This window comes from Cellulosimicrobium sp. I38E, assembly GCF_001647255.1.
GTDB classification, from domain to species: domain Bacteria; phylum Actinomycetota; class Actinomycetes; order Actinomycetales; family Cellulomonadaceae; genus Cellulosimicrobium; species Cellulosimicrobium cellulans_E.
Genome location: NZ_LUAZ01000083.1, coordinates 57672 through 114733 on the forward strand (window position 1 = coordinate 57672; position 57062 = coordinate 114733).

Genomic DNA, 57062 nt, shown 5'->3' on the forward strand with positions numbered 1-57062 from the left:
AGAGCTGGCGCACGATCGTCGAGCGGGCCGGGTCGCGCGGCACCGAGGCCACGGCCGAGGCGACCGTCAAGCTCCACGCCGGCGGCGAGCGCATCGTCACCACCGGCGAGGGCAACGGGCCCGTCAACGCGCTCGACCACGCCCTGCGGCTCGCCCTCGGCCGCGTCTACCCCGAGATCGACGTGTTCGAGCTCATCGACTTCAAGGTCCGCATCCTCGACACCGAGCAGGGCACGGACGCGATCACGCGCGTCCTCATCGAGACGACCGACGGCTCGACGTCGTGGTCGACGGTCGGCGTCGGGCCGAACCTCATCGAGGCGGCGTGGGAGGCGCTGACCGACTCCGCGATCTACGGGCTGGTCCACGCGGGCGTCGACCCTCGCTGACCGGTACCTCGCCCTGCCGAGGGACGGCTGGGCGTCCGCGACGGCGGTCTGTTGCGGGGTGACCGACGTCTCCCGCCGTGCGAAGGGCGAGCGGGCTTAGGGTGGACGGGTGCGTGGTGAGTACAAGGTTCCCGGTGGCAAGCTCGTAGCGGTCGACGTCGAGGTGGAGGCCGGGCGGCTCGCCCGCGTCGCGGTGAGCGGCGACTTCTTCCTCGAGCCGGACGACGCGCTCGAGGACATCGACGGCGCGCTGACGGGCATGCCCGAGACGGCGACGGTCGCGCAGCTCGCGAGCGCCGTGCAGGGCGCGCTCGGCGAGGACGTCACGATGATCGGCTTCTCGCCCGAGGCGGTGGCCATCGCCGTCCGCCGCGCGCTCGGGCACGCGACGGGCTGGGGCGACCACACGTTCGAGATCGTGCACGAGGGCCCGGAGGAGCCGGCCATGCACCTCGCGCTCGACCAGGTGCTCACGGAGGAGCTCGACGCCGGTCGGCGCGGCCCGACGCTGCGGATCTGGGAGTGGGCGTCGCCCGCGGTGATCATCGGCTCGTTCCAGTCGCTGCGCAACGAGGTGGACCCGGAGGGCGCGGAGCGTCACGGCGTGACCGTCGTGCGCCGCATCTCCGGCGGGGGCGCGATGTTCGTCGAGCCGGGGAACACCATCACCTACTCGCTCTACGTCCCCGGGTCGCTCGTCGAGGGGCTGAGCTTCGAGCGCTCGTACGCGTTCCTCGACGACTGGGTGCTCGGCGCGCTCGCGGAGGTCGGCGTCGAGGCGACGTACAAGCCGCTCAACGACATCGCGTCGCCCGCGGGCAAGATCGCGGGGGCGGCGCAGAAGCGGCTGCGCGGGGGAGCGGTGCTGCACCACGTGACGATGGCGTACGACATCGACGCGGACAAGATGCTCGAGGTGCTGCGGATCGGCCGCGAGAAGCTCTCGGACAAGGGCACGACGAGCGCGAACAAGCGCGTCGACCCGGTGCGCTCGCAGACGGGCATGGCGCGCGAGGACGTCATCGACGCCTTCAAGGAGCACTTCCGGTCGCGCTACCGCACGGTCGAGGGCAAGGTCACGCCCGAGGAGCGCGAGCGGGCGCAGGAGCTCGCGCGCACCAAGTTCTCGACGCCGGAGTGGACCGCGCGCGTCCCCTGACGCCGTACCCCGCGACGTAGAGCCCCCGGTCGCGAGGTAGAGCTCCCCGGGCTCTACGTCGCGACGGCGGGTTCTACCTCGGCGCGGGTCGCGGGCCGAAGACGGCGGTGCCGACGCGAACGATCGTCGCGCCCTCGGCGACCGCGAGCTCGAGGTCGCCGCTCATGCCCATGGACAGCTCGCGCGCGTCGCCGGTGCCAGGCGCGCCCGAGCCGGCGACGGCGTCGCGCACCTCGCGCAGGCGCGCGAAGCCCGCGCGCACCACCGTCTCGTCCGGCGCGTTCGCGCCGATCGTCATGAAGCCCCGCAGGCGCAGACCCTCGAGCGCGGCGACGGCGGTCGCGAGGGCGGGCGCGTCGTCGGGCCGGACGCCCGACTTGGACTCCTCGCCCGAGACGTTCACCTGCACGAGCACGTCGAGCACCCGGCCGTCGCGCGCGCAGCGCGCCGCGAGCGCCTCGGCGAGCGCGAGCGAGTCCACGCTCTCCACGCCCGTCGCCGTCGCGAGGACCTGGTTGACCTTGTTGCGCTGGAGGTGCCCGATCATGTGGACCTCGACACGCCCCGCCGCCACGAGGTCGGCGAGGTCGGGTGCCTTCGCGACGAGCTCCTGCACGCGGTTCTCGCCGATCAGGTCCGCACCGGCCTCGACGACCGCGCGCACGGCGTCGGCGGGCTGCGTCTTGGTCGCCACGAGCAGCCGCACGTCCGACGGCGCGCGCCCGGCAGCGCGCGCGGCGTCGTCCACCCGGCACCGCACCCGGGCGAGGTTCTGCGCGATCTGCGCGGGCAGCACGGACGACGGCTCAGGGAGGGGCATGCGGTCAGTCTAGGTCGGCCGGGCCGTCCGAGATCCGGGTCGTCTCAGGGTGGTCCCGGATCGGCACCTGCGGCCTGATCGGCGAGAATGGTGGGGAAAGGACGGTGCCGTGAAGACACTGCTCAACATCATCTGGCTCGTGTTCGCCGGGCTGTGGCTCGCCCTGGGCTACGTCCTGGCGGGCATCATCTGCTGCATCCTCATCGTCACGATCCCGTTCGGCATCGCGTCGTTCCGCATCGCGGGCTACGCGCTGTGGCCGTTCGGCCGCACGGTCGTCGACAAGCCGACCGCGGGCGCGTGGTCGACGATCGGGAACGTCATCTGGGTGGTCGTGGCCGGCATCTGGCTCGCGATCGGGCACGTGGTCACCGCGATCCCGCTGTTCGTGTCGATCATCGGCATCCCGCTCGGGATCGCGAACCTCAAGATGATCCCGGTCTCGCTCCTGCCGCTCGGCAAGGACATCGTCCCGAGCGACGCCCCGTACACCGCCTACCAGCGCTGACCGACGGTGCGACAGAGGCCCGGTAGCGCGAGGTAGAGGCCTGGTCATGGCCAGGCCTCTACCTCGGCCGACCAGGCCTCTATCTCGCGAGGGGGGCAGCGGTGCCGTCCGTGAGCCGCAGGAGGTCTCCCGGCGCGAGGCCGACGTCGAGGCCGCGGCGCCCGCCCGAGACGTAGACGGCGTCGAACACGAGCGCGGTGTCGTCGAGGAACGTGCGGTGGCGCTGCTTCTGGCCGAGCGGCGAGATGCCGCCGACGACGTAGCCCGTCGCGCGCTCGGCCGCGGCGGGCTCGGCCATCGTCGCCTTCTTGCCGCCCGCCGCCTTGGCGAGGGCCTTGAGGTCGAGCTGGCGGTCGACCGGCACGATCCCCACGACCAGCGCGCCGCCGTCGACCACGGCGAGCAGCGTCTTGAACACCTGCTCCGCCGGGACCCCGATCGCCGCCGCGGCCTCCAGGCCGTAGGACAGGTCGCTCGACGGGTCGTGCTCGTACGGGTGCAGCGTGTGGGCGACGCCCTCGCGCTCGAGGAGCGCGACCGCGGGCGTGCCGGCGTGCGCGGACGACTTCGACTTCTTGGCCACGGGCCGATTCTGCCGTAGCGCCCTGCTACACGTTGACGTCGAGCAGGGAGCCGATGGCGTAGGTCACGCCCATCGCGATCGCGCCGCCGAGGACGGTCCGGACCGTCGCGCGCCGGGTCGGCGCGTTCCCGAGCCGGGCCGAGCCCCACCCCGTGAGCACGAGCGCGAGCACGACGGCGACGAACGTCAGCGGGATGCGCACGGCCTGCGGTGCGAGGAGGATCGCCGCGAGCGGCAGCAGGCCACCGACTGTGAACGACACGATGGACGCGACCGCGGCCTCCCACGGGCTCGTGAGCTCGTCGGGGTCGATGTGCAGCTCGGCGTCGGCGTGCGCGGCGAGCGGGTCGCGCTCGGTGAGCTGGACCGCGACCTGGCGCGCGAGGTCCGGCGTCAGTCCCTTCGCCTCGTAGATCCCCGTGAGCTCCGCGAGCTCGGCGTCCGGCATCTCGGCGAGCTCGCGCCGCTCGGTCGCGAGCAGCGCCTTCTCGGTGTCGCGCTGGGTGCTCACGGAGACGTACTCGCCCGCAGCCATGGACAGCGCTCCCGCGAGGAGTGCCGCGCCACCCGCCGTCGCGATGACCGGGATCGACGTGCTCGTCGCCGCGACGCCCACGACGACGCCCGCGGTCGACACGATGCCGTCGTTCGCGCCCAGGACCCCGGCGCGCAGCCGGTTGAGCCGAGATCCCGTGCTCTCGGGGTGGTGGGGCTCGCCGGGGTGCTGGCCGTTGCGCGGTGCGTCGCTCATGGCTTCACCGTAGGGGCCCACCGGCGCGGCGCGACCGGGGGCCGCGCGGGCTCCTGCGCGAGCGGCCGACGGCGCACACAGCGTGCGCCCCCAGGTCGCGGTGAGGTCTGATCAGGACATGGTGATCGAGCGGGAGACCCCGGGGGTCGACGGGCTGCGCGAGGCCCTGGACGCGCTGCGGGCGTGGCAGGACGACGCCGCGCCGCTCCAGCTGCACCCCGGCGACGTGGGCTGGTTCTGGCGGTTCGGCGCTCGGGCGACCGCCGCCGCGCTGCGGACGTGGCGCCGTGACGGGCGCGTCGTCGCCGTGGGGCTGCTCGACGGCCCGGACCTGCTCCGGCTCGCGATCGCGCCCGACCTGCTGCGCGACGACGAGCTCGCGCACCGGCTCGCCGACGACGCCACCCGGCCCGAGCGCGGCGTGCTGGGAGAAAGCGGGGCGTCGGTCGAGGCGCCGGTGGGAGCCCTCGTGGACGAGCGCCTGGCCGCGGCGGGCTGGCGCGTCGACGAGCGGTGGGCGCTCCTGCGCCGCGACCTGGCGGCCCCGGTCGAGGAACCCGGGGTCCGGGTGCGCGAGGTCGGGCCGCCGGAGGCCGCCGCGTGGGCCGAGACGCTCCGCTCGTCGTTCGGCGGGACGCGGGCCGTGCCGGAGCGCTGGCACGCGCTCGCGTCCGGGCTCCCGTACGTCGACGCACGCTGCCTCGTCGTGCACGACGGCCCGCCCGTCGCCGGCCCGCCCGACGGCGAGGCGGCTGACGGCGAGGCGGTCGACGGCGAGGCGGTCGACGGCGAGGCGGTCGACGTCGGCGGGGCGACCGCCGTGGCCGTGATCGGCGTGTGGTCGGCCGGCCCGGGACGACCCGGGCTGATCGAGCCCATGGGGGTGCACGCCGACCACCGCGGCCGGGGTCTCGGCCGGGCGGTCACCCTCGCCGGCCTGGCGGCGCTCCGCGAGCTGGGCTCGTCGAGCGCGCTCGTCGCGACGCCGGCGTCCAACGTCGGGGGCGTCGCCACGTACGTCTCCGCGGGCTTCACCCACCTGCCGGAGCGGTTCGACCGGCGGCGCGACGGTTCGTGACCACGCCGCCCGCGCGGCGGGAGTGAGACCGTCGACGCAGGTCACGCCCCGTCCCTTACGCTGCTCGGCGTGACGCAGGGGAACTCCACGGACGACCGACCGACCACGCGCGCGGAGCGCTACGAGCACGGGAGAGGAGTGTTCGGCGCGGTCAACGCGACGGCGGGCGCCGTCCTCGCGGAGGCGCTCGCGGACGTGTCGCCCGAGCTCGAGCACCAGATCTCGGCCTGGGCGTACGGGGAGATCTACGCGCGCCCCCACCTGGAGCCGCGCGACCGGCAGCTCGTCACGCTCGGGATGCTCAGCGCCCTCGGCGGGTGCGAGCCCCAGCTCGAGATCCACGTCCGCACCGCGCTCGACGTCGGCCTCACACCGGCCGAGATCGTCGAGGCGCTCCTCCAGTCGGCCGTCTACTGCGGGTTCCCGCGGGCGCTCAACGCGACGGCCGTGGCGAAGCAGGTCTTCGCCGAGCGCGGGCTGCTGCCGGTCGACTGAGCGGCCGGGGCGCGGCGGCGCCCCCGACCCGGGCCGCCCGACCCAGGGCGCCCGGCGGTGATGCGCCCGTCGCGGCGCCGGCCTACAGCGGCCCGACGGCCAGCACGGTCACGACCGGCTCGCCCGCCTCGTCGCTCGCCGCGAGGTCGACGCTGGCCGTGATCGCCCAGTCGTGGTCGCCCGCCGGGTCGTCGAGCACCTGCCGCACGAGCCACGTGCCCGCGGGGACCACCCCACCCGGGGCGTGCTCCGCCGTCGGGCCCTCGTGGCCTGCCGGGACCTCCGCGCCGGCCTCGACGACCTGGAAAAGCGCCGCGGCACGGGCCCCGTGGCCGATGCCGATCGCGTCGTCGCCCTGGTCGTCGAACAGCGGGTCGAGCGCGTCGCCCCACGCGTCCGCGTCCCAGCCCGCGCCGCCGTCGAGCGCGCCGAGCGCGCGGTAGTCCTCGCGGGACGCGAGCTCGACGCGGCGGAACAGCGCGTTGCGCACGAGGCGGCGGAAGGAGCGCGGGTTGCCCGTGACCGGCCGGGTCGGCGCCTCGGCGCCCGCGCCCGAGAGCGGACCGTCGCCGACCTCGCTGTCCGCGTCGTCGTCGACGGGGTGCGCGAGGCGCTCCCACTCGTCGAGGAGCGACGAGTCGACGCCGCGCACGAGCTCCCCGAGCCACTCGACGATCTCCTGCACCTCCTCGGTGCGGTGCTCCTCGGGGACGACCTGGCGCAGCGCGCGGTAGGCGTCCGCGAGGTAGCGCAGCACGACGCCCTCGGTGCGCTCGAGCCCATAGACGGACACGAACTCCGCGAACGTCATGGCGCGCTCGACCATGTCGCGGACCACGGACTTGGGGGAGAGCTCGGCGTCCGCGACCCACGGGTTGGACCGCTTGTACATCGCGAACGCGGGCGCGAGCAGCTCCTCGAGCGGCTTGGGCCACGTGATCTCCTCGAGCAGCGCCATGCGCTCCTCGTACTCGTACCCCTCGGCCTTCATCGCGGCGACGGCCTCGCCCTTGGCGGCGTTCTGCTGCGCGTAGAGCACCTGGCGCGGGTCGTCGAGCGTCGCCTCGATGACGGAGACGACGTCGAGCGCGTGGGTCGCGCCCTCGACGTCGAGCAGGTCCAGGGCCGCGAGCGCGAACGGCGACAGCGGCTGGTTGAGCGCGAACTCGCGCGGCAGGTCACCGACGAGCCGCACGCTCGGGCGGTAGCCCTCCGGGCGCGACGGGTCGGGCACGCGCACGCGCTCGACGATCCCCGCGACGCGCAGCGAGCGGTAGATGCGCAACGTCTGGCGCACGTGCTCGCGGCGCTGGGTGTCGGTGTCGTGGTTCGCGAGGAGCAGGTGCCGCATCGCCTCGACGGGGTCGCGGCGCGGGTCGGTCGCGTCGGCCTGGCCGCCGCGACCGTGCTGCGCCGTGCGCGCGAGGACGTTGAGCACCATGGCGTGCGTGACCGTGAAGTGGCTCGTCAGGGGCTCGGGCTCGGCGTCGCGCAGGCGCTCGAACGTCGCGTCGGTCCAGTTCACCGAGCCCTGCGGCGCCTTCTTGCGGACGATCTTCTTGAGCTTCTTCGGGTCGTCGCCCGCCTTGGCGAGCATCTTGCGGTTCTCGATGACGTGGTCGGGCGCCATGACGAGCACCTCGCCCACGGTGTCGTACCCGGCGCGACCCGCGCGCCCCGCGATCTGGTGGAACTCGCGCGCCGTGAGGTGGCGCATGCGCTCGCCGTCGAACTTCACGAGGCTCGTGAGCAGCACGGTGCGGATCGGCACGTTGATGCCGACGCCGAGCGTGTCCGTGCCGCACACGACCTTGAGCAGGCCGGCCTGCGTGAGGCGCTCGACGACGCGCCGGTACTTGGGCAGCATGCCCGCGTGGTGCACGCCGACGCCGTGCCGCAGGAACTTGCTCAGCGTCTTGCCGAACCCGGTGCCGAAGCGGAAGTCGCCGAGCTCGGCGGCGATCGCCTCCTTCTCCGACTTCGTCGCGACGTTCATCGACAGCAGCGACTGTGCGCGCTCGACCGCGTCCTTCTGCGTGAAGTGCACGACGTACACGGGCGCGCGGCGCGTGCTGACGAGCTCCTCGATGACCTCGGTGAGCGGCTCGACGACGTAGCTGAAGTGCAGCGGGACCGGCCGCTGGGCGGTGGTCACCTCGGCGACGGGCCGGCCGGTGCGCTCCTCGAGCTCCTCGACGAACCGGGTCGTGTCGCCGAGCGTCGCGGACATGAGCAGGAACTGGGTGTTCGGCAGCTCGAGCAGCGGCACCTGCCACGCCCAGCCGCGCTGCGGGTCGGCGTAGAAGTGGAACTCGTCCATGACGACCTGAGAGATCGCGTCGTCGTCGACAGGTCCGGCGGTGACACCGTCACCGCCGCCGCGGCGCAGCGCGATGTTGGCGAGGATCTCCGCCGTGCAGCAGATGATCGGGGCGTCGGGGTTCACCGCGGAGTCGCCCGTGGTCATGCCCACGTTCTTGGACCCGAACGCCGCGACGAGAGCGAAGAACTTCTCGCTGACCAGAGCCTTGAGCGGCGCCGTGTAGTACGTGCGGCCGCCGCGGCCCGACCGGTGCGCGGCGAGCGCGGCGAACTGCGCGCCCATCGCGACGAGCGACTTCCCCGAGCCGGTGGGCGTCGACAGGATGACGTGCGATCCGGTGACCAGCTCGATGAGCGCCTCGCTCTGGTGCGGGTAGAGCTCGAGGCCCTGCTCCGTCGCCCAGGTGGTGAACCCCTCGTAGAGCGCGTCCGGGTCGGGGGCCTTGCCCGTCGGTGCGGGCACGTGCGCGAGGAGAGCCGGGGTGCGGCCGGTCGTGGTGGTCACGGCACGAGTCTGTCAGGTGTGGAGCGCCGGGGACGTCGACCGGACCCGTCGCGCCGGCCGCGGGGTCGGTGCGGATCTGGCGCTGCCGAACCCGGGGTTGTTCCCCGGTTCGCCGCCGAACTGGGGGACAACCCCGGGTTCGGCAGCTGGGGAGATCGGGGCGCCGGGGGTTGATAGCGCTGTCAACGTGTGCGAGGGTATGCCGCGGGACCGGCGTCGAGGCCGGGTCCCGTCTCCGAGTCATCGATGACCGCCGACCCCACGCCGCCGTGGGACCAAGGGGAGCACCACATGCGGGCAGACAGCGCTATCAACGCTGATCGCGATCCATTCCCGGCACGTACCGGACCGTCACGCTCGCGCCCGCCGCGTCCCGGCGGGCGTCGACGTCGCGCGGGCGCCGCCATCGCCCTGGCCACCGCGGCGAGCCTCGCGCTCCCGCTAACCGCGTACGCGGCGCCCGGGTTCGCGACGTCGTCCACGCCCACCGCCGGGACGGAGGCAGCGACGGGGTCCGATGCCGCCGCTGCCGTCGTCGACGGCCCGCTGGTCGACTACGTCAACCCGTTCATCGGGACCAAGGACGACGGCAACACGTACCCGGGCGCCGCCGTCCCGTTCGGCATGGTGCAGCTGTCGCCGGACAACGGTCACAACGTCGGGTACGACTACGACCGCACGTCGGTCCGCGGCTTCTCGCTCGTGCACCTGTCGGGCGTCGGCTGCGGGCTCGGCGGCCCGCTGCCCACGCTCCCGACGACGGGCGCGATCACCTCGACCGACTACGGCCAGTACGCGCTCGGCTTCTCGCACGACGACGAGGAGGCCTCGCCGGGGTACTACCGCGTGGGTCTCCAGGCGGCAGCCGGAACGATCGAGGCCGAGCTCACCGCGACCGCGCGCACGGGCGTCCAGCGCTACACGTTCCCGGCGACGACGCAGGCGAACGTCCTGCTCAACGCCGGCCAGGCGCTCAACCGCGTGACGGAGTCCGACGTGCGCGTCGTCGACGACCGCACGGTCGAGACCCGCATCACCGTGCGCGGCTTCTGCCAGGACACCGAGCCGCAGACGATCTGGACCCGCACGACCTTCGACCGTCCCTTCGTCGCGCACGGCACGTGGGACGGCGCGACCGTCACCGCGGGCTCGGACGCCGCGTCGGGCGGCGAGGGTCGGCGCGGCGCGTACGTCACGTTCGACACGACCGGCGGCGACCTCGACGTCGAGGCCGTCACCGCGATGAGCTACGTGGGCGCCGACGGCGCCGCGGCGAACCTCGCTGCGGAGGCGGGGACGTTCGACGCCGTGCACGACGCCGCGCGCACGGCCTGGGAGGAGCGTCTCGGCCTCGTGCAGGTCGCGCAGGGCGCGGAGGACGACCTGCGCACGTTCTACTCGTCGCTCTACCGCAGCTTCCTCGCGCCGAACGTCGGCTCCGACGTCGACGGGCGCTACCGCGGCTGGGACCAGGAGGTCCACGCCGCCGAGCCGGGCTTCACCTACTACCAGAACTACTCGCTCTGGGACACGTACCGCACGCAGCAGCAGCTCCTGTACCTGCTCGCGCCCGACGAGTCGGCCGACATGGCGCTCTCGCTCGTGCGCCAGGGCCAGCAGGGCGGCTGGCTCCCGCGCTGGGGCTACGGCACGGTCGAGACGAACATCATGACCGGCGACCCGGCGACGCCGTTCCTCGTCAGCGCGTGGCGGCAGGGGCTGCTCACGGGCCACGAGGAGGAGGCGTACGCGGTCCTGAAGGAGAACGCCGACGGCGTCCCGCCTGCGGACTCGCCCTTCAACGGGCGCGCGGCGAACGTCGAGTACCTGCGCGACGGGTTCGTCCCGCACGAGCCCGCGCGCTCGGGCGAGCCGGGCGACTACGACCTCCAGCACGGCGCCTCGGCGACCATGGAGTACGCCCTCGCCGACGCCATGCTCTCGACGATGGCGCGCGGCCTCGGCCACGACGAGGACGCCGACCGCTACGCGGCCCGCGGCCAGAGCTACCGCAACGTGTTCGACCCGCGCACGGGCAACTTCCGGGCGCGCAGCGCCGACGGGTTCTTCGTGGGTGATGCGGACCCCGCGCACTCGGACGGGTTCCACGAGGGCACGGCCGTGCAGTACCAGTGGCTCGCGCAGCAGGACGTCCCCGGCCTGTTCGACCTCATGGGCGGCACCGACGCCGCGGTCGACCGTCTCGACGCCTTCTTCGCGTACGACGAGCTCGTCGCCGACCCCGCGCGCGTCGCGAGCGAGGTGTGGGTCAACGGCACGTACGACTACTACGGCTGGGAGACCTACAACCCGAACAACGAGCCGAACCTCCACGCGCCGTACGTGTACCTGTGGACCGGTCAGCCGTGGAAGACGACGGACGTCGTGCGCGCCGCGGCGACGCTGTTCACCGACGGCCCCGACGGCGTCACGGGCAACGACGACCTCGGCACGATGTCCGCGTGGCACGTGCTGTCGTCGATCGGTGTGTACCCGATCGTCCCGGGCACCGACCTGTGGGGCCTGACGACGCCGCTGTTCGACGACGTGACCATCATGCTCGACCCCGAGGTCTTCGGTCGGGACTCCCTGCACCTCACGGCGGACGGCGTCGCGCCCGACGCGCACTACACGCAGTCCGTCTCGCTCGGCGGCGAGCCGCTCGACCGCGCCTGGGTCACGGGTGACGAGCTCACCGCGGCGGGCACGCTCGACGTGTCCGTCGGCACCGAGCCGTCCGCGTGGGCGACCGACCCCGCGGCCTCGCCGGACGCCGTCGTGCCGGCGGACGGCACGGTCGAGCGCCTGTTCGTCGGGGCGACGCCGCGGCAGCCGGTCCTCGCGCCGGGCGGGCAGACCGACGTCGCCGTCCAGGTCGTCGCGCAGGGCGCGGGGACCTCGACGGGGACGCTCGAGGTCACGTCCGACGGCGCCGTGACGGCGACGACCGACCTCGCCGAGTGGACCGCCGAGTCCGACGGCCTGCCGGCCACGGTCGAGGGGACGGCCACCCTTGCCGCGGCGGCGGACGCCGAGCCGGGCGTGCACACCGTGCGGCTCGTCGTGCACGACGCCGCGGGGACCGAGGCAGTGCGTGAGATCTCGGTCGTCGTGTCCGGGGAGTCGTGGATCGCGGGCGCGTTCGACAACGTCGGCATCGGCGACGCCGGTGCGGCCAACGCGAACCTCGACGGGTCCGGCGCGTACCTCCTGCGCGACCTGCTCGCCGACCTCGGCGTGGTCCAGGGCCTCGAGCTGACCGTCCCGGGCACCGACCTGACCTACCTGCTCGGCGCCGCACCCGCCGGCGAGCCCGACAACGTCGCGGCGAACGGACAGGTGCTCGAGGTGCCCGAGGCGCAGCGCGGTGCGCGGACGCTCTCGCTCGTCGGGACGGCGACGCACGGCACGCAGCGCGGCGACCTCGTCCTCGGGTTCGCCGACGGGACGAGCCAGACGACCCAGGTCGCCCTGAGCGACTGGTGCACGGGCTCGCCCGAGCCGGGCAACATCCTCGTCGCCAAGCCGGGCGCACGGGGCAACGGGACCGGGACGGACAGGTTCGGCTGCGGGCTCTACGCCACGGCGCCCGTCACGCTGCCCGAGGGCAAGGTGCTGACGAGCCTCACCCTCCCGCGCAACACGCGGTTCCACGTGTTCGCGGTCGCGACCGACGCGACCGGGGTGGCCCCGGCGCCCCAAGTCGAGGTCACGGCGCAGGCCCGCTGCATGGGCGGCAAGGCGTTCGTCGCGGTGCGCGCGCTCAACACCGGCGAGCAGCCCGCCGCGATCGAGCTCGCGACCCCGTACGGCTCGAAGCTCTTCGCCGAGGTCGCGCCCGGGGCGAACGCCTACCAGTCGTTCGCCACGCGCGCCGCCGCCGTCGAGTCGGGCGAGGTCACGGTCACCGTGACGGCGCCCGACGGCGAGCCCCAGCAGGTCACGGCCGCGTACGACGCCGCCGCCTGCTCCTGATCGACGGTGGCGCGGGGCCGCACGGTCCCGCGCCACCGTCCTCCAACCCGCGCTCCCGCACCCGCGGACCGGCGCGGCTGGACGTGCTCGCGCCATCGACGACATCGAGAGAGGGACGACCCATGACCGGTACGACGACGTACCCGGCCCCGCGACCCCGCGACCGCCGGACCACCGCGCCGCTCGCCCTGCTGGCGGCGCTCACGACGCTCGCGCTCGTGCTCGCCGCGGCGCTCCAGGCGCCGGCGGCGCGCGCCGCAGAGGCGTTCACGCCGACCGAGGTGGTCGGCGCCGGCACCACCTGGCGCTACCTGGACGACAACACCGACCCGGCCGCGGGTGCCGCCGACCGGACCGCGTGGGCGGACCCGGCGTTCGACGACGCGGCGTGGAAGACCGGCCGACCGGGCTTCGGCGCGGTCAACGGGACCGCGAGCGGCATCGGGGGCGGCAACACGATCACGACCCTGCTCGACTACTGGATCACCCAGACGCCCAAGGTCGTCGTGCCCGCGTACTTCTTCCGCACGACCGTGACCCTCGACGCGGCCACGCTCGACGCGATCACCGGCCTGCGCGGCACGCTCGTCTACGACGACTCCGCCACCGTGTACGTCAACGGCGAGCGCGTCGCCGGGTGGGGCGACTCGATGATCACCCGCAACCTGCAGTACCAGGACAGGGCCGGCGCGACCGCGCCGCTGCGCGAGACGCTCGTCGTCCCCGCCGACGTGCTCGTCCCGGGCGAGAACACGATCGCGGTCGAGATCCACCAGTGCAACGAGACGAGCTCGGACGTCTTCTTCTCCCTCGCGCTCTCCACCACCGACGACCCGTCGATGCCGTTCCCGCAGGACGTCCTCGACCGGACCTACGCGTCCGACGCGACGCCGTCGGCCCCGACCGGGCAGGACTGGTTCACCTGGATGCTGCGGGGGTTCGCGGACCTGCGCGCGAAACACCCCGAGATCCTCTCGCCCAACGAGCCCGGCCGGCCCACGAGCGCCAACGACCTCGGCTCGCTCGCGCGCAACAACGCCTACGTCGCCGGGGACCCGCAGGTGCAGCGCGCGCTGACCGACGGGCGCGGCTCGGCCTACGAGACCATGGCGGACGCGCTCGGCAGCGAGCTCGGGCCGATCTACCGCGACGCGCTCGCCGACGGGCGTCTCCCCAAGACGAAGGCCCTGCTGTCCGGGCGCGTCGAGAAGTCGGTCGGCAACCACGAGCCCGCCAAGGCCGCGTACGACTACAAGCGCCCCTTTGTCCGGCTCGGCTTCACGTCCGCCGGCGGCCACGTCAACGCGTTCGAGACCTCCGGCAGCTACGAGGGCCTGCGCACCAACGGCTCGTTCCCCAGCGGGCACACCAACCACGGCTACGCGCAGGGCACCGTGCTCGCCACGCTCCTGCCGGAGCTCGCGCCGCAGATCCTCGCGCGCGCGTCCGAGTACGGCGACAACCGCCTCGTGACCGGCTTCCACTACCCGCTCGACGTCATGGGCGGCCGCATGACCGGGCAGAACATCGCGCAGCTCCGGTGGTCCGACCCCGCGTTCCGCGTGCTCCTCGAGCAGGCCCGGACCGAGCTCGTGACCGTGCTGGAGCGGGCGTGCGGCGACGAGATCGCCGTGTGCGCCCAGGACCAGGTGCCCTACCTCCCCACCGACCAGGCGCTCGCGGTGTACGACCAGCGCCTGACGTACGGGTTCCCGCGCGTCGGTGAGGCGGGCCGCGAGGTCCAGGTCCCGGCCGGCGCCGAGGACCTGCTGCGTACGGCGTTCCCCGACCTCACCGGCGACCAGCGCCGCCTCGTCCTCGCCGCGACCGCGCTCGACTCGGGTTTCGCGCTCGACGTCGCGGGCGAGGCCGAGTGGCAGCGCGTCGACCTCGCGGCCGCGATGGCGGCGGACGTCGTCGTGAACGCCGACGGCACGCTCACCGTGGACGGCGAGGTCGTGGGCGAGCCGACGGCGCCGCTCGTCGACGTCGAGACGTCCGCGCGGTGCCTCGCCGGCACGCCGTACGTCGCGGTCCGCGCCCGCAACGTGTCCGACGACGCGCTCGCCGTCGCGCTCGTCACCGGCGCGGGGGAGAGGTCTTTCGCCGCGGTGGCCCCCGGCGCCAACGCGTACCAGTCCTTCGCCGTGCGCGGCGTGGAGACGGGGGCGGACGTGCCCGTGACCGTCACGGCGACCGGCCCCGGCGGCGCGACCCAGGAGGTCGCGCGAGACGTCGCCGTCCCGTCCTGCGGCTGACAGACCGACCCGGGAGGCGCCGAGGGAACGCCTCCCGGGTCATCTCTCCCCGGTCCGCTCCCTGGCGCCTCGCCGACCCGTCGGGCACGCTGGTGCCCCGCAGCGACGACGGAGGCGCAGTGACCGAGGAGTACCAGGGCAGGCCGGCGATCCATGCGGAGACGCCGCAGGAGTGGCGGGCGTGGCTCGCCGAGCACCACGACGACCCCGAGCCCGGGGTGTGGCTCCTCACCTGGCGGCGCGAGAGCGGCCGCACGACCTACGGGTACGAGCCCTGGATCGAGGAGGCGCTGTCCTACGGCTGGATCGACGGGCAGGCCGCGACGGTGGACGCCGACCGGCACGCGCTCTGGTTCACGCGCCGCCGGCGCGGCAGCCGCTGGACCCGCCTGAGCAAGGAGCGCGTCGCGCGCATCGAGGCGGACGGGCGCATGACCGACGCCGGACGCGCCGTCGTGGACGCCGCGAAGGCCGACGGGTCGTGGACGCGGCACGACGACGCCGAGGCGCTCGTCGTCCCCGACGACCTCGCCGCGGCGCTCGGCGAGCGGCCGGGCGCCCGCGCGCACTTCGACGCGTTCACGCCGGGCGTCCGCCGCGCGATCCTCGGCTGGATCGTCGAGGCGAAGCGTCCCGAGACCCGCGCGCGCCGGATCGCGGAGACCGCCGACCAGGCGGAGCAGGGCGTCGCGGCGCACCAGCCGCGCCGCTAGCCCGAACGCTCAGCGCACGACGCCCAGGGCGGCGGCCGTGGCGTCGTCGGCGGGGAAGAACGACTCGATCGCGATCTCGTCGAGCGTGACGTCCCGCGGGGAGCCGAACACCGTCATCGTGTAGAGGAACGCGAGCTCGCCGTCCGGGGTCGCGAGGCGCAGCGGCACGACGGCGTCGCTCGCCGGGGAGCGGTCGTCGCGCCGGTGCCCCTCGGGCGGCAGGTAGCCCTCCACCTCGGCGAGCAGGGCGGCGAGCGCCGGGTCGCCCGTGCGGTCGAGCTGGCGGCGCACGCGCCGTCGGACGTGCGCTCCCCACTCCGCGAGGTTCGCGATCCGCGCGGCGAGGCCGTCCGGGTGCAGGGTCAGGCGCAGCACATTGACTGGTGGCTCGCGCAGCCGGTCGGGCACGCCGTCGAGGAACGTGCTCGCGGCGGCGTTGGCGGCCAGCAGGTTCCAGCGCCCGTCGACGGCCATCGCGGGGAACGGCTCGTGCCCGGCGAGCACGAGGTCGACGGCCCGGCGGGCGGCCGCGAGCGTCGCGGTCGACAGCGGCGTCTCGCGGTGCCGCGGGGCGTAGCCCGCCGCGAGGTAGACGTCGTTCCGCGACCGCAGCGGGACGTCGAGCTCGTCGCACAGGCGGTCGATCATGTCCCGGCTGGGTTGCGCCCGGCCGGTCTCCACGAAGCTGATGTGGCGTGGCGAGACGTCGGCGCCCAGCGCGAGGTCGAGCTGCGAGCGCCGACGCCGCACGCGCCACTCGCGCAGCATCGATCCGGCGGGTGCGTCCACGGGAGGCATGGACCCACCCTGCCGTTCCTCGGAGGGCCGGCCAACTACCTCCGAGGTCATCGACACCGTGTCGTGGCCCGGCAGACGGTGGTGCTCCGGCACCCCGCCGGACCGTCACGGCGCCGCGGCCCAGGCGCCGGCAGAGGAGGGACCATGACCGAGACGACGACGCGGACCGCGACGGCGGTCGAGCGCTACCTGGAGTTCTGGAACACGGCGGACGCGGCCGGTCGCGACCGGCTCGCGCGCGACACGTTCTCCCGCGACGTCGAGTACGTCGCCCCCGTGACGCGTGCCGGGGGGTGCGACGCGGTCCTGGCGTTCGCGACCGAGCTGCTCACGCACGTCGCGGGGCACCGGTTCGAGGCGCGCTCGGCGCCGGACCTGCTCGACGACCGGCTGCGCCTGCGGTGGCGCGCGGTCGCCCCCGACGGGTCGGAGTTCGCGACCGGCACCGACGTCCTGCACGTCCGGCCCGACGGGCTCGTGTCGTCGGTGACGACGTTCCTGGACCGCGCGCCCGACGGCTTCGTCGCGCACCACCACTGACTCGCTGAGTGCAGGAGATAGCCGCTGTCCCATCGAGACGACGGCGACCAACTCCTGCACTCAGCAGGTCGGGGCGTCAGGAGAGGTCCCAGAGCAGGCGGTAGTAGGCGATGCGTTCCGGGTCCGGGTCGACGCCGTAGCCCGCGTAGACGTGGCCCTCGTACCCGGGGCCGTAGTTCCACTCGGTGCTCCACGCCGCGACGGCGAGGTCGGCCCAGCGGTCCGCGACCCCGAGCGAGCCGAGGTCGACGTGCGCGGCGAACTTGCCATCGTCGTGCAGGAGGGTGTTGGGCACGCACGCGTCGCCGTGGCACACCACGAGCCGGTCGACGGCGGGCGGGTCGTCGAGCCGGGACTTCGCCTCGGCGACGCCCAGGCCGCGGTGCTCGGGGAACCACCCGTCCGGGCCGTCGCCGCGGGCGAGGCGCGGGTCCGCGTTCGACACGCGATCCTCGACCGCCCAGGTGAACGGGCACGACCCGACGGGCAGCGCGTCGTGCAGCGCGCGCAGCCCTCGCCCGATCGCGCGGGCGGCGGTCGCCGGGTCGGCGACCCAGCGCGGCTCGACCGCCGACCGTCCCGGGACGGCGCGCGTGACGAGCCAGGCGCCGTCGTCGTCGGAACCCTGGGCGAGGACGTGCGGGACCGGGGCGCGGTCGCCGACCCAGGCGAGGCGTGCGGCCTCGCCCGAGAGGTCGATCTCGGGCGTGCCCGCGGGCACCCACTTGGCGAACCGGGTCCCGTCGGCGCCGTCGAGCCGGAACGTCAGCCCTCCGAGCTCGTTGCGCCACACGGGCGTGGTGACGTCGTCGCCGGCGAGCGCGCGGACGGCGTCGGGCACGACGACCGGGCCGGTCGGGACGGCGGCGAGCGGGACGCGACTCATGCGCGCGATCCTCGCACGCCGGGCCCGCGCATCAGGGAGCGCACGTCGGCCCTCCCTCCGGACGGGGGCGCGGGACCCCGACGGCGGGAGAGCCCGCCGGTCCCGCGACGACGGAGGGAACGACGATGACGACCGTCCTGACGACACTGCCGACCTGGCCGCGCGTGCGACGCGGCGCCAACGGGCACCCGGTCCAGACGCTCCAGCACCTGCTGCGCCACCGCGGGCACGAGATCGCCGTCGACGGGCTGCTCGGACCGCGCACCGAGGGCGCCGTCCGCGCCTTCCAGGACGTGGCCGGCCTCGACGTCGACGGCGTCGTGGGCCCGGCGACGTGGGCCGCGCTCGTCGTGGTGGCGCGCCGGGGGAGCGTCGGCGAGGCCGTGCGCGCGGTGCAGCGCGAGGCCGTCGCGCGCGACCTGTCCGGCGGACCGGAGCCGGTGCTCGCCATCGACGGGCAGTTCGGCCCCCGCACCGAGGCCTGGGTGCGCGGCTTCCAGGACGCGCTGCACGCGGGCTTCCCGGAGGTCGTCGTCGACGGCGTCGTCGGGCCCGTGACCTGGCGCTGCCTCGTCAGCGGGATGCTGTCGCACTGACCTCGCGCGCGTCCGGCTCGCTGCCGACGAGCGCGTCGCACACGGCGAGCAGCCGCGCGCGCAGCGCCGCGCCGCGCTCCGCGAACGCGCGCTGGTGGCGCACGTACTCCGCCTTGCCCTCGGGCGTCTCGATCGCGACGGGGTCGAGCCCGTACGACGACACGTCGTAGGGCGACGCCTGCATGTCGACGACGCGGACGTCGCGCGCGAGCTCGAAGCAGTCGAGCACGAGGTCGCCCGGGACGGCGGGCGTGAGCTTGAGCGCCCACTTGTAGAGATCCATGGTCGCGTGCAGGCAGCCGGGCTGCTCCAGGGCGGGCTGGTTCTCGCGCGTCGGCCGCAGGCGGTTGAGCGGGCCGGCCTCGGGGGTGAAGAAGCGGAACGCGTCGAAGTGCGAGCACTGCACCGGGTGGGACTCGACGACGCGGTCGGTGCCGTCGTGCCCCAGGCGCAGGGGGAGCGGGTGCCGGTGGTCGCGGCCGGTGGCCCGGTCGCGGTAGACCATCGCCCACTCGTGCAGCCCGAAGCACCCGAACCGGCCGGGCCGCGACGCCGTGGCGGCGAGCAGGGCGCGCAGGTAGCGCACCGTGTCGCCGCGGTCGGCGAGGAACGCGCCGGCGTCGAGCGTCAGTCCCGCGGGGGTCTCGCGGTACCACCGCCACGCGCCGCGCGCCGTGTACGGGTCGGCGGGCTCGTCGTCGGGCCGAGGTGCGGTCTCGGGGGCGGGCACGCGGCCCTCCGGCGGGGCGAGCACGACGCCGGGGCCCGGGTGCCAGCGGCGGAGCTGCGCCGGGCGCGTGGGGTAGTAGGTGAAGAGGAAGTCCTCGATCGCGTGCTTCTCGCCGCGCGGCTTGCGCTCCCGCCACCCCGCGGTGAACGCGTCCGCCCGCTCGGCGTGGGCGTGCTCGCGCGAGGTCCACTCCTCGGCCGGGAGCACGACGGTGCCGACGACGGCGGTCGTCGGGGAGGCCGGGGTGGCGGTCGAGGGCACGGTCCCAGGGTACGAGAGCACCGTGGCCGGGCCGACGGGACGGGTTTCACCCGGGCGGCATTTTCCCGATGTGGGCGCGAGCGGGAAGAATGCTCGTGAACGTGCTGTGAAGGCCCGGCACGCCCGCCCGGAGCGACCTCGTCGCCCCGGCACCCGACCCGTTTGGACCGATCTCGCGGCGACGCCGCGGAGGAGCACCATGTCGCAGCCGCCCACGGCACCGCAGGACCCGTACCAGTTCGACCCCTACCGGCCGCACGGCGCGGACCCGGCGCAGCAGGCGCCGTCGCACGACGCCTGGGCGCCGCAGGGCGAGGCGCCGACGCAGCCGTACGGGTCGGCGAACGACGCGTACGCGGCCCCGGGCTACGGCGCGGCGCCGGAGCAGGCTCCCTACGGCGCGGGTCAGGCACCCTACGGCGCCGGCCAGGCGCCCGTGTACGGCACGGACCAGCAGCAGGGATACGGCCAGCAGGCCGGGTACGGCCAGCCCTCCGGCGACCCTGCGCAGCAGCCGTACCCGCAGCCGTACCCGGACCCCGCGCAGCAGGCGTACGGCCAGCCCTACGGCGACCCGGCGCAGCAGCCGTACGGCAGCCCGTACGGCAACGGCTACTCGGCGTACACCGCGCCCGCCCCGGCGACGAGCACGATCGCGATCGTCGGCTTCGTCCTGGCGATCCTCGGCTTCCTCGGGAGCTGGATCCCGTTCGTCAACATCTTCGCGGCGCTTCTCGGCATCACCGGTGTCGTGCTCGGGTTCGTCGGGCTGTCCCAGGTGAAGCAGGGTCGCTCCGGCAAGGGCTTCTCGATCACGGCGATCGTGCTCGGCGTGCTGTCCGTCCTGGCGACGATCCTCATGTGGGTGGTCTTCGTCGTCGCGGCGAACGAGGCCTCGACGCAGTACGAGCAGACGCTCTCGGAGGTCCAGGAGGAGTCCGACCGCGCGTTCGGCGAGGCGACGGACGACATCCTCGCGAACGACCTCGGCGTGGAGTTCGGGACCTTCGAGGGTACGGCCGACGAGCTCGGCTGGGTCGAGTCCTCGCTGCCGGTCACGTTCACCAACACGTCCGACGAGCCCCTCACGTTCGACATCGACGTGGACGCGGTCGCCGCTGACGGCACCGTGATCGAGAGCGACTGGGCGTACTCCGAGACGCTGGAGCCGGGCGCCTCGGAGACCGTGGAGATCTTCGACTTCATCGACGCCGAGAACCTCGAGGCCATGAAGACGGCCACGTTCGAGGTGACGCAGGCGAGCGCGTACTGACGACGGCTGCACAGGACGGAGACCGAGCGTGAAGGACCCCGCGACCTCGCCCGGGGCGAGCGCGCGCGAGCCCGCCTGGGGCACGGCGCCCGGCACCGAGCGGGACCCCGCCGAGGGCGGCCGCGCGCCGGACCCCGAGGCTCCCGGGACGCCGCCCACACCGCGCGGCGAGGGTGAGACCGTCCCGGCCGCCAGGGCGCGGCCCCGTGGGCGGTGGTCGTGGGCGACGGCCGCGCTCGTGGCCGCGACGCTCGGCGTCCTCCTCGTCGTCGCCGTGCTCGCCACCGAGACGGTGACGGCTCGGCGCGGCTGGGCGCACGTCGGCGGCCTCTACGCGGTCGCGGGCGCCGCGGTGGTCGCGGTGGGTGCGGTCGTGTGGCGGCGGGGCACGCGTGGCGTGGCCGGCGCGACGCGCGCGCTCGTCGCGCTCCTCACCGGCACCGTGGTGCTCACGGCGTGGGTGACGGTCGACGTGATGACGGGCGGCGGTCCGGGCTACGGTGCCGGCAGCTCGCTGCGCGGTTATCCGTTCGGCGGCGGCTACGACGAGGGTCCCGAGATCGGGGCCGCCTCGGACCGGGTCTGGTACGGGGAGTCCGTGCGCTACACGGACGGCCTCGTCGTCTCGGTCTCGGCGCCCCAGCCGTACACGCCGACCGAGGACGCCTCCGTGCGCGAGGACGACCACCCGCACGCGGTCCGCCTCCGCGTGCGGGTCACGAACGGTACCGGTCAGGAGGTCGACCCGGGCGGGCTCGACCTGCAGCCCGTGTCGGGCGGGCTCGTCGCCCGCAGGGTCTTCGACTATGCCCCCGACGTGCTGCTCGACGACCCGGACACCATCGCCCGGGGGACGAGCGCCGAGTGGGACCTCGTGTACAACGTGTACGACCCCGCGGACGTCGCCGTCGGGCTCGAACCGACCTGGGCGAACTACGCGGTGGCCGTGTTCTCCTGGTGACCCGCGCGCAGGGTGGTGCGCCGTGCGTCACTCCGTGCGGTCGAGGTACTCCTGCGCGAGCCGCTTCGGGGCGCGTGCGAGCCACGCGTCCTGGAGCAGCTCCTCCAGCTCCGGGACGGCGACGAGGTCGAGCCGGGCGAGGACGATCGGGTACCCGTCGAAGTGGCTCGTCGTGAGGAAGACGTCCGGGTCGTCACCGACCAGCGCCGCCTTCTCGCCCTCGTCGGCGACGCGGAACGCGACGGGCGGTTCGACGGGCGCCGTCTCGCCGAGCTCGTCGAGGTCCTTCGCCCGCAGCGGCCGCTCCCAGACGAAGAGCTTGCCGTGCACGGTCCACTGCCGGGGACCCTTGAGGTCCGTGTCCGGCAGCGCCGAGACGATCCGCTCGACGTCCTCCCACGAGGCCATGCCTCCACGGTAGGCCGCCGGTCGACGACGGACCACACGATCGGCCGGCTGACCGCGGCGGCGCGTCAGAAGGGTGCGACCTTCCCGAGCGGCGGGAAGATCTCGTCGAGCTCGGCCAGGTCCTCGGCCGTCGGGGTCCAGGCCCCGGCCGCGGCGTTCTGCCGCACCTGCTCGGGCTTCGTCGCGCCGGCGATGACGCTCGACACCTGCGGGCGCGACAGCAGCCACCCGAACGCGACCTGCACCTCGGTGATCCCGCGCACCTGGCAGAACGCGCCGAGGCGCGCGAGCGCCTCCCACGGCGCCGACTCCAGGAGGTGCGGCTTCGACGTGACGAGGCGACCGTCGTCGGGCCGCGCGCCGTGCGCGTACTTGCCCGTGAGGAGGCCGTTCGCGAGCGGGAAGTAGGGGAGCACCCCGAGCCCGTACGCGGCCGCCGCGGGCAGCACCTCGAGCTCGGCCGCGCGGTCGACGAGGTTGTACTGGTTCTGCGCCGACACGAAGCGCACGGTCCCGGCGGCGCGGGCGGTGAACTCGGCCTCGGCGACCTGCCAGCCCGCCCGGTTGGAGTGTCCGACGTAGAGCACCTTGCCCGCGCGCACGAGGTCGTCGAGCGCGGCGAGCGTCTCCTCGATCGGCGTCCGCGGGTCGGGGGTGTGGAACTGGTAGAGGTCGATGCGGTCCGTGCCGAGGCGGCGCAGGGAGTCCTCGACGGCACGCACGACGTAGCGCCGCGACCCGCGGGCGCCGAAGTCCTCGCCCGCGGCCCCGTGCATCGACATGCCGAACTTCGTCGCGACCACGACGTCGTCGCGACGCGACCCGAGCGCCTGGCCGAGCAGCTCCTCGCTCAGCCCGGGGCGACCCCCGTAGGTGTCGGCCGTGTCGAAGAACGTCACCCCCGCGTCGAGCGCGGCGTCGACGACGGCGCGCGTCCCCTCGAGCGTCTCCGTCACCGTGCGGGGGCGGCCGAAGTTGTTGCACCCCAGCCCGACGGCGGACACGGCGAGTCCGGACCGGCCGAGTCGGCGCAGGGCGGGGCGGGGTGCGGTTCCGTCGTTCGCAGTCGTCATGCGGCGACCCTACGACGGGCCACGGGCGGCCGTGACCGCGGACGCGCGCGCCGCGACCGCGGCGAAGAGCCGCTCGAGCGGCCCGCGCCCCAGCGCCCAACGCCACAGGGTCGCGACCGCGAGCGTCGCGAGGACGAGCGCGAGGAGGGGGCCGTTCGTCGTCTGCTCGAACGCCGCGTCACCCCACGCCCACACCACGACGATCTGCGCCGTGTACACCGTGAGGGCCATCGCGCCGACGGCGGCGACGGGCGCCAGGACCCAGCGCCCGAGCCGGCCCGCGAAGAGGCACGACCCCAGCACCGCGACGGCGAACCCGCCCGACCCCACCACCTCCGGCAGGGTGTCGGTGTGCGGTCCGGCGAGCCACAGGTACGCGCTGGTCGGCCACGGGTCGGACCAGTCCAGCGGCTCGGGCCGGAAGCTGCTCGACCACGCCGCGGCGGCGTCCTCGACGGCCTGGGCCCCGCCGAGGGGCCCGGTCATCGTCGCCGAGAGCCCGTACCCGATGCCCAGGGCGAGCAGCCCGCCGCCCACGAGCCCGACGCGCGTGGCGGTCGAGGACAGGTCGGAGCGCCCGATCGCGATCCCAACCAGCACGTACGCCATCCACACGACGGCGGGGTAGTGCCCGGACACGAGGAAGTCCGTGAAGGCGCCCGAGCCGTCGTCGGGCAGGTGCAGCCCGGCGCGCGCGAGCACCTCGGGGAGCCAGTACGCGAGCACCGGCCCGACCACCGCGACCGCGCCCGCGAGCGCGAGCAGGTCGCGGCGGCGCCAGCGCAGGAACGGCAGGGCGAGCACGAAGTACGCGGCGTAGAAACCGAGGATGAGCAGGACGCGCGTGCCCAGCAGGTCCAGCAGGCCCACGAGCCCGAGGAGCATCACGGCGCGCACGAGGATGCGCGTGCGGGTCTGGAGCGCGGGCAGCCCGTCGAGGGGCGTCCGCCCGCCGGAGACGATCGCGAGCGACACCCCCGCCACGAGCGCGAAGAGGATCGACGACCGCCCGTGGGACAGCGAGAGCCAGCCGGAGACCTCCCCGAAGTCCTCGGACGTGTACCCGACGTGCGCGGTGAACATGCCGAGGACGGCGATCCCGCGCGCGACGTCGACCCCCGTGACGCGCCCCGGCCCGCCGAGCAGGAGGGTGACGTGCCGCCGCGCGAAGCCGGGGGAGCGCGCGGGGTCGCCCGGGGAGGGTGTCGTGCCGGTCGCGGCCGTCATGGGGGGATTGTCCGTGCGCGGGCGCGCTCCCACCCGGCCGCCACGCCGGAGCGGTCGACGGTGCGATGCCCGCGCGGACCGCGCGCCCAGAGTGTGAGAACGGGGTCGAGAACGATGCACGTCCGGCCTACGGTGCGGGTATGACGCACACCCCCCACGGCGCCGACGCGGCCGCCGACCACCACGCCGACGCCCCCACCGGGGCCGGCAGCGACCCGGCGCAGGAGTCCGAGTCGTACACGCACGGCCACCACGAGTCCGTGCTGCGCTCCCACCGGTGGCGCACCGCGGAGAACTCGGCCGGCTTCCTCCTGCCGCACCTGCGCGCGGGCATGAGCGTCCTCGACGTGGGCTGCGGCCCGGCGACGGTCACCGTCGACCTCGCCGACCGCGTGGCCGGGGGGCGGGTCGTCGGGGTCGACGCGTCCGAGGCCGTCCTGGACAGCGCGCGCGAGCTCGCCGCCCAGCGCGGCACCGCGAACATCACGTTCCAGCACGCGAACGCGTACGAGCTGCCGTTCGCGGACGGCACGTTCGACGTCGTCTACGCGCACCAGCTCCTGCAGCACCTGTCCGACCCGGTCGGCGCGCTGCGCGAGATGAAGCGGGTCGCGAAGCCCGGCGGGCTCGTCGCCGTGCGCGACGCCGACTACGCCGCCATGACCTGGTACCCCGAGTCCCCGGGCCTCACCGAGTGGAACACGCTCTACCACGAGGTCACGCACGCGTACGGGTTCGAGGCCGACGCCGGGCGCCGCCTCTTCTCCTGGGTCCAGGACGCCGGGTTCGACCTCGACGGCATCGCGCCCACGGCGAGCACGTGGTGCTACGCGACCCCCGCCGACCGCACGTGGTGGGGCGGCCTCTGGGCCGAGCGCTGCGTCGCCTCGAACTTCGCCGTGCAGGCGAAGGAGTCGGCGCTCGCGGACGACGTCGCGCTCGAGCAGCTCGCGCAGGACTGGCTGCGCTGGGCCGAGGAGCCCGCGGGCTGGTTCGCGGTCCTCAACGGCGAGGTCCTCGCCCGCGCGTGAGCCCGTACGGGCACGGTCGCGCGGTCGCGCGGGCGCAGGCCGGATAGCCTGAGCCCGTGCGCATCGCGAGATTCACCACCGGAGACGACCCCCGCTACGCCCTCGTCCAGCAGGAGGGGGACCGCACGTACCTCGCGGTCCTCACGGGCGACCCGCTCTACATGCCCGTCACGCCGACGGGCGAGCGCATCGAGCTGGGCGACGGCGTCCGGCTCCTCGCGCCGGTGATCCCGCGCTCGAAGATCGTGGCGGTCGGCCGCAACTACGCCGACCACGCGAAGGAGATGGGCAACGACGTCCCGACGAGCCCGCTGCTCTTCCTCAAGCCGAACACCTCGGTCGTCGGCCCGGACGACCCGATCGTCCTGCCCGACTTCTCGCAGGAGGTCTCCTACGAGGCGGAGCTCGCGATCGTCATCGGCCGGCTCGCCAAGGACGTCTCGCCCGAGGCCGCACCCGGCTACGTGCTCGGGTGCACGGTCGCGAACGACGTCACCGCGCGCGACGCGCAGCGCACCGACGGGCAGTGGGCGCGTGCCAAGGGCTTCGACTCGTCGTGCCCGCTGGGCCCGTGGATCGACACCGACCTGAACCCCGAGGACGTCGGCGTCCGCAGCCGCGTCAACGGCGAGGTGAAGCAGGACGGCCGCACGAGCGACATGATCTTCGACATCCCGTTCCTGGTGTCGTACATCTCCGAGGCGATGACCCTCCTGCCGGGCGACGTCATCCTCACCGGCACGCCCGCGGGCGTCGGCCTGGTCGACGCGGGCGACCGCGTCGAGTGCGAGGTCGAGGGGATCGGCGTCCTGAGCAACCCGGTCGTCCGGCGGGTCTGAGCATGCGACCCGCCCCGGGTCGGGCCGTCGCGCGAGGAGCCGGCTGGGGCGCGGTCCTTCCGTGCGCGGTCGTCGTCGTGCTCGTGGTCCTCGCCGTGCTCGCCGGGGGCGTCCCCACCGGGGAGGCCTTGTCGTACGGGATCGTCCTCGCGATCGTCAGCGTCCCGGTCTGCGCCCTCGTCGGCGCCGCGATCGGCGGCCTCTTCGTGTTCGTGCGTACTCGGTCGCGGAGCAACCCCGTCGCTCGCCCTGGCGGCAGCGAACGAACGCCGGGAGCCGGCGGCGGACCGGGTGGACATCCGGCAGCGACGCTGCTCCTCACGGCCGACGACGTCCTCGCGATCCCCGGCGTCGCCTCCGTCGACGTGACGCGCGTCGAGCCGGGTCTCGAGGACCTGTACGTGCGGTTCGACGACGATCCCGACGGCGAACGCGACGTCGTCGTCCTGCACAACACCTCGGTGGGAAGCGCACTAGCCCTGGTCGACACGGCAAGACTTGAGCTCGACGAGAAAGATCTCCGAGCGCTCCTGGAGTCGGTCGGTGCTCGCCGGTTTCGCGTCGAGAGGGGCAATCGGATCGTCGTCTGGCACCCGTCGGGCGACGAACAGGTATTCGTCTGATGGGGACTTCCGGCAAGGACGGTGTGGCACGCGACTATCCGACACGGGAGGAGACGCGGGCCGCTCTGCGCGGGCTCGTGGACCAGTCGCGCTCCCGCGACGAGGTGAGCGACTGGGCGTGGGAGTACCTCGCCCAGGACTCGCACCGATACGACGAGTGCATCCAAGAAGCTCTCGACCGCCTCGCCGGTGCCGAGCCACTCCCACCCGGGATGACCGGCGACTACACCGTCGACGACTTCCGCGACTGGCTCCACGACTTCGAACGTTGCGTGACCGGTCGAACCGTCCGCGACACCGTCCCGCTGCCCGCGCCCGCTGCGGACCCGGCCACGCGCGACTGAGACGACGACCGGGGCCACGCCGGACGCCCGGGCGACGGACGGCGCCGGGCAACTAGGCTGGGAGCCGTGATCCCCGCACCTGGCTCCTCGCCCGTCCGCGTCCGTTTCTGCCCGTCCCCGACCGGGACGCCGCACGTCGGGCTCATCCGCACCGCGCTGTTCAACTGGGCGTACGCGCGGCACACCGGCGGCACGTTCGTGTTCCGCATCGAGGACACCGACGCCGCGCGCGACAGCGAGGAGAGCTACCAGCAGCTCCTCGACGCGCTGCGCTGGCTCGGGCTCGACTGGGACGAGGGCGTCGAGGTCGGCGGCCCGCACGAGCCGTACCGGCAGTCGCAGCGCGCGGACATCTACCAGGACGTCATCGCGCGGCTGGTCGAGGGCGGGTACGTCTACGAGTCGTTCTCGACCCCCGAGGAGTCCGACGCACGCAACGCCGCCGCGGGCGTCAAGACCAAGGGGTACGACAACTTCGACCGCACCCTCACGGACGAGCAGAAGGCCGCGTTCCGCGCCGAGGGCCGCGAGCCCGTGCTGCGCCTGCGCATGCCCGACGAGGACATCACGTTCACCGACCTCGTCCGCGGCGAGATCACGTTCAAGGTGGGCTCGGTCCCGGACTACGCGCTCGTGCGCGGCAACGGCCAGCCGCTCTACACGCTCGTCAACCCGGTCGACGACGCGCTCATGGGCATCACGCACGTGCTGCGCGGCGAGGACCTGCTGTCCTCCACGCCGCGCCAGATCGCGCTGTACCGGGCGCTGCTCGAGATCGGCGTGGCCGAGGTGATGCCGGAGTTCGGCCACCTCCCGTACGTCATGGGCGAGGGCAACAAGAAGCTCTCCAAGCGCGACCCCGAGTCCAACCTGTTCCTGCACCGGGAGCGCGGCTTCACGCCCGAGGGCCTGCTCAACTACCTCGCGCTGCTCGGCTGGTCCATCTCGCCGGACCACGACATCTTCACCGTCACCGAGCTGGTCGAGGCGTTCGACGTCCACGACGTGCTGCCCAACCCCGCGCGCTTCGACCTCAAGAAGGCTGAGGCGATCAACGCCACGCACGTGCGCCTGCTCGCCCCCGAGGACTTCCGCAACCGCCTGGTGCCGTACCTGCACGCGGGCGGCCTCGTCCCGGCGGACTCGTTCGCGGACCTGTCGCCGCGCAACCAGGAGATCCTCACGGCGGCCGCGCCGCTCGTGCAGGAGCGCATGGTGCTGCTCGGCGAGTCGGTCGGGATGCTCGGCTTCCTCTTCACGGCCGACGACGCGCTGACGGTCGAGGACGACGCACGCGGCGCCCTGCGCGACGACGCGAAGGACATCCTCGCCGCCGCGATCACCGCGCTCGACGTGCTGCAGGACGGCGAGTTCGTCACGGCGGCCATCGAGGAGCGCCTGCGCGACGCGATCGTCGAGGGCATGGGCGTCAAGCCGCGCTTCGCGTTCACGCCGCTGCGCGTCGCGCTCACGGGCCGCCGCGTCTCCCCGCCGCTGTTCGAGTCCATGGAGCTGCTCGGCAAGGGCTCGACCCTGGAGCGCCTCGTGCGCCTGCGGGACGCGCTGTGACGGACCTCGGCGTCTCGGCGACCCCCGCGCCGCTCGAGGGCGTCCTGTTCGACGTCGACGACACGCTCGTCGACACGCGCGCCGCGTTCGCGGAGGCGATCGCCGCCGCGTCGCGCGTGTGGCTCCCGCACCTGCCCGAGGACCGGTACGACGAGGTCCTCGCGCTGTGGCGCTCGGACCCGAACGGCCACTACCGCGCGTACACGCGCGGCGAGGTGGACTTCGACGCGCAGCGCATGGCGCGCGCCAACGAGCTCCAGGCGACGTTCGGCGGCGAGCTGCTCGACGACGCCGCGTACGTGGACTGGAAGGAGCTCTTCTGGGGCACGTTCGAGGCGTCGTGGACAGGGTTCGAGGACGCGCGTCCGGTCGTGGACACGCTCGTCGCGGCGGGGGTCCGCGTCGGCTCCCTGACGAACGCGCGCGTCGAGCTCCAGACCCGCAAGCTCGCCGCGGCGGGCCTGCCCGACGTCCCGCTGCTCGTCGGCGTGGACACGCTCGGCTTCGGCAAGCCGGACCCGCGCGTGTTCGCCGAGGCGTGCGCGCGGCTCGGCACCGACCCGGCCCGCACGGCGTACGTCGGTGACGAGCTCGACGTCGACGCGCGCGCCGCGCGCGCGGCCGGCCTCGTCGGCGTCTGGCTCGACCGCCCCGGCACGCGCCGCGGCGGCCCGCACCCGGAGGACCCGATGTCGGCCCGCGCGTCGGGCGTGCACGTGGTCCACGCCCTGGCCGACCTGCCCGCGACCCTCGGAGTAACGGCCTCGGCCGAGGCCCCCACGCCGAGGTAGAGCCCTGGTCCGCCGAGGTAGAGGTGTGGTCATGACCAGGCCTCTACCTCGGCTGACCGGGCCTCTGTCTCGGCGGAGACGGGTCAGGTGAGGAGCAGCACCCCGACGAGCGCCGTCGTCGTGACGAGGAGCGCCGACAGCCCGCCGAGGACGAGCGCGCGCCGCCCCGTGCGCAGCAGGTACGGGACGTCCACGCCCAGCCCGAGGGCGAACATCGCGGCCACGAACGCGACCGTCGTCGCGGTCGCGAGCGCGGCGAGCAGAGGCGCCGGCACGACGCCCAGGCTGCGCAGCGCCACCGCCGCCACGAACCCGACGACGAACCACGGCACCGGCGCGACCCGCGGCGTGGCGGTGTCCGCCGTCGGGTTCGTGGCCGTGCCGGCGGCGCCGAGGCGGTCCGCACCGGCGGAGCCGACCCGGGCGAGGGCGGCGCGCCGCGCGCCGCGGGCGACGACGACGCCTGCCACGGCGACGAGCGGGGCGAGGAGGGCGACGCGCGCGAGCTTGGCGACGGTGGCTGTCGCCAGGGCGGGGTCGGAGATGGTCCCGGCGGCCGTGACGACCTGCGCGACCTCCTGCACGCTCGCACCGATCCACAGCCCGGCCTGCTCGTCGCCGAGGCCGACCGGCGCGGCGAGCCACGGCAGCGCGACGATCGCGAGCGTGCCGTAGACGGTCACGAGCGCGAGCGACGCGGCCACGCCGTCGTCGTCCTCGCGGACCTGCCCGGGGGTGCGCCCGGGACCGACGACGACGCCCTGCATGGCCGAGATCGCTGCGGCCCCGCACACCGAGAACCCGGTCGCGACGAGCAGCGTCGTGATGCGCGGCACCCCGAGCACGCGACCGAGCGCGAGCGTGCCGGTGAAGGTGACGAGGAGGGTGGTCGCGACGACGACGAGCCCGCGCCAGCCCAGCGCGAGGACCTCGGGGACCGAGAGCTGGAACCCGAGCAGCACGACGCCCGTGCGCAGGACGACGCGGGACGTCCACGCGACCCCGGGTCGGGTCGCCGCGACCGCGACCGTCCCGCGCCGGGTCCTGCCCGCCCGGCCCAGCACCGGCGCGACGAGCGCGCCGAGCACGAGGGCGACGACGAGCGGGGACACCGTCGGGACGAGCCGCGCCCCGAGCAGCACGACGACCGTCGACGCGCCGACCAGCCCGAGGCCGGGCAGCAGCGCCAGGGAGCCCGCGCTGCGGCGGGTCGTGCTCGCCGCCGCGACGGGTCGTGGGGCGCGGGTCGTGGGAGGTGCGGAAGGGGCCATGCTCACGAGCCTGCTGCGCGCGGCGACGCCGCGGAAGCCCGAGCTGCCTCGAAACCCATAGAGTGGGCCTATGGCCCAGACCTCTCGCGACCGGACCTCGCTCTCCGCGCTCGAGCTGCTCGTCGCGACCGACTCGCACGGCTCGATCAGCGCCGCGGCCCGGGCGCTCGGGGTCGCGCAGCCGACGGCGTCGGCGGGCCTGCGGGCGCTGGAGCGCCGCCTCGGGCTGGAGCTCCTCGAGCGCACGACGCGCGGCTCCCGCCTCACGGAGACGGGGCGCGCCACGGCGGCGTGGGCACGCGAGGTGATCGAGGCGTCGGACCGTTTCGAGACGTCCGTCGCCGCGCTCCGCGACGCTCCCGCGGCCCGGGTGCGCGTCGCGGCGAGCCTCACGGTCGCCGAGTACCTCGCGCCACGCTGGCTCGCGCGCCTGGCGCTCGAGGGGTCCGGCCCGGGCGGGGGAGCGCCGGACGTCGAGCTCGTCGTCCGCAACTCGCGCGAGGTGACCGACCTCGTCCTCGACGCCGCCGTGGAGCTGGGCTTCGTCGAGAGCGCGACGTTGCGCCGCGGGCTGCGCAGCCGCACCGTCGCGCACGACCGGCTCGTCGTGGTCGTGGGGCCGGCGCACCGGTGGGCACGGCGGAGCGCGCTGCGGGTCGACGAGCTGCTCGCGGGCGGGCTGGTCGTGCGCGAGCGCGGCTCCGGGACGCGCGAGACCCTCGAGCGCGGCCTCGCGGCGGTCGGCGAGCGCCTGCCCGACCACCTGCCCTACCTCGGGTCGACGGCGGCCCTCAAGACCGCCGTGCAGCACGGCGGTGCCGTCGCGGTCCTGTCGAGCCTCGCCGTCGCCGACGACGTCGCGCGCGGCTCCCTGGTCCGGGTCGCCGTCCCGGGGCTCGAGCTCGACCGACGCCTGCGCATGGTGTGGAAGGACGGCGCCGCGCTCTCCTCGGGCGCACGTCGGATCGCGGCCGCGGCGGCCGCCTCGTCGGGCTGACGGCCCCCCAGGGGGCCTCAGCGCACCGACGCGTCCCAGCGCCAGCGCGTGCGCTGCCGTCGGCCGGGCAGCTCGCCGCGCCCGGTCGCCCAGAGGAGCAGGAGGTCCGGGTCGTCGTCCGGTCCGGGCTCGACGTCCGGGAAGAGCCGGGCGAGCGCCCGCCGCGCGAGGCCCGCGGGGAACGGCACGGGCTCGTCCGCGAGCCCGAGCAGGACGTCGTGGCCGTGCACGAGGACCTCGACGACGCCCATCGCCGCGAAGCCGGCGGCGTCGGAGGTCCCGTAGGGGTGGTAGGCGCGTGCGTCTCCCGGCCGGGTCTCGGCGAGGGTCGCGAGCAGCTCGCCGCTGCCGAGCAGCGCCTCGCACAGGCCCGCCGTCCCCGCGGCGCGGTCGACGTGCGCGATCTCGTCCTCCCCCCGCGGCCCGACGAGCGGGACGTACGCCAGGCGGGGGAGCGCGGCGAGCTGCAGGGCGTAGGCGAGCAGGTCGTCCACGACGTGCTCCGCCGTCGTCCAGCACGACCACCGGACGGGGCCGGCCTGCGCGTCGAACGCGACGACCGGGTGCCGCACCAGGTGGTCCGCGAGCCAGCGGGTCGCCGTCCGGACGTCGGCGCCGGTGACGGCGTCGGGGGAGCGGTCGGTGCGGGCGCTCACGCGTCGTCCGACGCCGTCGTGAGCACGTCGGCCCGCCAGCACTCGGCGAGGTACGGCAGGTCCACCTCGGTGCGCCCCGCGAGCGCCGAGTGTGTCGCGACGAGGTCGTCGATCTCGCGGAGCAACTCCTCCCGGCGTGCGTCGGGAAGTGTCAGGAGGTAGCTGCGCGACGCGGCGAGCGGGCGGAGCGACGACGTCGGGACGCGGTCGGCCCAGGGCACCGTGCGGTGCTCGGGCGGGGTGAAGAGCTGCTCGGCGAGCACGGGCTCGCGGTAGCTGTGCTCGAGGGTGTCGCCCCGGTGGATGACCTCCGTGAACCGGCCGACCCAGTCGACCGCGTTGTCCCGGACGTTCCACACGATGCCGAGCCGTCCGCCGGGGCGCAGCACGCGCGCGATCTCCGGCTGGGCGGCGGGCGAGAACCAGTGCCACGCCTGGGCGACGAGCACGGCGTCGACGCTCGCGTCGGGGAGCGGGATCGCCTCGGCCGAGCCGGGCAGGGCCTGCGCGCCCGGGACGGACTCCGCGAGGCGCGCGCGCATCGCGTCCGAGGGCTCGACGGCGACGACGTCCAGCCCGCGAGCGACGAGCCGCTCGGTGAGCTTGCCCGTGCCCGCGGCGAGGTCGAGGACGCGGCGCGCGCCGTCGGGCAGGAGCCAGTCGACCGCCGCGTCCGGGTACGAGGGGCGCGTGGATGCGTACTGGGCGGCGCCCTGCTCGAACGACGCGGCGCGGTCGGCGCGCGAGCCGGGGTCGGGGGAGTCTCCTGAGCTCATGCCTCGACGGTGCCAGACGGCGGCGGGGCGCGTCGACCCGGAGGCGCACCTCCGCGCGCCCGACCCGGCAGTTCGGGCCGCATTTGGTCCGCGTCGTCCTGTCCGGTAATGTTCTCGGCCGGTGGGACCTCCACGGGAGGGAGCCAGGGGACGAGTCTCGACTCGTCGCGACGGCTCCCCGACAGTGGCTGGTTACCCCCTTGGGGTATGGTGTAATTGGCAGCACGAGTGATTCTGGTTCACTTAGTCTAGGTTCGAGTCCTGGTACCCCAGCGAAGAGTTCCGGCTCAGATCGAGTGGTCAAACCCGCTCGAAACATGAGGTAGAGTTCTCGACGGAGAAACGGACCGGAAACGGTCCGAAGATCCACAGGCCCCCATCGTCTAGCGGCCTAGGACGTCGCCCTCTCACGGCGGTAACACGGGTTCAAATCCCGTTGGGGGTACAGAGAAGGGCCCGGTCACCATCACGGTGACCGGGCCTTTGTCATGTGCGCAGAGGCTTCAGCTCATGTGCGCAGGGGCTTCAGCGGCGCGCGACGCGACGTGTCGTGGTGCGGGTGCGCCCCGGTGTGGCGAAGGTCGCGGCCCCGCGGTGTGGAGGGTCGATCCCCGTGCTGGCACGACGGACGCGTCAGTCCGCGTTCGTGAGCTCGTCGAGGTGCCGTCAGGGCGCTCCGTCGCGACCCGGGCCGGGCTCGTAGGGCTTCGGGATCGGCGTCGAAGTGGGGCGCGGGTGGATGACCGGCACGTAGGTCGCCCGGTGCTCCCCGGAGATGGCCCAGCCGGGCTCGTCGTCGTGAGGCTCCGCGGGGTGCTCGCCGCCGAGCCGCCTCTCCCTGCGTCCCGCGGCGCCCTGTGCCGCCTCCGGCGGTCCCGCGACCGGGATGGGCTGCGTCGGCCCGCTCGACTCGCCGGCCGCGCGCCCGGGGACCACGACGACCCGCTGGTCGGCGGGGGGCGGTGCGGGGACGGGCGGCAGGGTCTCGGCCGGGCTGCGGCCGTCCCACGCGGGCGCGGGCTCGACCGGTGCCGGCTCGGCCGGCTGGGGAGGGCGCGGGCCTGGCGGCGGGATCGTCGCGGGGGCGGCGCCCTGGGGGCCGCCCTGGACCTGGCCGGCGCCGCTCGACGGTGCCGTGCCGGGGCGGCTGCCCGGCGTGAAGAGCGTGTCGCACAGGAGCCGGTACGTCGCGTCGGGGTGGGAGACCCAGTCGATCTGGCGCAGCGCCTGGTCCTGCCCGGCGGACTCCAGGAGGAACTGCCCGTAGCCGAACACGCGCCCGACGGGCGACCGCCCGTAGTTCATGTCCGTGACCTTGGTGAGCGGCATCATCGCGACCTTGTGCGTGATGAGCCCGTACAGCAGGAGCAGGCGCTTGTCGGTGGCGACGAACCACTCGTTACGCCACTCGAAGACCTTCCAGACCAGGCGCCCGGCGAGGATCAGCCACAGCCACCAGAGGAAGAGCACGCCGTCCCCGACGGCGGGGCCGGCCTGCACGACGAGCCAGGCGACGACGAACGCCCCCGCGACGGCGGTCACGACGGGCTCGAGCAGCATCCCCCAGTGGTGGCGCGTGGCCACCACGACCCGCTCGCCGCTCAGCACGTAGCGGTCGAGGATCTTGCTGCGGGGACGGCCGCGGGCCACGGTCAGTCCAGGAGCGAGTTGAAGAACTGCCCGATGGAGCTGAAGGCGCCGACGATGACGTCCCAGATGCCCTCGACGATGTCGGCGGCGCGGTCGGGGCTCCTGATGACGGCATAGACGGCGAAGATCACCAGGACCCAGATCAGGGTCATCTTCACCTTCGGATGCATCGGGACTCCTCGTGTCGCGGGATCGGACGGTCAGGTGCGCCCCCTGCCGCCACCGGGCCGTCCGGCGCCGGGGCACGCACAGCATGGCAGCAGCCGGTGACATTTTGACAGGGCACGTCCCGTTTGCGGCCCGCGGCACGCCGAACCTGACGTGCCGAACCCGGGGCTGTCGCCGGGCTCGGCGGCCGAGCCCCGCCACATCCCCGGGTTCGGCGCGTCCCTGCTACTCGCCGGCGCGGCGCAGCACCTCGGTGAGACGGTTGGCGGCGGCCACGACCGACCCGGAGTGCAGGCGGCCGGGCTGTCGGCTCAGGCGCTCGACCGGGCCGGAGATGGAGACCGCGGCGACGACGCGGCCGGACGGCCCACGGACGGGCGCGGAGACCGACGCGACCCCGAGCTCGCGCTCGGAGACGGACTGGGCCCACCCGCGGCGTCGGACGCCGGAGAGGATCGTGGCCGTGAAGACCGCCTCGCGCAGTCCGCGGTGGAGGCGGTCGGGCTCCTCCCACGCGAGCAGGATCTGCGCCGCGGAGCCCGCGTTCATGGTGAGCGTCGCGCCGACCGGGATCGAGTCGCGCAGGCCCACCGGGCGCTCGGCGGCCGCGACGCAGATGCGGTGGTCGCCCTGGCGGCGGTAGAGCTGGGCGCTCTCGCCCGTGTGGTCGCGCAGCGCGGTGAGCACGGGGTTCGCGGCGGCGAGCAGGCGGTCCTCGCCGGCGGCCGTCGCGAGCTCGTTGAGCCGCGGGCCGAGGACGAAACGACCCTGCATGTCGCGGGCGACCATGCGGTGGTGCTCGAGCGCGACCGCGAGGCGGTGCGCCGTCGGGCGGGCCAGGCCGGTGGCCGTGACGAGCTGGGCGAGGGTGGCCGGTCCGGACTCCAGGGCGCCCAGGACGGAGGCCGCCTTGTCCAGCACTCCGACTCCGCTAGTATTGTCCATAGGTCGATATTGACGTCTCACGCACTGAGATGCAAGTCCGGCACGGATGTTCCACCCGCTGGACGTTCTCCCCGGCAGGCTGCCGGACGGCGGACGATCGACCCAGGCGGTTCTCCATACCCCCCAGGAGCACCGTGACAGACGACGAGGAGATGAGCTACATGGCCGGCACGCTGGCGGAGAAGGTCTGGGACGCGCACCTGGTGCGACGAGGCACCGACGGGTCGCCCGACCTCCTCTACATCGACCTCCACCTCGTGCACGAGGTCACCAGCCCTCAGGCGTTCGAGGGTCTGCGCCTCGCGGGCCGCCCGGTGCGCCGTCCCGACCTCACGATCGCGACCGAGGACCACAACACCCCGACGCTGGACATCGACCTGCCGATCGCGGACCTCACGAGCCGCACGCAGATCGACACGCTGCGCAACAACGCGCGTGAGTTCGGCGTCCGCATCCACTCGCTCGGCGACGCCGACCAGGGCATCGTGCACCAGGTGGGGCCGCAGCTCGGCCTCACCATGCCGGGCCTGACGGTCGTCTGCGGCGACTCGCACACCTCGACGCACGGCGCGTTCGGTGCGCTCGCGTTCGGCATCGGCACGTCCGAGGTCGAGCACGTCCTCGCCACGCAGACGCTGCCGCTCGCGCCGTTCAAGACCATGGCGATCAACGTCGACGGCGAGCTGCCCCCGGGCGCGACGAGCAAGGACATCATCCTCGCGATCATCGCCAAGATCGGCACCGGCGGCGGTCAGGGCTACGTCCTGGAGTACCGCGGCGAGGCCATCCGCAAGCTCTCGATGGAGGCGCGGATGACGATCTGCAACATGTCGATCGAGGCGGGCGCCCGCGCCGGCATGATCGCCCCGGACGACACCACGTTCGAGTACCTCAAGGGCCGCCCGCACGCGCCCGAGGGCGCGGACTGGGACGCGGCCGTCGAGTACTGGCGCACGCTGCGCTCCGACGACGACGCCGTCTTCGACACCGAGGTCACGCTCCGCGCGTCCGACCTCGAGCCCTTCGTCACCTGGGGCACCAACCCGGGCCAGGGCCTGCCGATCTCCGCGACCGTGCCCGTCCCCGAGGAGATCGCGGACGAGAACGAGCGCGTCGCCGCCGAGCGCGCGATCGAGTACATGGGCCTCACGCCCGGCCAGCCGCTGCGCGAGGTGTCCGTGGACACCGTGTTCATCGGGTCGTGCACCAACGGCCGCATCGAGGACCTGCGCTCCGTCGCCAAGGTCGTGCAGGGCAAGCAGAAGGCCGACGGCGTGCGCGTCCTCGTGGTCCCGGCCTCCGCGCGCGTGCGTCTCCAGGCCGAGGCCGAGGGCCTCGACAAGATCTTCCTCGACTTCGGCGCCGAGTGGCGCAACGCGGGCTGCTCGATGTGTCTCGGCATGAACCCCGACCAGCTCCAGCCGGGGGAGCGCGCCGCGTCGACGTCGAACCGCAACTTCGAGGGCCGCCAGGGCAAGGGCGGGCGCACGCACCTCGTGTCGCCGCTCGTCGCCGCGGCCACCGCGCTGCGCGGGACGCTCTCCTCGCTGAGCGACCTCGACCTGCCCGAGGGCACCGACATCATGTCCTTCGACGGCACGCCGCTCGCGCCGCTCGACCCGCGCGTCCTCGTGCAGGTCTGAGCCACCCGCGCCGCGCTGCCCCACTCGTCGCCCCGAAGACTCGAAGAGGTTCCTGCCATGGAGAAGTTCACGACCCACACCGGCGTCGGCGTCCCGCTGCGCCGCAGCAACGTCGACACCGACCAGATCATCCCCGCCGTCTACCTCAAGCGCGTCACGCGCACGGGGTTCGAGGACGCGCTGTTCGCCGCCTGGCGCGGTGACCCCACGTTCGTCCTCAACCAGGACGCCTACCGCGCGGGCTCCGTCCTCGTCGCCGGGCCCGACTTCGGCACCGGCTCGTCGCGCGAGCACGCCGTGTGGGCGCTCAAGGACTACGGCTTCCGCGTCGTCCTGGCGTCGCGCTTCGCCGACATCTTCCGCGGCAACTCCGGCAAGCAGGGCCTCGTCGCCGGGATCGTCGCACAGGAGGACATCGAGCTCCTCTGGAAGATCCTCGAGACCAACCCGGGCACCGAGGTGACCGTGGACCTGGTCGCCCGCACCGCGTCCGCGCAGGACGTCACGGTGCCGTTCCAGATCGACGACTACACGCGCTGGCGCCTCATGGAGGGCCTGGACGACATCGGCCTGACCCTCCAGCACGAGGACGAGATCTCCGCGTTCGAGGCGACGCGCGCGTCGTGGCGCCCCAGGACGCTGCCGGCGAAGACGCTGCCCAAGGTCGAGATCGAGGCGGCGCGCCCCGTCGGCTGACGGATCGCGCCGCCGGGAGGCGGGCGCGCGGAGACGACGACACGTCGGTTCCGCGCGCCCGCCTCTCGCCGTCTCAGGGGCGCGGCGGGCCGGCGTCGATCGCGGCGAGGAGCGACTCCGGGGTCGCGGTGTCGGGGTTCCAGCGGGACTCGACCCACCAGGTCGCTCCGGCGGCGGCGAGGCCGGCGAGCTGGTCCGCCGCCGCGGCCCGGTCGGCCGGGAGCTCGCCCTGGACGACGACGTCGAACGGCCGGCCCGCGTCGAGGCCCAGCTCCGCGCGGCGCGCGGTGAGCCACGCGACCAGGGCGGAGACGTCGTCGGGCGTGGGCACGTCGAAGCCGCGCTCGCCACGGAGCTGGAGCACGATCCCGTCGGCGCGCAGCGCGCGGTCGAGGGAGCGCAGCGGCGGTCGCTCGGCGTCCCAGACGCCCACCGGCCACACCGGCACGTGGTGCCCGACGACCGGGCGCTCCACGGGCCGCGGGAGGAAGAGCATCTCGCCCGCGTGCACGTGCGTGCCGTCGAAGGCGAACTTCTCCCCGGACCAGGCACGGTCGAGGTAGGCGATCGCGTCGTCGAGGAGCTCCGCACGCTCGCGCAGGGACTGGAGCTGGCCCGGGACGGCGGAGAAGCCGCCGTCGTCGAGCACGCCCACGCCGACGGGCAGGACCAGGCGCCCGCCGGACAGGTGGTCGACGGTCAGCGCCTGCCGCACGACCTCCCACGGCCGGCGGCGGGGGAGGGCGAAGACCATCGCCCCGAGCGCGATGCGCTCCGTCCGGACCGCCGCCGCGGCGAGCACCGCCCACGGGTCGAACGTGTCGACCGGCATCGACAGCAGGCTCAGCCCGTCCCACGAGAAGAACCCGTCCCAGCCGGACTCCTCCGCCCCGACCGCCATGTCCAGCACCTGTGCCGCGGAGCCGAAGCTCCCGACCACCCCGACCTTGATCCCGGACCCTGTCTCCGTCGTCGCTGCGCTCATCCGGCAGACGCTACGCCCCGCCACCCACACCGTTGAGTGCATGAAATCGTCGCGTTCCGGTACCTCGCGCGCGACTGTTTCATGCACTCAGCGGTCAGGGGAGCGGGGTGACGTCGAGGCGGACGATGCGGCGGCGGGCGACGTCGGTCACGGTGAGGCGACGGTCGTCGACGTCGACGTGGTCGCCGGCCACCGCGAGCCGCCCGAGCTGCGCGACGACGTACCCGGCGACGGTCTCGTAGGGGCCGTCGGGCAGCTCGACGCCGGTGCGCCGGGCGAACTCCTCGATCGTCTGGCCGGCGTCGACGCTCGTCGCGGTGCCGTGCTCGCGCGCCGGTGACGGCTCGTCGGGGTCGTACTCGTCGCGGATGTCTCCCACGAGCTCCTCGACGAGGTCCTCGAGCGTGACGATCCCGTCGGTCCCGCCGTACTCGTCGACCACGACGGCGATGTGCACGCCCTCGCGGCGCATCTGCGACATCGCGGGCAGCACGGTGTTGGTCGCGGGCAGGGCGAGGATCGGGCGGACGACGTCGCGCACCGCGAGGGCGCGCCCCGTCGCCGGGTCGGTCGCCCGGTGGTCGGGGCAGTCGCGCCCGAGGAGGTCGCGCACGTGGAGGAAGCCCACGACGTCGTCGAAGTCGTCCCCGGTCACGGGGTAGCGCGAGTACGGGCCGGCCGCGACGGTCGCGGCGGCCTCGGCGAGCGACGTGTCGGCACGGAGGAACGCGACCTCGCCACGCGGCGTCATGGCCTCGGCGAGCGACCGGTCGCCCGCCTGGAACACGTCGTCGAGGATGCGGCGCTCGTCCTCGGGCAGCGACTCGTGCGCGAGCACGATCTCGCGCAGCTCCTCCTCGCTCATCTCCTCGCTGCGTGCGGACGGGTCGCCGCCGAGCAGCCGCACGACGCCGTCGGTCGAGCGCGAGAGCAGCCAGATGACCGGCCGCATGAGCGTCGCGAAGCGGTCGAGGGGCGGCGCGACGACGAGCGCGACCCCGGCCGAGCGCTGGAGCGCGATGCGCTTGGGCACGAGCTCGCCGAGCACGAGCGAGAGGTAGGCGATGACGAGTGTCAGCGCGACGAGCGCGACCGTGTCGGCGAGCGTCGCCGACAGCCCGAGGTCCTCGAGCGCGGGCGCGAGGTCGGGGGCGAGCGTCGAGGCGCCGTACGCCGCGGAGAAGAAGCCCGCGACGGTGACCCCGATCTGCACGGCGGCGAGGAACCGGTTGGGGTCGCGCGCGACTGCCGCGACCCGCGCGCCGCGCGCCGACTGCTTCTCGAGGCGCGAGACCTGGCTCTCGCGCAGGGACACGAGCGCGATCTCGGTACCCGCGAACACGCCGCCGACGAGGATGAAGAGCAGGACGAGGCCGATGTTGGCCCAGGTGCCGGAGTCCATGCCTCATCCAAGCAGGCCGCCCGGCCCGCCGCGGGATCAGCGGTCGGTGGGCTCCGGGTCGGTGCCCGTGGGCTCGGGGTCGGTCGTCGCCTCGGTGGTGGCCGGCTCGGCGTGCTTGCGGCGGGGGATGAAGTGCGCCACGAGGACCACGACGCCACCCACGAGGATGCCGACGACGGCCGAGCACGCCGTGTTGACGAGCCAGCCGAGGAACCCGCCGACGCCCGCGACGCCGGTGACCGCGTGCTCGAGGTGGTGCACGACGTCGTACGGGCCGTGCCAGCCGAGGTCGTAGGCGCCCTGGAGCAGGATGTGCCCGCCGACCCACAGCATCGCGATGATCCCGACGAACGAGATGACGGACATGACCTTGGGCATCGCGCCGACGAGCCCGCGCCCGAACGACTGGACCCACGGCGTCTCGCGCTTCGCGAGGTGCAGGCCGATGTCGTCCATCTTCACGATGAGCGCCACGACCCCGTACACGAGCACCGTGATGAGCACCGCGACGATCACGAGGATGACGAGGCGCGACCAGAAGCCCTCGGAGGCGACCTCGTTGAGCGCGATGACCATGATCTCCGCGCTGAGGATGAAGTCGGTCCGCACTGCGCTCGAGACCACCGAGTCCTCGTCGACGGCCTTCTTCTCGGCCTTCGTCTCCACCTCGGCGTGGTGCTTGCCCGAGACGAGCTCCCACACCTTCTCCGCGCCCTCGAACGCGAGGTACGTCCCGCCGAGCATGAGCAGAGGCGTGAGCAGGTCGGGAAGGAACTGGCTCAGCAGCAGGATCGCCGGGAGGATGAACAGCAGCTTGTTGCGCAGCGACCCGGTCGCGATCCGCTTGACGACGGGCAGCTCACGCTTGGCGGCCAGACCCTCGACGTAGCGGGGCGTGACGGCGGTGTCGTCGATGACGACGCCCGTCGCCTTGGCGCTCGCGCGCCCGGCGGCCGCGCCGACGTCGTCGATCGACGCCGCGGCGAGCTTGGCGAACGCCGCGATGTCGTCCAGGAGGGCAGCGAGTCCGAAGGCCATGGGGAGGTGCTCCGTGCGCCGGCCCGCGTCGCCGCGCACGGGCCCGCTGGTCGAGTGGACGCGGCGGCAGCATCGTAGCGACTTCACCTCCCGCTCGCGTCGGGGGGTCAGGACGCCGGGGCGCGGGTCACGACGTTCACCACGTGCGGCGCGCGCACGACGACGCGCACGACCTCGCGGCCCGCCGTCGCCCGCGCGACGCCGGTCGTCGCGAGCGCGAGGTTCTCCAGCGCACGCTCGTCGACGTCCGCGGGCACGCGCACCCGCGCGCGGACCTTCCCGTCGACCTGGACGGCCGCCTCGAGCTCGTCCGCGGCGAGCAGCCCCGGGTCGACGACGGGCCAGGACGCGTCGGCCACCGACGCTTCGCGACCGAGGCGGTGCCAGGCCTCCTCGGCCGTGTGCGGCGCGAACAGGCTCAGCAGCACCGCGACCGCCTCGACGGCCTCACGCACGGCGGCGGCGTGCGCCACGGCGTCCTCGCCCGCCGCAGGGCCGTCCTCGGACGCACGGCGCGCGGCGGTGACGAGCTCCATGACGCGCGCGACGACCACGTTGAACCGGCTCCGGTCGAGCAGGTCCTGCGCCTCGTGCACGGTCCGGTGCGTGGCACGGCGCAGCGCGTGCGCGCGCGACCCGGGCACGACGGCGTCCCGCGCCCCGGGGCCGGACTCGCCCGGCCCAGGGACCGGGCCGACACCGTCCGCGAGCCGCAGCACGCGCGCGCAGAACCGCCGCAGGGCGCCCGCGTCGACGTCGGCCCAGTCCACGTCGTCCTCGGGCGGCCCCGCGAACACCATGGCGAGGCGGACCGCGTCGGCGCCGTGCCGGTCGAGCTGCTCGCCCAGGTCGACGCCGTTGCCGAGCGACTTGCTCATGGCCCGCCCGCCGCTGCGCACCTGCCCCTGGTTGAGCAGCGTCGCGAACGGCTCGACGACGTCCACCCAGCCCTCGTCGTGCAGGAACTTCGTGACGAACCGGCTGTACAGCAGGTGCAGGATCGCGTGCTCGACGCCGCCCACGTACTGCGCCGCGGGCATCCACCGCCGCGCGTCCTCGGGACGGAACGGGACGTCGTCGGGCGTTCCGTCGCCCAGCGAGCAGTACCGCAGGAAGTACCAGGACGAGTCCACGAACGTGTCGAGCGTGTCCGGGTCGCGCTCGGCGGCCGCGCCGCAGCGCGGGCACGGCACGCGCCGCCACGCGTCGGCGGCGGGGGACGCGAGCGGCGAGCGGCCGCGGGGGAGCAGGTCGTCGCCGGCCAGGTCGGGCAGCCGCACGGGCAGCTCGTCGTCGGGGACGGGCACGACGCCGCAGCCCCGGCAGTGCACGACCGGCACCGGGGCGCCCCAGTAGCGCTGGCGCGAGACCAGCCAGTCGCGCAGCCGGTACGACGTCGCGCGCTCGCCCGCGCCGTCGACCTCCAGCCGCGTGATCGCCTCCTCCACGCCGGGCCAGGTCACGCCCGACCCGGCGGGCAGGCCGTGCGCTGCGGCGAAGCGTGCGTCGCGGTCGTCGTGCGCGGGCACGCCCATGACCGCGCCCGTCCCGTAGCCGGGCAGCACGTGGTCTGCCGCCCAGACGGGCAGCCGCTCACCCGTCGCCGGGTGCCGCACCCACGTGCCCACGAACGTCCCGGTGCTCGGGCGCTGCGCGTTCGTCCGCTCGATCTCCCCGGAGGCCAGCGCGGCCTCCCGGTGCCGGGCGAGGGCCTCCGCGTGCTCCGGCGCGCACAGCGCCGCCGCGAGCGACCCGTCCGGTGCGACGGCGACGAACGTCGCGCCGGGCAGGGTGTCGGGACGGGTCGTGAAGACCTCGACGTGGTCGGGCCGCGGGCCGGCCCCGGGCGAGGCGCTCGCGGTGGCGCGCGGGCCGCCGTCGGGCACGACCGCGAAGCGCACGCGCGCGCCCGTGCTGCGCCCGATCCAGTTCCGCTGCATCGTCAGGACGCGCGCGGGCCACGCGCCCTCGAGCGCGTCCATGTCGTCGAGCAGCCGGTCCGCGTAGGCGGTGACGCGCACGAACCACTGCGTGAGCTCGCGCTGGACGACGGCCGCCCCGCACCGCTCGCACCGCCCGCCCACGACCTGCTCGTTGGCGAGCACGGTCTGGTCCGCGGGGCACCAGTTCACGGGGGCCGTCGCGCGGTAGGCGAGGCCGCGCTCCAGCAGGCGCAGGAACAGCCACTGCGTCCAGCGGTAGTACTCCGGGCGGTGGGTCTCCAGGCGGCGCGACCAGTCGAACGACACCCCGTACCGGTGCGCCGTCGCGGCCTGCGTCGCGATGTTGGTCTCGGTGAAGACGGCGGGGTTCTCGCCGCGGCGGATCGCCGCGTTCTCGGCGGGCAGCCCGAACGAGTCCCAGCCGATCGGGTTGAGCACGTCGTACCCGCGCAGGCGCCAGTACCGCGCGACGACGTCCTCCAGGGCGAACACCTCGGCGTGACCCATGTGCAGGTCGCCCGACGGGTACGGGAACATCGTCAGCAGGTAGCGGCGGGGGCGCGCGCCGTCGTCGCGCGCGCGGAACGTGCCGTGCTCGGCCCAGTACCGCTGCCAGCGGTCCTCGATCTCACGGGTCGGCAGCGGGTGTGCGGCGGGGTGGGGTGGGTGTGCGGCGTCCACGGGGAGGCTCCTCGAGAAGGTGGGCTTCGTCGTCGGGCACTCGCCGTGCGCGAACCGGGACGCGCAGGCACCGCCGCGCTGAGCGTGCCCGCCCGGCGGGCTCAGCGCGGCCGGCGAAGGAGGAGCCGCAGGTGTCGCATCCCGGACATCGTGACCCGCTCGGCGGCGCGGGGTCAACCTTCCCGCGGCCCGCAGGTGTGGCGGACGTCGCCCGCGCACGCACCCCAGGGCCGATCCGGCGCCAGTAGGCTGGTCGCCATGGCATCCCACTACGACGTCGTCGTCCTCGGTGCAGGTCCCGGTGGTTACGTGGCCGCGATCCGTGCAGCCCAGCTGGGTCTGTCGGTCGCGGTCGTGGAGGAGAAGTACTGGGGTGGGGTGTGCCTCAACGTGGGCTGCATCCCGTCCAAGGCGCTCCTGCGCAACGCCGAGCTCGCGCACATCTTCCAGCACGACGCGAAGACCTTCGGCATCTCCGGAGAGGTCAGCTTCGACTTCGGCGCGGCGTTCGACCGCTCGCGCACCGTCGCGGAAGGGCGCGTCAAGGGCGTGCACTTCCTCATGAAGAAGAACAAGATCACCGAGTACGACGGCCGCGGCACGTTCCGCGACGCGCACACGCTCGACGTGAAGCTCGCCGACGGCTCGACCGACCAGGTGACGTTCGACAACGTCATCATCGCGACCGGCTCGAAGGTGCGCCTGCTCCCGGGCGTCGAGCTGTCCGAGAACGTCGTCACGTACGAGAAGCAGATCCTCACGCGCGACCTGCCGAAGTCGATCGCCATCGTCGGCGCCGGCGCGATCGGCATGGAGTTCGGCTACGTCCTCAAGAACTACGGCGTGGACGTCACGATCATCGAGTTCCTCGACCGTGCGCTGCCCAACGAGGACGCCGACGTGTCGAAGGAGATCGCCAAGCAGTACAAGAAGCTCGGCGTCAACCTCCTCACGTCGACCGCCGTCCAGACGGTCAAGGACAACGGCACCGACGGCGTCACGGTCACCTACAAGGGCGTCAAGGACGACAAGCCGGGCGAGCTCGTCGTCGACAAGGTCCTCATGGCCGTCGGCTTCGCGCCCAACGTCGAGGGCTTCGGCCTCGAGAACACGGGCGTCCAGCTCACCGAGCGCGGCGCCATCGCGATCGACGACGTCATGCGCACCAACGTCGAGCACGTCTACGCCATCGGCGACGTCACCGCGAAGCTCATGCTCGCGCACGTCGCCGAGGCGCAGGGCGTCGTCGCGGCCGAGACTATCGGTGGCGCCGAGACCCTCACGCTCGGCGACTACCGCATGATGCCGCGCGCGACGTTCTGCCAGCCGCAGGTCGCGAGCTTCGGCCTCACCGAGCAGCAGGCGCGCGACGAGGGCTACAAGGTGAAGGTCGCGACGTTCCCGTTCATGGCGAACGGCAAGGCGCACGGCCTCGGCGACCCGACCGGCTTCGTCAAGCTCATCTCCGACGAGACCTACGGCGAGCTGCTCGGCGGCCACCTCATCGGCCCCGACGCGTCCGAGCTGCTGCCCGAGCTCACGCTCGCGCAGAAGTGGGACCTCACCGTCTACGACGTCGCGCGCAACGTGCACACCCACCCGACGCTGTCCGAGGCCGTCCAGGAGTCGATCCACGGCCTCGCGGGGCACATGATCAACTTCTGATCGACCGGCACGCTCGCACGGAGCGCTTCCCGAAGGGCCCGGACCTGCGACCGCAGGTCCGGGCCCTTCGTGCTGCCGTGAGTCGCGGCAAGACAGCATCGGCCTCGGCACGTGGTCGGGTCGGGCGGCGCGCTGCGAGCGGGCGCGAGCACCCGCATGCTGGACGTTCCGCCCGACGTCGACAGGGGAGATCTACATGTCCGACCAGACCACGCCCCAGGACCCGACCACGCAGCAGCCGCAGCCCGAGCAGCCCGCCGACCAGCTGGAGCCGCCGGGGCTGACGGGCGACATGTCCCAGGAGCCCGACCACGGGGAGGCCACGTACCGAGGATCGGGCCGGCTCGAGGGCAAGCGCGCGCTCATCACCGGGGGCGACTCCGGCATCGGCCGCGCGGTCGCGATCGCGTTCGCCCGCGAGGGCGCCGACGTCGCGATCTCCTACCTCCCGGACGAGGAGGAGGACGCCCGGACCACGGCCCGGTGGGTCGAGGACGCGGGCCGCACGGCCGTCCTGCTCCCGGGCGACATCCGCGACGAGGAGTTCTGCCGGCAGCTCGTCGCCGACGCCGTCGCGGGCCTGGGTGGCCTCGACGTCCTCGTGAACAACGCCGCGTACCAGATGTCGCAGGACGAGGGTCTGCGGGGCATCACGACCGACCAGCTCGACCGCGTCCTGAAGACCAACGTCTACGCGCTGTTCTGGATCACGAAGGCGGCGCTCGACCACCTGCCCCGCGGCGGGGCGATCGTCAACACGACGTCCGTGCAGGCGTTCGAGCCGAGCCCGCAGCTGCTCGACTACGCGACCACCAAGGCGGCGATCCTCAACTTCACGAAGGGGCTGGCGCAGCAGCTGGCGCCGGAGGGCATCCGCGTCAACGCGGTCGCGCCGGGACCGATCTGGACGCCCCTCATCCCCGCCACGATGCCGGAGGAGAAGGTCGAGCAGTTCGGCGCCGACACGCCGCTGGGCCGGGCCGGGCAGCCCGCCGAGCTCGCGCCGGCGTACGTGTTCTTCGCGTCGCAGGAGTCCAGCTACATCACCGGCGACCGCATCGGCGTGACCGGGGGCCGGCTGCTCTAGGACGCTGCGGGCCTCGTCGGCTCACCGCGCACGACGGCGGGCAGGCGGCACGTGAGCCGCCTGCCCGCCGTCGTGGGGCGGGTCAGCCGCAGGCGACGCCGTTGAGCGCGAACCCCACCGGGGCCGGGTGGGTGCCTGCGGTCGCGGTCGCGCCGTTGAAGCCGAACGTGACCGACTGCCCCGGCGCGATGCTCGACTGCCACGCCGGGTGCGCCGCGGTGACGGTGCTTCCCTCCTGGCTCACGACGGCGCTCCAGCCGGGCTCGTCGACGGTCTGTCCGCCGGGGTAGGCGAACGTCACGGACCAGCCGTTCACCGGGGCGGCCGACGTGTTGGTCACGGTGACCGACGCGGTGAACCCGGTGCTGTTGCCGCCCCACGAGGAGGCCGAGTAGTCGGCCTCGCAGTCGCCGAGCGGCTCCGGCGTCACGTCGTCCTCCAGCGTGGTGAACGTGACGGAACGCGTGGCCGAGACGGAGCCGGCGTGGTCGTTCCGCGACCGGACTTCCACCGTGTACGCGGTGCCGGGCTCCAGCTCCGTCAGGTCGACCATGGGCGAGCCGTCGGTGCTCGCGATCACCTCGCCGGTCGCGGGGTCGAGCACGTCGTACCCGGTGACGCACCCGGACTCGGCCGCGCCCCACATGACGTGCGCGCTCGTGGCGGTGACGGACATCGCCATGACGGATCCCGGGGCGCCCGGTGCCTCGTCCGGGCACGCGGGCTCGGTCGGCTCGCCGCCGTCGTCGCCGATGCCCGTGACCTCGCCGTCGCCGCCGTCGAACGCGACGTCGGAGCACGAGTAGAAGTTCTCGTTGCTGTCCGAGCGGACCCAGTGGGTGAAGATCATGTGGTCGCCGCTGCGGTCGGCGGGGAGCGTGACGTCCCAGTAGTAGTAGTTCAGGGCGCCCGGACCACCGGTGTCGGGCGGGTCGGTCACGGAGTCGATCAGCTCGAGGTCTTCCCACGCGAGCGGGCTCGACGGGTCCCAGCCCTCCTCGGTGACGTACACGTCGAAGCGCCCGGGGTGCTCGGCCCAGTTGTTGTGCTGGAACTGGTAGGTCTCCCCGGCCGTCAGGTGCGTCCGCGGCCAGTCGTCCCGCACGGCGTTGAACCCGCTGAAGTCGTACGGGCCGCGACCCCCGCCGTCGCAGATCTGGCCGTCGGGGACGTAGCCGGCGGTCCGTCCCGCACCGTTCGAGTCCAGGTTCCCGAACCAGTTGTAGAAGGCCGAGGTGCCGCTGACCGCGTAGGCGTTCGCGCACGCCGGGTTCTGCGGGTCCACCTGCCCGTTGCCCGTCTGGCCGTCGACCCAGCACAGGTACTGGCGGCTCCCCGGGAACACCTCCGCCCCGTGCGCCGCGGCGGGGGCGGGCGGCGAGGCCGCCACCAGGCCCGCCGCGCCGAGGACCACCGCGGCGGCCCACGCTGCAATGCGTCGCATCTCTCCAGCTCCTTTGCTCTCGGATGTCGAACACGGTGACGTTGCCGCAGGCCGCGCGACGGCGGTATCGACCTAATCGATTCGGGCGGTGCTCGCCACCAGGCCACGTTCGATGGCCCGGCGCGAAGCGACGAGCAGACCCGCGCCGACGAGGCACACGACGACCTCCGTCACGGTGAGCGACCAGACGATGCCGGACAGCCCGAACCAGTGGTTGCCGAGCAGCACGACGGGCACGAAGAGGAGCCCCTGCGACACGGACATGACGATCGCGGGGACGGCGCGACCGGTCGCCTGGAACAGCGAGGTGACGAGCCCGGCGAAGCCGTTGGCGACCATCGCGACGAGCTGGGCGGTGAGGATGGTCGCCCCGATCGCGAGGACGGCAGGGTCGGCCACGAAGGCGGCGAACACCTGGTCGCGGAACAGGATGACGACGGCGGAGAACAGCAGCCCGAGGCCGCCCACCACGAGCGCGGAAGCGCGCAGCGCCGCCGTGAGCCGTCCGCGGTCGCCCTTGCCGTAGGAGTAGGCGAGCAGCGGCAGGACGCCGAGCGTCACGCCCATGAGGAGGAACTCCGGCACCTGCGCGATCCGGACCGCCACACCCATCGCCGCGAGCGGGCCGTCGCCGTACGCGGCCGCGAGATTGTTGAGGACCAGCGACGTGACGATGAGGAACGACGCCTGGAGCAGCTCGCCGACCCCCACGCCGAAGACGGGCTTGAGCACGCTCGGCGAGAGCGTGAACCACCGGGGCGCGATGCTCATGTGCTCGCTCCTGCGGGTCAGCCAGACGGCGAAGTACACCACGACGGCGAGGTTCGCCAGGCCCGTGCCCAGGGCCACGCCGCCCACGCCCCAGGGCAGGACGAGGACGAACAGGACGTCCAGCACCAGGTTGAGGACCGTCGACCCGACGAGCGCGTACATCACCTGGCGCGAGGCGCCCTCGGCGCGGACGAGCTGCTCGAGGCAGAACGCCGCCGTGAGGACCGGGACGAACGCGAGCATGACCGCGACGTAGGTCGCCGTCGCGGGAGCGGTGGCGGCGTCCGCCCCGAGGAGGGTGACGAGCGGCCGCAGGAGGAGGAGTCCGCCGGCGCCGAGCACGGCGCCGGTGACCACGGCGCCCCAGACGGCGAACGACGAGACGCGGCGGACCTGGCCCGTGGCGGACGGGTCGTGCGCCGCCGCGCCGAGCAGCCGGGCGACGAGCGCCCCGCCGCCGACGCCGAACACGCCACCGACGGCCATCACGAGGCCGAGGAGCGGCGTGCCCAGGGTGACGGCGGCGAGCAGCGCGTTGTCGTGCAGCGAGCCGACGAACCCGGCGTTGACGACGTTGTAGACGGCGCCGACGATCATGGCCGCGGCCATGGGCACGCACAGGTGCACGAGGGCGCGGACGATCGGCGCGGAGGAGAGGTACCACCGGTCGGTCCCCGGCGTGTCAGGTGCTGGCGGGGTCGCGGGCGTCGGATCGCCGGGCGACCCGGCGGCAGGCAGGGAGGGGCCCGTCAGGGTCTCGAGGTCGGGGGTGCTCATGGCTGCTCCGTTCGGGCAGGCTCGAGCGCACGCCGGCAGGAGCCGGCGCGGCGACGGGAGCGGTGGTCGGTGAAGGTGTGGGGGCGTCGCGCCCGGACCGTCCGGCCCGGGCCGCGTCCGGTTCAGTCCCGGCTGGGTTGCGGCAGCTCGGCGACGACCTTGGCGAGCAGCGCGCGCAAGGCAGCGCGTTCCGCCTCGTCCAGCGGGGCCAGGATCGTCTCGTCGGCGGCGGTCATCGCGTCCTGGAAACCTGCGATGAGTCGGGCGCCGGCGGGGGTGGTCTCGACGCGCTTGACGCGCGCGTTGTCGGGATCCGGGCGCCGCTCGACGAGGCCGCGCTGCTCGAGCCCCTTGAGCAGGCTCGTGACGCTCGCCGCGCTGGTACGGCTCACCGCGGCGATGTCGCGCTGGATCGCGCCGGGGTTCTGGGCCAGGAAGCCGAGCACGAAGGCCTGCTCGTGGCTGAGTTCGCGGTCGCGCACCCAGTCCTCGGCCGCCTTGCGCTGCGCCCAGCCGATCCAGCGGACGAGCTCGAGGCTGCTGGCGGGCACGGACTGATCGGTCATGATGAGAAATCTAACTGTTAGATCCCAAAGTGTCAACGCCGAGTCCCCGCGGTCCCCACGAGCCCCACGGTCCCCACGTGCTCGCCGTACGGCCGGCCGGGCCCCACGGGCGCGGGTGCGCCCCGGCGTCGGGCACGGGAGAGGATGAGGGCGGGGGACACGACACGAGAAGGAGACCCATGCCTGCGCCCACGACGCCCACCCGCGAGTTCGTCACCGGCCTGCCCAAGGCGGAGCTGCACCTGCACCTCGAGGGCACGCTCGAGCCCGACCTCAAACTGCGCCTCGCGCAGAGGAACGGGATCGACATCGGCCAGTCGACGGTCGAGGAGGTGCGCGCGACCTACGCGTTCGACTCGCTCACGAGCTTCCTCGCCGTGTACTACCCGGCGATGGAGGTGCTGCAGACCGCGGACGACTTCTACGAGCTCGCCGACGCCTACCTCGCGCGCGCGGCCGCCGACGGGGTGAAGCACGTCGAGATGTTCTTCGACCCGCAGGCGCACACGTCGCGCGGCGTCTCGTTCGAGGCGGTCGTCACGGGCTACCACCGTGCCGCGGCCGAGGCACCGGCCAAGCACGGGATCGACGCGCACCTCATCCTGTGCTTCCTGCGCGACCTGTCGGCCGAGAGCGCGGCGGAGACGCTCGAGGCGTCGGTGCCGTTCCGGGACAAGATCCTGGGCGTCGGGCTCGACTCGGACGAGCGCGACAACCCGCCGCAGAAGTTCGCCGACGTGTTCGCGCGCGCCCGGGAGCTCGGCTACCGGCTGACGATGCACTGCGACATCGACCAGGTCGGCAGCATCGACAACATCCGCACCGTGCTCGACGAGATCGGCGTGGACCGCGTGGACCACGGCACGAACGTCGTCGAGGACCCGGCGCTCGTCGACGTCGTGCGCGACCGCGGGCTGGGTCTCACGACCTGCCCGATCTCGAACTCGTTCGTGACCGACGACATGAAGGCGACGGAGATCGCGGGCCTGCTGCGCTCGGGCGTGCGCGTCACGGTGAACTCCGACGACCCGGCGTACTTCGGCGGCTACGTGGCGGACAACTACGTGGCGCTCGCGGAGGCGGCGGGGCTGACGACGGAGGAGGTCGTGCAGCTCGCGCGGAACTCGTTCGAGGCGTCGTGGCTGGGTGACTCCCAGCGGGCCGCCTACCTCGCCGAGATCGACCGGTACGTCGCGGGGTTCGACGCGACCGCCGTCTGACACGCCGGACGCCTGCCCGTGTCTCGGCCCACGAGCCACCCGGCACGGGCGGGCGTACCGGGGAGTAACGTGTCGGGGACGGCCGCCGCCGTCCGGATGGCGGCGAGCATGCCCGCAGTGGGTGAATAATCTCCGGGTGCCGCACGTTGGCGCACTCGGGACCCGCGGCCGCGGACGAGCCGTCCGCGGCCCGACGCGCGGGCCCGGGCCCGCAGGGGCACCACGGACCATCGGCTTGGCGAGAGGGCGACCAGAGCTCATGAAGGATGTGCTGTACGTCAACGGCGGGACCCCGCTGGACGGGACGATCACCGTGCGTGGCGCGAAGAACTTCGTGTCCAAGGCGATGGTGGCGTCGTTGCTGGGGGAGTCGCCGAGCGTGCTGCGCAACGTGCCGCAGATCCGCGACGTGGGCGTCGTGACGGGGCTGCTGGAGCTGCACGGCGTGGCGGTGAAGTCCGACCCCGACGCGGGGATCCTCGACCTGGACCCCTCCAACGTCGAGTCGGCGCACGTCGCGGACATCGACGCGCACGCGGGCTCGAGCCGTATCCCCATCCTGTTCTGCGGCCCGCTGCTGCACCGCCTGGGCGAGGCGTTCATCCCCGACCTGGGCGGGTGCCGGATCGGCGACCGGCCGATCAACTACCACCTGGACATCCTGCGCCAGTTCGGTGCCGTCGTGGACAAGCGCGAGAACGGGATCCACATCCGCGCCCCGCGCCGCCTCCAGGGCACCAAGATCGCGCTGCCGTACCCGTCGGTCGGTGCCACGGAGCAGCTCCTGCTCACGGCCGTGCGCGCCGAGGGCATCACGGAGCTCGCGAACGCCGCGATCGAGCCCGAGATCATGGACCTCATCGCGGTGCTCCAGAAGATGGGCGCGATCATCTCGGTCGACACCGACCGCGTGATCCGCATCGAGGGAGTGGACCGCCTCGACGGCTACACGCACACCGCGCTCGGCGACCGCATCGAGGCGGCCTCGTGGGCGTCGGCCGCGCTCGCCACCGGCGGCGACATCACGGTCAAGGGCGCGACGCAGCCCGAGATGATGACGTTCCTCAACACCTTCCGCAAGGTCGGCGGCCGGTTCGACGTGCAGGACGACGGCATCCGGTTCTGGCACCCGGGCGGCGACCTCTCCCCGATCGTGCTCGAGACCGACGTGCACCCCGGCTTCATGACGGACTGGCAGCAGCCGCTCGTCGTCGCGCTCACCCAGGCCAAGGGCCTGTCGATCGTGCACGAGACGGTCTACGAGAACCGGTTCGGCTTCACGGACGCGCTGCGCGGCATGGGCGCGACCATCCAGGTCTACAAGGAGTGCCTGGGCGGTCGCGACTGCCGGTTCGGCCAGCGCAACTTCCACCACTCCGCGGTGATCTCCGGCCCGACGCCGCTGGCCGCGGCCGACATCGAGGTCCCCGACCTGCGCGGCGGCTTCTCCCACCTCATCGCGGCGCTCGCGGCGAAGGGCACCTCGACGGTGCGCGGGATCAGCCTGATCGACCGCGGCTACGAGAACTTCCAGGAGAAGCTGGTCGCCCTCGGCGCCGACGTCCGCCGCGACTGACCCGGACCGCCCGTCGCCGCAGCTCATGACGCCTGTCACGGCCGTGCGGCGCCCGTGCGTGGGACGCTGGTCGACGTGATCACCCGACCGCGCACGTTCCTCGACGTGTGGAGCCGTCGGACCGCGCCCGAGCGGTTCGACACCTACACGCGCTGGTCGCTGTACCTGCTCTCGCTGTTCGAGCCGTTCCTCGCGCTCGTGCTCGTCGGTTCCGACCCGACGTTCCGGCCGGGGGCCGTCAACGCGTGGCTCGTGCTCGTGCTCGTGCACACCGTCACGTGCCTCGCGCTGCTCCGGGCGGGGGTCGTGCACTTCCTCGGGGGCCCGGTCGTGCGCCCGTGGCTGCTCGCCCTGCACGGGACCCTGTCCCTCGCGGTCGCGGCGGTCGGGTTCTGGACCTTCCCCGTCGACTCGGCGGAGGACGTCGCCGGGAGCGCCCGGTACTACGCGCTCCTGGTGGGGGTCGGCTTCGGCACGCTCGCCGTGGTGCCGCTCCTCACCTTCCGTCGCCTCGCCCTCCTCGCCATCGTCTTCGGCACGGTCACGGGATGCTCCGTGTGGGTGGGGACCGGACCGATCTCATCGACCACCGTGGGCATGGCGGTCGGGCTCGGACTCTCCGGCACGGTCATGCTCGTCGCGATCTTCGGGTCGTACCGCGTGTCCGTGTGGATGCTCGGCATCGTGTGGGAGCAGGAGCGCACGCGCGTGCTCCACGCACGGCTGGCCGTCGCGGAGGAGCGGCTGCGGTTCTCCCGCGACCTGCACGACGTCTTCGGCCGGACGCTCTCCGTCGTCGCCGTGAAGAGCGAGCTCGCCGCGGAGCTGGCCGCCCGCGGCCGCCCCGGCGCGGAGGAGCAGATGCTCGAGGTGCGCCGCATCGCGCAGGACGCGCTGCGCGAGGTGCGCGCCGTCGTCGCCGGCTACCGCACCGCCGACCTCGGCGCCGAGCTCGTCGGCGCGCGCTCGGTCCTGCGCTCCGCGGGCATCGAGACGACCGTCCACGGCGAGGAGACGCCGGTCGGCACCGCCGCGCAGGAGGCGCTCGCGTGGGCGGTGCGCGAGGGCGTCACCAACGTGGTGCGGCACTCGACCGCACGCACGTGCACGATCACGGTGCACCGGGACCGGACGTCGAGCGTCGTCGAGATCGTCAACGACGGCGCCCCCGCGGGGACGCGCGACGGGCGCGGCTCCGGGCTGGTCGGTCTCCGGGAGCGGTTGGAGGGCGCCGGCGGCAGCCTGCGCACGTGGTCCGACGGCGGTCGGTACAGCCTCGTCGCGCGCGTGCCCGACGACGGCGCGGCCCGAGGGGCGCCGGCGCGGGGCAGCGCCCGCGACCTTCCCGCCCCCACCACCGAGAGGACCACGCGCGCGTGATCCGCATCCTGCTCGCCGACGACGAGAACCTCATCCGTGACGCCGTCGCGTCGCTCCTGGCCCTCGAGGACGACCTGGAGGTCGTGGCGCAGGCGGCCTCGGGCCCCGAGGCCGTCGCCGCCGCCCTCAAGCTCGAGCCCGACGTCGCGGTCCTCGACCTCCAGATGCCCGGGCTCGACGGGGTCGAGGTCGCGCAGCGCCTCGCGCGCGACCTGCCGTCGTGCGGTGTGGTGATCGTCACGAGCCACGGCCGGCCGGGCTACCTCAAGCGCGCGCTGGAGGCGGGCGCGCGTGGGTTCCTGCCCAAGACGGTCTCGTCGCGCGTGCTCGCGGACGTCGTGCGGCAGGTGCGCGACGGCGGTCGGTACGTCGACCCCGAGCTCGCCGCGGAGGCGATCGCGGCGGGCGCGAGCCCGCTCACCGCCCGTGAGGCGGACGTGCTCGAGCTCGCCGCCGACGGCGCGCCCGTCGAGGAGATCGCGACGCGCGCCCACCTGGCCCCGGGGACCGTGCGCAACTACCTGTCGTCGGCCGCCGCGAAGCTCGGGGCGGCGAACCGTCACGAGGCGGCGCACGTGGCGCGGCGGCACGGCTGGATCTGAGCGGAGGGCAGCGCCCGGTAGGCTCGGTGACCGTGCCGAGCCTGCCCGAGACCCCGCGCGCGTACAGGACCCTCGCGTTCTTCCTGCGCCCGATCCTCTTCGCGATCACCCGCCGTGACTGGCGCGGTGCGGAGAACCTGCCCCCGACCGGCTTCATCGCCGCGGCGAACCACGTCACGGAGGTCGACCCCGTGACGCTCGCGCACTTCCTCTACGACCAGGGCCGTGCACCGAAGATCACGGCGAAGGCGTCGCTGTGGAAGGTGCCGGTCCTCGGCCGGGTCCTCACCAGCACCGGCATGATCCCGGTGCACCGCGGCACGGCAGGCGCTGCGCAGTCCCTCGTCGACTCCACGGCGCGCCTCGACGAGGGGGAGTGCGTCGTGTTCTTCCCCGAGGGGACGCTGACGCGCGACCCTGACGGCTGGCCCATGGTCGGCAAGACGGGCGTCGCTCGGCTCGCGCTGACGAGCCGCGCGCCCGTCGTGCCCATCGCGCAGTGGGGCGCCGAGCAGCTCCTGGCGCCGTACGGCAAGGTGTTCAAGCCGATCCCGCCCAAGCGGGTCGCCGTCCACGCGGGACCGCCCGTCGACCTCTCCGACCTCTACGACCGTCCGCAGGACACCGCGACGCTGCGCGAGGCGACCGAGCGCATCATGGCGGCGATCACGCGTCAGCTCGAGGAGATCCGCGGCGCGAAGGCGCCCGCGGAGCGCTTCGACCTGCGTCAGCACCCGGGTTCGGAGCGCCGCCGGTGAGCGGCGACCAGACCGTCGAGATCAGCCCCGCGCCGCTCGTCGCCGACGACGTCCCCGCCGCGGAGCGCGTCGTCGCCGCGGTCCTCGGGTCGGGGAGCTGGGGCACGACGTTCGCCGCCGTGCTCGCCGACGCCGGCTGCGAGGTCCGCCTGTGGGGTCGAGACCCCGAGGTCGCCGCGCAGGTGAACTTCTCCCGCCGCAACGAGAAGCGGCTGCCGGGCATCGAGCTGCCCGCGGGCATCCGGGCCACGACCGACGCGCGCGACGCGCTCGCCGGCGCGGGGCTGGTGGTCGTCGCGATCCCCTCGCAGGTCGCGCGCACGACGCTCGCCGAGCTGCGCCCGTACCTGGAGCCCGACGCCGTCGCGGTCTCGCTCATGAAGGGCGTGGAGCTGAGCACGGACCGCCGCATGAGCGAGGTCGTCGCGGAGTCCCTCGGGCTGCCGCCCGAGCGCGTCGCCGTGGTGTCCGGGCCGAACCTGGCGCGGGAGATCGCGCACCGTCAGCCGACGGCGACCGTGGTGTCGTGCGTGGACGAGGACGTGGCGCGGTACGTCGCGCGGGCCTGCTCGTCGTCGTACTTCCGTCCCTACACCAACCGCGACGTCGTCGGGGTCGAGCTGTGCGGGGCCGTGAAGAACGTCATCGCGCTCGCCGTGGGGATCGCCCAGGGCCGCGGGTTCGGCTACAACACGACGGCCACCGTCATCACGCGCGGCCTCGTGGAGATCACGCGGCTCGGGCTCGCGCTCGGCGCGGACGCCGAGACGTTCCCCGGCCTCGCGGGCATGGGCGACCTCGTCGCGACGTGCTCGTCGCCGCTCTCGCGCAACCACACCCTCGGCAAGCACGTGGGCCA

52 protein-coding genes and 2 tRNA genes (2 of these 54 cut by a window edge) are annotated in these 57062 nt (G+C 73.9%); 31 read left to right on the forward strand and 23 right to left on the reverse strand.

What is annotated here, in order from left to right; genetic code table 11:
* Positions 1-389: the 3' end of a citramalate synthase gene (gene cimA, locus A0J59_RS19820; RefSeq protein ID WP_047232535.1), read on the forward strand. The gene continues 1270 nt to the left of window position 1, outside the view; the window shows 389 of its 1659 coding nt (coding positions 1271-1659); the start codon falls outside the window, past its left edge; it ends in the stop codon at positions 387-389.
* A gap of 109 nt (positions 390-498) precedes the next feature.
* Positions 499-1548, forward strand: coding sequence for a biotin/lipoate A/B protein ligase family protein (locus A0J59_RS19825; protein WP_064317226.1), 1050 nt, complete (start codon positions 499-501; stop codon positions 1546-1548).
* A gap of 73 nt (positions 1549-1621) precedes the next feature.
* Here A0J59_RS19825 and A0J59_RS19830 read toward each other — a convergent pair whose 3' ends face one another.
* Positions 1622-2368, reverse strand: coding sequence for a YggS family pyridoxal phosphate-dependent enzyme (locus A0J59_RS19830; protein ID WP_064317227.1), 747 nt, complete (start codon positions 2366-2368; stop codon positions 1622-1624).
* 109 nt (positions 2369-2477) lie between these two features.
* Here A0J59_RS19830 and A0J59_RS19835 point away from each other — a divergent pair, with 109 nt between their 5' ends.
* Positions 2478-2876 carry a YccF domain-containing protein gene (locus tag A0J59_RS19835; protein WP_064317228.1) on the forward strand — a complete coding sequence of 133 codons (399 nt, stop codon included), beginning with the start codon at positions 2478-2480 and terminating at the stop codon, positions 2874-2876.
* Positions 2877-2955: 79 nt separating this feature from the next.
* Here the strand turns inward: A0J59_RS19835 and ybaK are convergent, their stop codons facing one another.
* A complete protein-coding gene (gene ybaK / locus A0J59_RS19840; protein WP_064317229.1) occupies positions 2956-3459 on the reverse strand; it encodes a Cys-tRNA(Pro) deacylase in 504 nt (167 codons plus the stop codon).
* A 25-nt stretch (positions 3460-3484) separates the two neighbouring features.
* Complete coding sequence (locus A0J59_RS19845) at positions 3485-4210, reverse strand: VIT family protein (protein WP_047232540.1); 726 nt, start codon at positions 4208-4210, stop codon at positions 3485-3487.
* Positions 4211-4328: 118 nt separating this feature from the next.
* Here A0J59_RS19845 and A0J59_RS19850 point away from each other — a divergent pair, with 118 nt between their 5' ends.
* Together A0J59_RS19850 and A0J59_RS19855 are read left to right on the forward strand one after the other, a co-directional pair.
* Positions 4329-5288, forward strand: a complete 960-nt coding sequence (locus A0J59_RS19850) for an N-acetyltransferase (RefSeq protein WP_064317230.1) — start codon at positions 4329-4331, stop codon at positions 5286-5288.
* Between the two features lie 69 nt (positions 5289-5357).
* Positions 5358-5783, forward strand: a complete 426-nt coding sequence (locus tag A0J59_RS19855; protein WP_047232542.1) for a carboxymuconolactone decarboxylase family protein — start codon at positions 5358-5360, stop codon at positions 5781-5783.
* An 82-nt stretch (positions 5784-5865) separates the two neighbouring features.
* Here A0J59_RS19855 and A0J59_RS19860 read toward each other — a convergent pair whose 3' ends face one another.
* Entirely contained in the window at positions 5866-8610 is a 2745-nt protein-coding gene (locus A0J59_RS19860; protein ID WP_064317231.1) for an RNA helicase, read from the reverse strand.
* A gap of 291 nt (positions 8611-8901) precedes the next feature.
* On the opposite strand from A0J59_RS19860, the gene A0J59_RS19865 reads away from it, so the two are divergent.
* From A0J59_RS19865 to A0J59_RS19875, 3 genes are all read left to right on the forward strand, one after another.
* Positions 8902-12585 (forward strand): GH92 family glycosyl hydrolase, encoded by a 3684-nt coding sequence (locus tag A0J59_RS19865; protein ID WP_082919217.1) that lies wholly within the window; start codon positions 8902-8904, stop codon positions 12583-12585.
* A gap of 122 nt (positions 12586-12707) precedes the next feature.
* Positions 12708-14843 (forward strand): phosphatase PAP2 family protein, encoded by a 2136-nt coding sequence (locus tag A0J59_RS19870; protein ID WP_052877557.1) that lies wholly within the window; start codon positions 12708-12710, stop codon positions 14841-14843.
* Positions 14844-14962: 119 nt separating this feature from the next.
* Positions 14963-15556 carry a YdeI family protein gene (locus tag A0J59_RS19875; protein ID WP_172820092.1) on the forward strand — a complete coding sequence of 198 codons (594 nt, stop codon included), beginning with the start codon at positions 14963-14965 and terminating at the stop codon, positions 15554-15556.
* Positions 15557-15565: 9 nt separating this feature from the next.
* Here A0J59_RS19875 and A0J59_RS19880 read toward each other — a convergent pair whose 3' ends face one another.
* Positions 15566-16354 carry a helix-turn-helix domain-containing protein gene (locus A0J59_RS19880; RefSeq protein ID WP_047232544.1) on the reverse strand — a complete coding sequence of 263 codons (789 nt, stop codon included), beginning with the start codon at positions 16352-16354 and terminating at the stop codon, positions 15566-15568.
* 144 nt (positions 16355-16498) lie between these two features.
* On the opposite strand from A0J59_RS19880, the gene A0J59_RS19885 reads away from it, so the two are divergent.
* Positions 16499-16894, forward strand: a complete 396-nt coding sequence (locus A0J59_RS19885) for a nuclear transport factor 2 family protein (RefSeq protein WP_047232545.1) — start codon at positions 16499-16501, stop codon at positions 16892-16894.
* A 76-nt stretch (positions 16895-16970) separates the two neighbouring features.
* On the opposite strand, the gene A0J59_RS19890 is transcribed toward A0J59_RS19885, so the two are convergent.
* Entirely contained in the window at positions 16971-17780 is an 810-nt protein-coding gene (locus A0J59_RS19890; RefSeq protein ID WP_064317233.1) for an aminoglycoside 3'-phosphotransferase, read from the reverse strand.
* Positions 17781-17905: 125 nt separating this feature from the next.
* On the opposite strand from A0J59_RS19890, the gene A0J59_RS19895 reads away from it, so the two are divergent.
* Positions 17906-18376: a peptidoglycan-binding protein gene (locus tag A0J59_RS19895; RefSeq protein WP_047232547.1), complete on the forward strand. Its 471-nt coding sequence runs from the start codon at positions 17906-17908 to the stop codon at positions 18374-18376.
* Here the strand turns inward: A0J59_RS19895 and A0J59_RS19900 are convergent.
* Positions 18354-19367 carry a 3-methyladenine DNA glycosylase gene (locus A0J59_RS19900; protein ID WP_369799801.1) on the reverse strand — a complete coding sequence of 338 codons (1014 nt, stop codon included), beginning with the start codon at positions 19365-19367 and terminating at the stop codon, positions 18354-18356. The genes A0J59_RS19895 and A0J59_RS19900 overlap by 23 nt on opposite strands.
* Before the next feature lie 199 nt (positions 19368-19566).
* On the opposite strand from A0J59_RS19900, the gene A0J59_RS19905 reads away from it, so the two are divergent.
* Both A0J59_RS19905 and A0J59_RS19910 read left to right on the forward strand, forming a co-directional pair.
* A complete protein-coding gene (locus A0J59_RS19905; protein ID WP_052877558.1) occupies positions 19567-20640 on the forward strand; it encodes a DUF4190 domain-containing protein in 1074 nt (357 codons plus the stop codon).
* Between the two features lie 28 nt (positions 20641-20668).
* Positions 20669-21601 carry a hypothetical protein gene (locus tag A0J59_RS19910; protein ID WP_047232548.1) on the forward strand — a complete coding sequence of 311 codons (933 nt, stop codon included), beginning with the start codon at positions 20669-20671 and terminating at the stop codon, positions 21599-21601.
* Between the two features lie 27 nt (positions 21602-21628).
* On the opposite strand, the gene A0J59_RS19915 is transcribed toward A0J59_RS19910, so the two are convergent.
* The 3 genes from A0J59_RS19915 to A0J59_RS19925 all read right to left on the reverse strand — a co-directional run bounded on the left by A0J59_RS19915 (position 21629) and on the right by A0J59_RS19925 (position 24309).
* A complete protein-coding gene (locus A0J59_RS19915) occupies positions 21629-22009 on the reverse strand; it encodes an MmcQ/YjbR family DNA-binding protein (protein WP_064317234.1) in 381 nt (126 codons plus the stop codon).
* A gap of 65 nt (positions 22010-22074) precedes the next feature.
* Positions 22075-23082 carry an aldo/keto reductase gene (locus tag A0J59_RS19920; RefSeq protein ID WP_047232550.1) on the reverse strand — a complete coding sequence of 336 codons (1008 nt, stop codon included), beginning with the start codon at positions 23080-23082 and terminating at the stop codon, positions 22075-22077.
* A 9-nt stretch (positions 23083-23091) separates the two neighbouring features.
* A complete protein-coding gene (locus A0J59_RS19925) occupies positions 23092-24309 on the reverse strand; it encodes a heparan-alpha-glucosaminide N-acetyltransferase domain-containing protein (protein WP_047232551.1) in 1218 nt (405 codons plus the stop codon).
* 140 nt (positions 24310-24449) lie between these two features.
* Here A0J59_RS19925 and A0J59_RS19930 point away from each other — a divergent pair, with 140 nt between their 5' ends.
* The 6 genes from A0J59_RS19930 to A0J59_RS19955 all read left to right on the forward strand — a co-directional run bounded on the left by A0J59_RS19930 (position 24450) and on the right by A0J59_RS19955 (position 29506).
* Positions 24450-25340, forward strand: coding sequence for a methyltransferase domain-containing protein (locus A0J59_RS19930; RefSeq protein ID WP_082141153.1), 891 nt, complete (start codon positions 24450-24452; stop codon positions 25338-25340).
* Positions 25341-25396: 56 nt separating this feature from the next.
* Positions 25397-26179, forward strand: a complete 783-nt coding sequence (locus tag A0J59_RS19935) for a fumarylacetoacetate hydrolase family protein (RefSeq protein ID WP_047232552.1) — start codon at positions 25397-25399, stop codon at positions 26177-26179.
* 83 nt (positions 26180-26262) lie between these two features.
* Positions 26263-26802: a hypothetical protein gene (locus tag A0J59_RS19940; RefSeq protein WP_156186348.1), complete on the forward strand. Its 540-nt coding sequence runs from the start codon at positions 26263-26265 to the stop codon at positions 26800-26802.
* Between the two features lie 23 nt (positions 26803-26825).
* Positions 26826-27146: a hypothetical protein gene (locus A0J59_RS19945; protein WP_156186349.1), complete on the forward strand. Its 321-nt coding sequence runs from the start codon at positions 26826-26828 to the stop codon at positions 27144-27146.
* 66 nt (positions 27147-27212) lie between these two features.
* Positions 27213-28715 (forward strand): glutamate--tRNA ligase, encoded by a 1503-nt coding sequence (gene gltX, locus A0J59_RS19950; RefSeq protein ID WP_172820094.1) that lies wholly within the window; start codon positions 27213-27215, stop codon positions 28713-28715.
* Positions 28712-29506 (forward strand): HAD family hydrolase, encoded by a 795-nt coding sequence (locus A0J59_RS19955; RefSeq protein ID WP_064317236.1) that lies wholly within the window; start codon positions 28712-28714, stop codon positions 29504-29506. The genes gltX and A0J59_RS19955 overlap by 4 nt, the downstream gene beginning before the upstream one ends.
* 83 nt (positions 29507-29589) lie before the next feature.
* On the opposite strand, the gene A0J59_RS19960 is transcribed toward A0J59_RS19955, so the two are convergent.
* Positions 29590-30777, reverse strand: coding sequence for a YeiH family protein (locus A0J59_RS19960; RefSeq protein WP_082919213.1), 1188 nt, complete (start codon positions 30775-30777; stop codon positions 29590-29592).
* A 70-nt stretch (positions 30778-30847) separates the two neighbouring features.
* On the opposite strand from A0J59_RS19960, the gene A0J59_RS19965 reads away from it, so the two are divergent.
* Positions 30848-31774, forward strand: a complete 927-nt coding sequence (locus tag A0J59_RS19965; RefSeq protein ID WP_047232557.1) for a LysR family transcriptional regulator — start codon at positions 30848-30850, stop codon at positions 31772-31774.
* Between the two features lie 17 nt (positions 31775-31791).
* On the opposite strand, the gene A0J59_RS19970 is transcribed toward A0J59_RS19965, so the two are convergent.
* Both A0J59_RS19970 and A0J59_RS19975 read right to left on the reverse strand, forming a co-directional pair.
* On the reverse strand, positions 31792-32430 hold the full coding sequence (locus tag A0J59_RS19970) for a hypothetical protein (protein WP_047232558.1): 639 nt from the start codon (positions 32428-32430) through the stop codon (positions 31792-31794).
* On the reverse strand, positions 32427-33206 hold the full coding sequence (locus A0J59_RS19975; RefSeq protein WP_047232559.1) for a class I SAM-dependent methyltransferase: 780 nt from the start codon (positions 33204-33206) through the stop codon (positions 32427-32429). The genes A0J59_RS19970 and A0J59_RS19975 overlap by 4 nt, the downstream gene beginning before the upstream one ends.
* Before the next feature lie 201 nt (positions 33207-33407).
* Between A0J59_RS19975 and A0J59_RS19980 the strand changes: the two genes are divergently transcribed.
* A tRNA-Gln gene (locus tag A0J59_RS19980) sits at positions 33408-33479 on the forward strand.
* A 99-nt stretch (positions 33480-33578) separates the two neighbouring features.
* A tRNA-Glu gene (locus A0J59_RS19985) sits at positions 33579-33651 on the forward strand.
* Positions 33652-33872: 221 nt separating this feature from the next.
* Here the strand turns inward: A0J59_RS19985 and A0J59_RS22160 are convergent.
* The 3 genes from A0J59_RS22160 to A0J59_RS19995 form a co-directional block, all read right to left on the reverse strand.
* Positions 33873-34856 (reverse strand): PH domain-containing protein, encoded by a 984-nt coding sequence (locus A0J59_RS22160; RefSeq protein WP_052877560.1) that lies wholly within the window; start codon positions 34854-34856, stop codon positions 33873-33875.
* Between the two features lie 2 nt (positions 34857-34858).
* Positions 34859-35026: a hypothetical protein gene (locus A0J59_RS21905; RefSeq protein ID WP_168731655.1), complete on the reverse strand. Its 168-nt coding sequence runs from the start codon at positions 35024-35026 to the stop codon at positions 34859-34861.
* Between the two features lie 223 nt (positions 35027-35249).
* Positions 35250-35969 carry an IclR family transcriptional regulator gene (locus A0J59_RS19995; protein WP_024840729.1) on the reverse strand — a complete coding sequence of 240 codons (720 nt, stop codon included), beginning with the start codon at positions 35967-35969 and terminating at the stop codon, positions 35250-35252.
* Positions 35970-36130: 161 nt separating this feature from the next.
* Between A0J59_RS19995 and leuC the strand changes: the two genes are divergently transcribed.
* Together leuC and leuD are read left to right on the forward strand one after the other, a co-directional pair.
* Positions 36131-37612 carry a 3-isopropylmalate dehydratase large subunit gene (gene leuC / locus A0J59_RS20000; protein ID WP_064317254.1) on the forward strand — a complete coding sequence of 494 codons (1482 nt, stop codon included), beginning with the start codon at positions 36131-36133 and terminating at the stop codon, positions 37610-37612.
* Between the two features lie 57 nt (positions 37613-37669).
* On the forward strand, positions 37670-38308 hold the full coding sequence (leuD, locus tag A0J59_RS20005; protein WP_047232560.1) for a 3-isopropylmalate dehydratase small subunit: 639 nt from the start codon (positions 37670-37672) through the stop codon (positions 38306-38308).
* A gap of 73 nt (positions 38309-38381) precedes the next feature.
* On the opposite strand, the gene A0J59_RS20010 is transcribed toward leuD, so the two are convergent.
* From A0J59_RS20010 to A0J59_RS20025, 4 genes are all read right to left on the reverse strand, one after another.
* On the reverse strand, positions 38382-39293 hold the full coding sequence (locus tag A0J59_RS20010; RefSeq protein ID WP_255365380.1) for an LLM class flavin-dependent oxidoreductase: 912 nt from the start codon (positions 39291-39293) through the stop codon (positions 38382-38384).
* Between the two features lie 94 nt (positions 39294-39387).
* Positions 39388-40695 (reverse strand): hemolysin family protein, encoded by a 1308-nt coding sequence (locus A0J59_RS20015; RefSeq protein ID WP_064317237.1) that lies wholly within the window; start codon positions 40693-40695, stop codon positions 39388-39390.
* Between the two features lie 36 nt (positions 40696-40731).
* On the reverse strand, positions 40732-41733 hold the full coding sequence (locus A0J59_RS20020) for a DUF808 domain-containing protein (RefSeq protein WP_053371562.1): 1002 nt from the start codon (positions 41731-41733) through the stop codon (positions 40732-40734).
* A 107-nt stretch (positions 41734-41840) separates the two neighbouring features.
* Positions 41841-44357 carry a leucine--tRNA ligase gene (locus A0J59_RS20025; RefSeq protein WP_064317238.1) on the reverse strand — a complete coding sequence of 839 codons (2517 nt, stop codon included), beginning with the start codon at positions 44355-44357 and terminating at the stop codon, positions 41841-41843.
* A gap of 258 nt (positions 44358-44615) precedes the next feature.
* On the opposite strand from A0J59_RS20025, the gene lpdA reads away from it, so the two are divergent.
* Both lpdA and A0J59_RS20035 read left to right on the forward strand, forming a co-directional pair.
* Complete coding sequence (lpdA, locus tag A0J59_RS20030; RefSeq protein WP_053371452.1) at positions 44616-46022, forward strand: dihydrolipoyl dehydrogenase; 1407 nt, start codon at positions 44616-44618, stop codon at positions 46020-46022.
* Between the two features lie 196 nt (positions 46023-46218).
* Entirely contained in the window at positions 46219-47109 is an 891-nt protein-coding gene (locus A0J59_RS20035) for an SDR family oxidoreductase (protein WP_064317239.1), read from the forward strand.
* Between the two features lie 82 nt (positions 47110-47191).
* Here A0J59_RS20035 and A0J59_RS20040 read toward each other — a convergent pair whose 3' ends face one another.
* From A0J59_RS20040 to A0J59_RS20050, 3 genes are all read right to left on the reverse strand, one after another.
* Positions 47192-48553, reverse strand: coding sequence for a lytic polysaccharide monooxygenase (locus tag A0J59_RS20040; protein WP_064317240.1), 1362 nt, complete (start codon positions 48551-48553; stop codon positions 47192-47194).
* A gap of 72 nt (positions 48554-48625) precedes the next feature.
* Positions 48626-50101, reverse strand: coding sequence for an MATE family efflux transporter (locus A0J59_RS20045; RefSeq protein ID WP_082919214.1), 1476 nt, complete (start codon positions 50099-50101; stop codon positions 48626-48628).
* Positions 50102-50223: 122 nt separating this feature from the next.
* A complete protein-coding gene (locus A0J59_RS20050; protein WP_064317241.1) occupies positions 50224-50667 on the reverse strand; it encodes a MarR family winged helix-turn-helix transcriptional regulator in 444 nt (147 codons plus the stop codon).
* A 179-nt stretch (positions 50668-50846) separates the two neighbouring features.
* Here A0J59_RS20050 and A0J59_RS20055 point away from each other — a divergent pair, with 179 nt between their 5' ends.
* The 6 genes from A0J59_RS20055 to A0J59_RS20080 all read left to right on the forward strand — a co-directional run.
* Positions 50847-51887, forward strand: a complete 1041-nt coding sequence (locus A0J59_RS20055) for an adenosine deaminase (RefSeq protein ID WP_064317242.1) — start codon at positions 50847-50849, stop codon at positions 51885-51887.
* A 259-nt stretch (positions 51888-52146) separates the two neighbouring features.
* A complete protein-coding gene (murA, locus tag A0J59_RS20060; RefSeq protein ID WP_064317243.1) occupies positions 52147-53463 on the forward strand; it encodes a UDP-N-acetylglucosamine 1-carboxyvinyltransferase in 1317 nt (438 codons plus the stop codon).
* Positions 53464-53538: 75 nt separating this feature from the next.
* Positions 53539-54843 (forward strand): sensor histidine kinase, encoded by a 1305-nt coding sequence (locus A0J59_RS20065; RefSeq protein WP_156533206.1) that lies wholly within the window; start codon positions 53539-53541, stop codon positions 54841-54843.
* Entirely contained in the window at positions 54840-55445 is a 606-nt protein-coding gene (locus tag A0J59_RS20070) for a DNA-binding response regulator (RefSeq protein WP_047232570.1), read from the forward strand. Before A0J59_RS20065 ends, A0J59_RS20070 begins: the two co-directional genes overlap by 4 nt.
* Positions 55446-55477: 32 nt before the next feature.
* Positions 55478-56203, forward strand: a complete 726-nt coding sequence (locus tag A0J59_RS20075) for a 1-acyl-sn-glycerol-3-phosphate acyltransferase (RefSeq protein WP_064317258.1) — start codon at positions 55478-55480, stop codon at positions 56201-56203.
* 20 nt (positions 56204-56223) lie between these two features.
* Positions 56224-57062 carry the 5' portion of an NAD(P)H-dependent glycerol-3-phosphate dehydrogenase gene (locus A0J59_RS20080; protein ID WP_047232605.1) on the forward strand. It continues 220 nt past the right edge of the window, so the window shows 839 of its 1059 coding nt (coding positions 1-839); it begins with the start codon at positions 56224-56226; the stop codon falls past the right edge of the window.

Excerpts from the sequence above, each read along its gene's own strand:
- A0J59_RS19850 (WP_064317230.1), top strand. The coding sequence starts at position 4,329 with ATGGTGATCGAGCGGGAGACCCCGGGGGTCGACGGGCTGCGCGAGGCC.
- A0J59_RS19960 (WP_082919213.1), bottom strand. The coding sequence starts at position 30,777 with ATGGCCCCTTCCGCACCTCCCACGACCCGCGCCCCACGACCCGTCGCG.
- A0J59_RS20015 (WP_064317237.1), bottom strand. The coding sequence starts at position 40,695 with ATGGACTCCGGCACCTGGGCCAACATCGGCCTCGTCCTGCTCTTCATC.
- A0J59_RS19870 (WP_052877557.1), top strand. The coding sequence starts at position 12,708 with ATGACCGGTACGACGACGTACCCGGCCCCGCGACCCCGCGACCGCCGG.
- A0J59_RS21905 (WP_168731655.1), bottom strand. The coding sequence starts at position 35,026 with ATGCATCCGAAGGTGAAGATGACCCTGATCTGGGTCCTGGTGATCTTC.
- A0J59_RS19890 (WP_064317233.1), bottom strand. The coding sequence starts at position 17,780 with ATGAGTCGCGTCCCGCTCGCCGCCGTCCCGACCGGCCCGGTCGTCGTG.
- A0J59_RS19880 (WP_047232544.1), bottom strand. The coding sequence starts at position 16,354 with ATGCCTCCCGTGGACGCACCCGCCGGATCGATGCTGCGCGAGTGGCGC.
- A0J59_RS20050 (WP_064317241.1), bottom strand. The coding sequence starts at position 50,667 with ATGACCGATCAGTCCGTGCCCGCCAGCAGCCTCGAGCTCGTCCGCTGG.
- A0J59_RS19845 (WP_047232540.1), bottom strand. The coding sequence starts at position 4,210 with ATGAGCGACGCACCGCGCAACGGCCAGCACCCCGGCGAGCCCCACCAC.
- A0J59_RS20010 (WP_255365380.1), bottom strand. The coding sequence starts at position 39,293 with ATGAGCGCAGCGACGACGGAGACAGGGTCCGGGATCAAGGTCGGGGTG.
- A0J59_RS19865 (WP_082919217.1), top strand. The coding sequence starts at position 8,902 with ATGCGGGCAGACAGCGCTATCAACGCTGATCGCGATCCATTCCCGGCA.
- leuD (WP_047232560.1), top strand. The coding sequence starts at position 37,670 with ATGGAGAAGTTCACGACCCACACCGGCGTCGGCGTCCCGCTGCGCCGC.
- A0J59_RS19830 (WP_064317227.1), bottom strand. The coding sequence starts at position 2,368 with ATGCCCCTCCCTGAGCCGTCGTCCGTGCTGCCCGCGCAGATCGCGCAG.
- A0J59_RS19995 (WP_024840729.1), bottom strand. The coding sequence starts at position 35,969 with ATGGACAATACTAGCGGAGTCGGAGTGCTGGACAAGGCGGCCTCCGTC.
- A0J59_RS19920 (WP_047232550.1), bottom strand. The coding sequence starts at position 23,082 with ATGACGACTGCGAACGACGGAACCGCACCCCGCCCCGCCCTGCGCCGA.
- A0J59_RS19925 (WP_047232551.1), bottom strand. The coding sequence starts at position 24,309 with ATGACGGCCGCGACCGGCACGACACCCTCCCCGGGCGACCCCGCGCGC.
- A0J59_RS19885 (WP_047232545.1), top strand. The coding sequence starts at position 16,499 with ATGACCGAGACGACGACGCGGACCGCGACGGCGGTCGAGCGCTACCTG.
- A0J59_RS19905 (WP_052877558.1), top strand. The coding sequence starts at position 19,567 with ATGTCGCAGCCGCCCACGGCACCGCAGGACCCGTACCAGTTCGACCCC.
- leuC (WP_064317254.1), top strand. The coding sequence starts at position 36,131 with ATGGCCGGCACGCTGGCGGAGAAGGTCTGGGACGCGCACCTGGTGCGA.
- A0J59_RS20035 (WP_064317239.1), top strand. The coding sequence starts at position 46,219 with ATGTCCGACCAGACCACGCCCCAGGACCCGACCACGCAGCAGCCGCAG.
- A0J59_RS19915 (WP_064317234.1), bottom strand. The coding sequence starts at position 22,009 with ATGGCCTCGTGGGAGGACGTCGAGCGGATCGTCTCGGCGCTGCCGGAC.
- A0J59_RS19965 (WP_047232557.1), top strand. The coding sequence starts at position 30,848 with ATGGCCCAGACCTCTCGCGACCGGACCTCGCTCTCCGCGCTCGAGCTG.
- A0J59_RS19895 (WP_047232547.1), top strand. The coding sequence starts at position 17,906 with ATGACGACCGTCCTGACGACACTGCCGACCTGGCCGCGCGTGCGACGC.
- A0J59_RS19975 (WP_047232559.1), bottom strand. The coding sequence starts at position 33,206 with ATGAGCTCAGGAGACTCCCCCGACCCCGGCTCGCGCGCCGACCGCGCC.
- A0J59_RS19930 (WP_082141153.1), top strand. The coding sequence starts at position 24,450 with ATGACGCACACCCCCCACGGCGCCGACGCGGCCGCCGACCACCACGCC.
- lpdA (WP_053371452.1), top strand. The coding sequence starts at position 44,616 with ATGGCATCCCACTACGACGTCGTCGTCCTCGGTGCAGGTCCCGGTGGT.
- A0J59_RS20055 (WP_064317242.1), top strand. The coding sequence starts at position 50,847 with ATGCCTGCGCCCACGACGCCCACCCGCGAGTTCGTCACCGGCCTGCCC.
- A0J59_RS20020 (WP_053371562.1), bottom strand. The coding sequence starts at position 41,733 with ATGGCCTTCGGACTCGCTGCCCTCCTGGACGACATCGCGGCGTTCGCC.
- A0J59_RS20040 (WP_064317240.1), bottom strand. The coding sequence starts at position 48,553 with ATGCGACGCATTGCAGCGTGGGCCGCCGCGGTGGTCCTCGGCGCGGCG.
- murA (WP_064317243.1), top strand. The coding sequence starts at position 52,147 with ATGAAGGATGTGCTGTACGTCAACGGCGGGACCCCGCTGGACGGGACG.
- A0J59_RS20045 (WP_082919214.1), bottom strand. The coding sequence starts at position 50,101 with ATGAGCACCCCCGACCTCGAGACCCTGACGGGCCCCTCCCTGCCTGCC.